Source organism: Nocardiopsis nanhaiensis (assembly GCF_054778635.1).
In genome coordinates, this window is sequence record NZ_BAAGZJ010000072.1 from 1 (window position 1) to 40679 (window position 40679).

At 69.9% G+C, this 40679-nt stretch carries 31 protein-coding genes, 1 pseudogene and 1 riboswitch; of the genes and pseudogenes, 23 read left to right on the forward strand and 9 right to left on the reverse strand.

The window, feature by feature from the left end; translation table 11 throughout:
* Positions 1-841: 841 nt before the first annotated feature.
* Entirely contained in the window at positions 842-3148 is a 2307-nt protein-coding gene (locus tag ACYVD1_RS26495; protein ID WP_460777199.1) for a HelD family protein, read from the reverse strand.
* A gap of 382 nt (positions 3149-3530) precedes the next feature.
* On the opposite strand from ACYVD1_RS26495, the gene ACYVD1_RS26500 reads away from it, so the two are divergent.
* The 17 genes and pseudogenes from ACYVD1_RS26500 to ACYVD1_RS26580 all read left to right on the forward strand — a co-directional run bounded on the left by ACYVD1_RS26500 (position 3531) and on the right by ACYVD1_RS26580 (position 25181).
* Positions 3531-5795: an anthranilate synthase component I gene (locus tag ACYVD1_RS26500; protein WP_460777200.1), complete on the forward strand. Its 2265-nt coding sequence runs from the start codon at positions 3531-3533 to the stop codon at positions 5793-5795.
* A 125-nt stretch (positions 5796-5920) separates the two neighbouring features.
* The gene (locus tag ACYVD1_RS26505; protein WP_460777201.1) at positions 5921-6064 is read left to right on the forward strand and encodes a GPGG-motif small membrane protein; all 144 of its coding nucleotides are present in this window, start codon (positions 5921-5923) and stop codon (positions 6062-6064) included.
* Positions 6065-6338: 274 nt separating this feature from the next.
* Positions 6339-7136: an FAD-dependent thymidylate synthase gene (thyX, locus tag ACYVD1_RS26510; protein WP_460777202.1), complete on the forward strand. Its 798-nt coding sequence runs from the start codon at positions 6339-6341 to the stop codon at positions 7134-7136.
* A 285-nt stretch (positions 7137-7421) separates the two neighbouring features.
* On the forward strand, positions 7422-8366 hold the full coding sequence (locus ACYVD1_RS26515; protein ID WP_460777203.1) for a PRC and DUF2382 domain-containing protein: 945 nt from the start codon (positions 7422-7424) through the stop codon (positions 8364-8366).
* A 188-nt stretch (positions 8367-8554) separates the two neighbouring features.
* Positions 8555-8953, forward strand: a complete 399-nt coding sequence (locus ACYVD1_RS26520) for a DUF4352 domain-containing protein (protein ID WP_460777204.1) — start codon at positions 8555-8557, stop codon at positions 8951-8953.
* Between the two features lie 143 nt (positions 8954-9096).
* Positions 9097-10332: a right-handed parallel beta-helix repeat-containing protein gene (locus tag ACYVD1_RS26525; protein WP_460777205.1), complete on the forward strand. Its 1236-nt coding sequence runs from the start codon at positions 9097-9099 to the stop codon at positions 10330-10332.
* 495 nt (positions 10333-10827) lie between these two features.
* Positions 10828-11481: a DUF4352 domain-containing protein gene (locus tag ACYVD1_RS26530; protein WP_460777206.1), complete on the forward strand. Its 654-nt coding sequence runs from the start codon at positions 10828-10830 to the stop codon at positions 11479-11481.
* 34 nt (positions 11482-11515) lie between these two features.
* Positions 11516-11800, forward strand: a pseudogene (locus tag ACYVD1_RS26535) (DUF4352 domain-containing protein); the annotation flags it as partial.
* A 159-nt stretch (positions 11801-11959) separates the two neighbouring features.
* Positions 11960-13360: a flavin monoamine oxidase family protein gene (locus ACYVD1_RS26540; RefSeq protein ID WP_460777207.1), complete on the forward strand. Its 1401-nt coding sequence runs from the start codon at positions 11960-11962 to the stop codon at positions 13358-13360.
* Between the two features lie 150 nt (positions 13361-13510).
* Positions 13511-13846, forward strand: coding sequence for a DUF2795 domain-containing protein (locus ACYVD1_RS26545; RefSeq protein WP_460777208.1), 336 nt, complete (start codon positions 13511-13513; stop codon positions 13844-13846).
* Positions 13847-14066: 220 nt separating this feature from the next.
* Positions 14067-14822 carry a CDP-alcohol phosphatidyltransferase family protein gene (locus ACYVD1_RS26550; protein ID WP_460777226.1) on the forward strand — a complete coding sequence of 252 codons (756 nt, stop codon included), beginning with the start codon at positions 14067-14069 and terminating at the stop codon, positions 14820-14822.
* 207 nt (positions 14823-15029) lie between these two features.
* Entirely contained in the window at positions 15030-17534 is a 2505-nt protein-coding gene (locus tag ACYVD1_RS26555) for a sugar phosphate nucleotidyltransferase (RefSeq protein ID WP_460777227.1), read from the forward strand.
* Positions 17535-18148: 614 nt separating this feature from the next.
* Positions 18149-18691 carry an FHA domain-containing protein gene (locus ACYVD1_RS26560; RefSeq protein ID WP_460777209.1) on the forward strand — a complete coding sequence of 181 codons (543 nt, stop codon included), beginning with the start codon at positions 18149-18151 and terminating at the stop codon, positions 18689-18691.
* Positions 18692-18862: 171 nt separating this feature from the next.
* Positions 18863-19336, forward strand: a complete 474-nt coding sequence (locus ACYVD1_RS26565) for a bifunctional nuclease family protein (RefSeq protein ID WP_460777210.1) — start codon at positions 18863-18865, stop codon at positions 19334-19336.
* A 467-nt stretch (positions 19337-19803) separates the two neighbouring features.
* Positions 19804-20292 (forward strand): MerR family transcriptional regulator, encoded by a 489-nt coding sequence (locus tag ACYVD1_RS26570; RefSeq protein WP_460777228.1) that lies wholly within the window; start codon positions 19804-19806, stop codon positions 20290-20292.
* A 258-nt stretch (positions 20293-20550) separates the two neighbouring features.
* Positions 20551-20642, forward strand: a riboswitch (glycine riboswitch).
* Positions 20643-20733: 91 nt separating this feature from the next.
* Positions 20734-23631, forward strand: a complete 2898-nt coding sequence (gene gcvP / locus ACYVD1_RS26575) for an aminomethyl-transferring glycine dehydrogenase (protein WP_460777211.1) — start codon at positions 20734-20736, stop codon at positions 23629-23631.
* Positions 23632-23924: 293 nt separating this feature from the next.
* Positions 23925-25181, forward strand: coding sequence for a tetratricopeptide repeat protein (locus ACYVD1_RS26580; RefSeq protein WP_460777212.1), 1257 nt, complete (start codon positions 23925-23927; stop codon positions 25179-25181).
* Between the two features lie 107 nt (positions 25182-25288).
* On the opposite strand, the gene ACYVD1_RS26585 is transcribed toward ACYVD1_RS26580, so the two are convergent.
* The 4 genes from ACYVD1_RS26585 to ACYVD1_RS26600 form a co-directional block, all read right to left on the reverse strand.
* The gene (locus ACYVD1_RS26585; protein WP_254421345.1) at positions 25289-25477 is read right to left on the reverse strand and encodes a DUF5999 family protein; all 189 of its coding nucleotides are present in this window, start codon (positions 25475-25477) and stop codon (positions 25289-25291) included.
* Positions 25478-25680: 203 nt separating this feature from the next.
* The gene (locus ACYVD1_RS26590; RefSeq protein ID WP_460777213.1) at positions 25681-27114 is read right to left on the reverse strand and encodes a threonine/serine exporter family protein; all 1434 of its coding nucleotides are present in this window, start codon (positions 27112-27114) and stop codon (positions 25681-25683) included.
* A gap of 231 nt (positions 27115-27345) precedes the next feature.
* The gene (locus tag ACYVD1_RS26595; RefSeq protein ID WP_460777214.1) at positions 27346-28047 is read right to left on the reverse strand and encodes a response regulator; all 702 of its coding nucleotides are present in this window, start codon (positions 28045-28047) and stop codon (positions 27346-27348) included.
* A 65-nt stretch (positions 28048-28112) separates the two neighbouring features.
* Complete coding sequence (locus tag ACYVD1_RS26600; protein ID WP_460777215.1) at positions 28113-28916, reverse strand: RecB family exonuclease; 804 nt, start codon at positions 28914-28916, stop codon at positions 28113-28115.
* Between the two features lie 82 nt (positions 28917-28998).
* Between ACYVD1_RS26600 and ACYVD1_RS26605 the strand changes: the two genes are divergently transcribed.
* On the forward strand, positions 28999-30165 hold the full coding sequence (locus ACYVD1_RS26605; RefSeq protein WP_460777216.1) for a site-2 protease family protein: 1167 nt from the start codon (positions 28999-29001) through the stop codon (positions 30163-30165).
* 84 nt (positions 30166-30249) lie between these two features.
* On the opposite strand, the gene ACYVD1_RS26610 is transcribed toward ACYVD1_RS26605, so the two are convergent.
* Both ACYVD1_RS26610 and ACYVD1_RS26615 read right to left on the reverse strand, forming a co-directional pair.
* Positions 30250-30723 carry a hypothetical protein gene (locus ACYVD1_RS26610; RefSeq protein WP_460777218.1) on the reverse strand — a complete coding sequence of 158 codons (474 nt, stop codon included), beginning with the start codon at positions 30721-30723 and terminating at the stop codon, positions 30250-30252.
* Positions 30724-30755: 32 nt separating this feature from the next.
* Positions 30756-32018, reverse strand: coding sequence for a helix-turn-helix domain-containing protein (locus ACYVD1_RS26615; protein WP_460777229.1), 1263 nt, complete (start codon positions 32016-32018; stop codon positions 30756-30758).
* A gap of 212 nt (positions 32019-32230) precedes the next feature.
* Between ACYVD1_RS26615 and ACYVD1_RS26620 the strand changes: the two genes are divergently transcribed.
* Complete coding sequence (locus tag ACYVD1_RS26620) at positions 32231-32638, forward strand: hypothetical protein (RefSeq protein WP_460777219.1); 408 nt, start codon at positions 32231-32233, stop codon at positions 32636-32638.
* 370 nt (positions 32639-33008) lie between these two features.
* Here ACYVD1_RS26620 and ppgK read toward each other — a convergent pair whose 3' ends face one another.
* A complete protein-coding gene (gene ppgK / locus ACYVD1_RS26625) occupies positions 33009-33764 on the reverse strand; it encodes a polyphosphate--glucose phosphotransferase (RefSeq protein ID WP_460777220.1) in 756 nt (251 codons plus the stop codon).
* 196 nt (positions 33765-33960) lie between these two features.
* On the opposite strand from ppgK, the gene ACYVD1_RS26630 reads away from it, so the two are divergent.
* Positions 33961-35001 (forward strand): tRNA (adenine-N1)-methyltransferase, encoded by a 1041-nt coding sequence (locus ACYVD1_RS26630; protein WP_460777221.1) that lies wholly within the window; start codon positions 33961-33963, stop codon positions 34999-35001.
* Between the two features lie 114 nt (positions 35002-35115).
* Here the strand turns inward: ACYVD1_RS26630 and ACYVD1_RS26635 are convergent, their stop codons facing one another.
* On the reverse strand, positions 35116-35523 hold the full coding sequence (locus ACYVD1_RS26635; protein WP_460777222.1) for a DUF1761 domain-containing protein: 408 nt from the start codon (positions 35521-35523) through the stop codon (positions 35116-35118).
* A gap of 100 nt (positions 35524-35623) precedes the next feature.
* Between ACYVD1_RS26635 and ACYVD1_RS26640 the strand changes: the two genes are divergently transcribed.
* The 3 genes from ACYVD1_RS26640 (at position 35624) to dop (ending at position 40338) form a co-directional block, all read left to right on the forward strand.
* A complete protein-coding gene (locus ACYVD1_RS26640) occupies positions 35624-36529 on the forward strand; it encodes a helix-turn-helix domain-containing protein (protein ID WP_460777223.1) in 906 nt (301 codons plus the stop codon).
* 207 nt (positions 36530-36736) lie between these two features.
* Positions 36737-38506, forward strand: coding sequence for a proteasome ATPase (gene arc / locus ACYVD1_RS26645; protein WP_460777224.1), 1770 nt, complete (start codon positions 36737-36739; stop codon positions 38504-38506).
* Between the two features lie 308 nt (positions 38507-38814).
* Positions 38815-40338 (forward strand): depupylase/deamidase Dop, encoded by a 1524-nt coding sequence (dop, locus tag ACYVD1_RS26650; protein WP_460777225.1) that lies wholly within the window; start codon positions 38815-38817, stop codon positions 40336-40338.
* Positions 40339-40679: the final 341 nt, after the last annotated feature.

Consider the following 40679-nt stretch of genomic DNA (forward strand, 5'->3'; position numbering starts at 1 on the left):
CCCAGGGGCACGTCCCGGTTAAAGAAGGCGGTGGTCTCGTCCCGGGCAGCGGCCACCGCGGTATCCACCGGGGTGTGCCCGGTGGGGGTGGGTGCTTCAGGAGAGATCGCCATTCTTCCATTGTAAGCGAAAAGGTCGGAGAATGGAAGTCTGCCGCTGGTCCGAACTGAATTCATGACTTTCTCCAGGGGTGCCCCCTGGCTTTCTTCTAGCCCCCAATTCAGGCCACCTGGTTCGGCATTTATGCCCACCTGGAATTCCAGGTTTCTGTGTTTGCGGTGGTGCTTTTCGCCTCGCACATGGACCGGCCGCGACACCCGCAACCGTTGCCCGCCGGCGCAGTGGCAGGCATCGGCCCCCGGCCGAAGGCCGCCGTGGTTCGCAGCAGAGCATGACCGGCCGCGACACCGCCAGCCGTCGAAGCTCCGGCGGAGTGGCCATTGACGGCCGCCAGGCCGTGCTTGTGCCGTAGGGGCCCCTTCGGGCCCAACGGGCCCATCGCTACCCCGACCACACCTCCCCCGTTTCCTGATAGCCGCCCACCCGCCGTCGCAGCGAAGCGGGTCAAGGTGGAGCGCCTTTGATGCGCGAAGCGCTCGATGGCGACGACCTTGAGGCGCGTAGCGGAGACGGCCACCATCAAGCGGCAGGAAACGGGGAAACCACCCGCACAAGACCAGCACCCCCACGGGCAAACCCCACCCACAGAGCACCCACCCACGGGCCCACCCACGGAGATAGGAAGGTGCCGGACGCGGGAGGTCACCCACCAGCCAGGTGGGCGCCTATCTGCAAGCCCGCGGCACCTACCCGCAAGCCCACGCCTCTAGCTGTGGGAACTTCACCCGGCCAGCTGCTTGAGCACCTCCGGCAGGTCGCCCTCGTGGGCGACGGTCAGGCGCTTGGTAGCGCGGGTGACCGCGACGTACAAATCGTTGGCGCCCCGGGGCTGCTCCAGCAGCTCCTCCGGGCGGACCACCACGACCGAGTCGAACTCCAGGCCCTTGGACCCGGTGGCGGTCAGTGCCACCACGGCCGCGCCCAGGCCGTCTGAATCCGCTTCCCGGTCCCCTCCCGAACCCGCTCCCGGGCGTCCCGCCTCCGGAAGCGCGGCCGCCACCTCGGACAGGGAGATGTCGGAGGTGATCACCGCGATCCGGCCCTCCCCGACAGCCTCCCTTTCCTCGGCCACCAGGCCGGGCAGACCCTGCAGACCCGCGATCCGCACCGCGCGGGGCGGATCGCCCTCCTCGCGGACCGACTCGGGCACCTCCTGGTCCGGGGCGGCCTCGCGCAGGACGTCGGCGGCCACGGTCATGATCGGGGCCGGGGTCCGGTAGTTGACCCGCAGGTGCTCCACGTGCACCTTGTCGCGGGCGTACGGGCTCAGGGCCGCCGACCAGGAGCCGGTGCCCGCGGCGTTGCCGGTCTGGGCCACGTCGCCGACGACGGTGAGCGAGCGTGTGGGGACGCGCCGCATGACGGTGCGCCAGGCCATGGGGGACAGCTCCTGGGCCTCGTCCACGATCACGTGCCCGTAGGCCCACGTGCGGTCCGCCGCCGCCCGGTCCGCGGTGGTCAGCTCCGGTCCGGTGTCGCGGTGGCGCTCGGCGAGGGTCGCCGCGTCCAGGCCCAGGTCCGGGTCCCCGGACAGGCCGGTGAACTCCAGCACGCCCTGGGCGTAGCGCTCCTCCTCTTCGCGCTCTTCCTGTTCCCGGCGTCGGCGCGCCCGTTCGGCACTGTCGTCCTCCCCGAGGAGTTCGGCGGCCTCGTCCAGCAGCGGGACGTCCTCCACCGTCCACGGCGCGTCCAAGGGACGGGCCAGCGCAGGGGCCTGAGCCACCCCCGCCCCGGCTCCCACCCGGGCCAGGGCCTCCGGGTCGGAGTACAGGCCGCGCAGCAGGTCCTGGGCGGTGAGGTCGGGCCACAGGGCGTCGATCGCGGCCTGGACGGGGGCCTCGTGCCACAGCCGCGCGCCCACGTGCGGCAGGTCCTCGTCCACGACGGGACGACCGAGCAGCAGCGACTCGGCGCGGGCGAGTTCGGCGAGAAGCGTGTTCACCAGGTACTTGCGCGCGGCGTTGTGCGGCAGCCGCAGCTTCCGAGTGGTCTCCAGCACCTGTGCGCACACGTCCTCGGGCACGACCAGGAGGCCCGTGTCGGTCTCCACACGGAGGTCGCCCTCGCCGAAGGCCCGCCGCGGCGTGCGCTGCCGGTCCCTGAGCGCGGCCGCGACCAGCTCGACCATCTCGGCTGAGCCCTTGACCAGGGCGGTCCCGGGCGTGTCGTGCGCCGTCGCCGCCACAGCGGGGAAGAGCTCGCCGACCGTGCGCATGACCACGTCGGTCTCGCCGAGCGAGGGGAGGACGTCGCCGACGTAGCGCAGGAAGGCCGGGTTGGGCCCAACCACCAGGACGCCCCGGCGCTCGAGGACCCGGCGGTGCGTGTAGAGCAGGTAGGCGGCGCGGTGCAGGGCGGCGACGGTCTTCCCGGTGCCCGGGCCGCCTTGGACGACCAGGACCCCGGCGAGCCGGGCGCGGATGACCCGGTCCTGTTCGGCCTGGATGGTGGCGACGATGTCATGCATGCGGCCGGTGCGGCCGCGCTGCAGGGAGGCCAGCAAGGCGGCCTCGCCGACCAGCTGGCGGCGGTCGCCGTCGGTGAGGCCGTCGGCGTCGAACACCTCGTCGTCCAGACCCACCACCCTGCGCCGCCGCACCCTCAGGTGGCGTCGGCGGGTGATCCCCTCGGGGTCGCTGGGGGTGGCCGCGTAGAAGGGGCGGGCGGCCGGGGCGCGCCAGTCCACGAGGATGGTCTCGTGCTCGGAGTCACGCAGCCCGATCCGGCCCACATAGCGGGCCTCGGCGTCCTCGGGTCCGTGGTTGATGTCGATCCTGCCGAAGCAGAGGCCCTCCTCGACGGAGCCGAGCTGGGCCTTGCGCCTGGCCTGTTCGTAGGAGCGTGCCTCGCGTTCCATCAGGGCGGCGTAGCCCGCGCGCTCCTGCAGGTGGGCGGAGGCGAGCTGGTGGTCGGTGTGGTTCCGAAGGGTGTCCAGACGCTCGTACATGGCGCTGACCCGTGCCTGTTCGACCGCGATAGCGGCCTCCTCGGCGGAGGGGGAGGAACTGCCTGATTGACAGGAACTCATGTAATTGCTATCCTTGCGAAGAGAAAGGCTTGTGATAGCTGGTTGATGGAATGGAGTACCGAAGACTAGCAGAGTCCGCGGTCCTCCCGCCAGTGCGTGCGGCCGGATGCCCTTTCACGCCTCCCTCTCCTTTTCCCTCTCCCGGTTCGGGCGAGGGTTTTTCCGTGTCCGGGGCCCACACGGTGCCCGGCACCCGCTACACTCGGCCCCATGCGAAACCCGTCGACCCTTCAGGGACAGTGGTGGCGCCGCTTCTAGGCGGCGCACCGACAGTTCGCATCCCCGAACACCTCAGCGACCGCCCCGGACCGGCGGTCGTTTCTGCTTTTGGCGGCCCCGGCCGGTGACGACCAACCCGACCGCAGCGCCAAAAGGACCGGCCGTGAACCCCAGCGACGCACAGACCACCACGTACCGCACGCCGAGCGGTGTGACCGTCCACCGCAGTGCCACGCCCTGCGACCCCGAGATCCTCACCGACCTCGTCAACTCGGTCGAGTTCCGGCGCGGCGGCGTGCTCTCCTCAGGGATGGAGTATCCGGGCCGCTACGACCGCTGGCACCTGGGCTACGTCGACCCCTGCCTCGAGGTCAGCACCCGCGGGCGCCGGGTCACCGCCACCGCGCTCAACGCCCGCGGCCGCGTCCTGCTCCCGGTCCTGGCAGGCGCCCTCGACGCCGTGGACGGTGCCACCGACCGCGACCAGGGCGCTGGCCACGTCGCGATCACCGTGCCCGAGCCCGACCCGGACGCCTTCTTCACCGAGGAGGAGCGCAGCCGCCGCCCCAGCGTCTTCACCGCCGTGCGCTCTGTGGTCGCCGCCCTGCACAGCCCCGAGGACTCCAACCTCGGCCTCTACGGTGCCTTCGGCTACGACCTCGCCTTCCAGTTCGAGCCCGTCGAGCGGCACATCGACCGCGACCCCGCCGACCGCGACCTGGTCCTGCACCTGCCCGACGCCGTCATCGTCCGCGACCGCAAGCGCGAGACGTGCGTGCGCTACACCTACGAGTTCACCGTCCCCGCCGACGGCGACCGCCCGGAAGCCAGCACCGACGGCCTGCCCCGGGAGACCGAACCGACCCCGCCGGTGGTCGCCACCGAGGTCCCGCCCGGCCCCGTGCCCGGTTCCTACGCCGAGGTGGTCGCCGAGGCCAAGAAGAAGTTCCGCCGCGGCGACCTGTTCGAGGTCGTCCCCGGTCACCGCATCTACGCGCGCTGCTCCTCGCCCGCCCGCTTCTACGAGATGCTCCGCGAACGCAACCCCGCGCCCTACGAGTTCTTCTTCAACCTGGGTGAGGGCGAGTACCTGGTCGGCGCTTCCCCGGAGATGTTCGTGCGGGTCAGCGGCGAGCCCGGGACCGGACAGCGGGTCGAGACCTGCCCCATCTCCGGCACCATCCGGCGCGGGGAGGACGCGCTCGGCGACGCCGAGAACATCCAGGAACTGCTCTCCTCGGTGAAGGAGAAGTCCGAACTCACCATGTGCACCGACGTGGACCGCAACGACAAGTCGCGCGTGTGCGAGCCGGGCAGCGTCAAGGTGATCGGCCGCAGGCAGATCGAGATGTACTCGCGGCTGATCCACACCGTGGACCACATCGAGGGCACGCTGCGCCGCGACTTCGACGCCATGGACGCCTTCCTCACCCACATGTGGGCGGTCACCGTCACGGGTGCGCCCAAGACCTGGGCGATGCGCTTCATCGAGCAGCACGAGTCAAGCCCCCGCCGCTGGTACGGCGGGGCCGTCGGGGTGATCAACTTCGACGGATCCATGAACACCGGCCTCACCCTGCGCACCGCCCACATCCAGGACGGGGTGGCGGCGGTGCGCGCGGGCGCGACCCTGCTGTACGACTCCGACCCCGAGGCGGAGGAGAAGGAGACCTTCCTCAAGGCCCGCGCCCTGCTGGAGACCCTCGCCCAAGGCGAGGAGGCCTCGGCCGCCGAGGCCGCCGGACACGGGGGCCCGGACAGCGCCGGGACGGCCGCCGGAACCCCTGGCGCGGCCGACACCGCTCCCGACCCGGCCGGAATGCCCGGCGCGGGTATGCGCGTCCTCCTGGTGGACCACGAGGACTCGTTCGTCAACACGCTCGCCGACTACGTGCGCCGCCACGGCGCCGAGGTGACCACCGTCCGCTACGGCTTCGACCCCTCGCTGCTGGACCGGATCGCCCCCGACCTCGTGGTCCTGTCGCCCGGCCCCGGGCTGCCCGTGGACTTCGCGATGTCGGAGCTGCTGGACGCCCTCGCCGCCCGCGACCTGCCGGTCTTCGGGGTGTGCCTCGGGCTGCAGGGCATGGTCGAGCACGCCGGGGGAGAGCTGCGGACCCTCGACGAGCCGGTACACGGCAAGCCCGGCCGCGTCCGGGTCTCCGGCGGAAATCTCTTGGCGGGGCTGGGCGAGGACGGCGCCTTCCCCGCCGCCCGCTACCACTCCACCTACTGCACGCCGGGCCTGGTGAAGAACTACGAGGTGACCGCGGTCCTGGACGGTGCGCCCGGTGAGGATTCCGTGGTGATGGCGATCGAGGATCCGGCGGCCCGGTGGTCCGCCGTCCAGTTCCACCCGGAGTCGATCCTCACCGCCCCGGTCGGCGAGGGCATCGTGTCGCGCGCCTTGGAGCTGGCCAAGCGCTGAGCCGGGAGGGCCGCGCGCGAGATTCGTCGCGCGCGGACCCCCTCTCACCTGCACGAAGGCAAGAGATTCCCGAAACCTTGCTGGTAAAGCTGTTTGATGGATCCGTTAGCGGACAGGGGTTGCGTATGAGTATTCTGCTACTGATTCTCGGGATCATCCTCATTGTCTCCGGTGTGCTGGGCGTCATCCGCGGCCAGCTCCTCTGGGGCATCGTCCTCATCGTCATCGGGCTCATCCTCTCGCCCGGTGGCTTCGCCCTCGGCCTCTAACGGATGAACCTGCCTGCCGCGAACCCCAGGAGAGAGTTAACGGCACCGGAACGGGGCCGGGTGACCGACCGAGAGTCGGACGCCCGGCCCCGTTCGCTTTTCCGCCCGCTTCCGTCGCGGTTGCGATCCCGGGCCCGGCTTAGTGCCCGCATCGGACGTGTACCCTCGGGGGAGGTCAATCGGCCCAGCCCCACACACGCTCCCGTGCCCCGGAAACCCTGGTCATGGCCCTGACGCGTGCCTCGGGGCGGGGAGTCGCTAGGGAGAGGGTGCCGTGAAGAAGGTCGAGCCACAGGTCCGCCTGGTTGCACGTCCGCAGGTGGACTACGACGCGATCACCGACTACCTCAAGGAGGTCGGCGGCGAGGCGTGGCTGGAGCGGTTCGACCGCGGTGAGCTCGACGCCCACCTCAACGACCCCCAGAACCTCGCCGAGTTCGCCGGCCGGCTGTGCTACCGCTCCTGGGAGCCTGGTCTGAACCCGAACGTCACCCGGGTGCGCAAGGACCAGGACCAGTACCTGGGCAACCTGCTGGCCAGCCTGCACGGCTCGGTGCTGGAGCACATCAGCTTCAGCTTCGTGCTGCACAACGTCTCGCGGGTGCTCACACACGAGCTCATCCGGCACCGGCCCGGCGTGGCCGTCTCGCAGGAGTCGCTGCGCTTCGTGCGCCTCACCGACCTGCCGTTCTGGTTCCCCGACTGGGCCGAGGAGGACCCGGAGCTGATGGAGCGGGCCGGCGCGATGCTCCAGCAGATGGAGGACTTCCAGTTCTGGATGGCCGAGCACTTCGGGCTCGACGACGAGGGCGTGAAGTTCGCGGAGAAGAAGCACAAGACGTCCTTTATGCGCCGCTTCGCCCCCGAAGGTGTGGCGACCGGTCTGGTGTGGACCGCCAACGTGCGCACCCTGCGCCACACCCTGGAGGCTCGCACCGCACCCGGTGCCGAAGAGGAGATCCGGCTGCTCTTCCACCGCATCGGCGAGGCCCTGAAGGAGGAGGCACCCGCGCTCTTCGGCGACTACGGCGTCGAGGACGGCGCCTGGGTCCCCCAGTGGCGCAAGGTCTGACCCCGGCGCGCTGACTCGGACCCGCTGAGCCTGACCGAACCGAGCATCGCGGCGCCCGCCCCTGACCTCCAGGGGCGGGCGCCGCGCGTTTCGCTGGCGCCAATGCCGGACCACCAATTCATTACGAGGTGGCCGACCAGTCCCATGTACGGCCCTATGGCCGGTACTGCCTCGTGCACGGTCTGCCCTCAGGACCTGTATGTACTGAGTGTCCGGGTAGAGGCGGGGAGCGGCCCGGGGGTGCAGGCCTGCCCCCACCAACGCAAACCAAGGAGGGGATGTTCCGTGGCAAGCGAACTCGTGCCCGAGAACCTCGTCGGCCACCGCGTGCTCGACACCGAGGGACAGAACGTGGGGAAGATCAAGCAGGTCTTCCTCGACGACAGGACGGGGGAACCGAGTTGGGTGTCGGTCCACACCGGCCTGTTCGGTATGAGGGAGACCCTGGTCCCCCTCCAGGGGGCCCATCCGATGGAGGAGGACATCCAGATCCCGTACGACAAGGCCACGGTCAAGGACGCGCCGCATGTCGACGCGGAGCGGCACGTCTCCCCGGAGGACGAGGCGCTCGTCCGCGACTACTTCGCCAAACGGGGTGGGATGCCCCAGCGGAGCGGTGAGGAACGGGGCTCGGGGTCCGGGGCCGCTGAGGGCATGGCGGCGGGGTCCGCGATGCCCGAGGGCCGAGGCGGCCGTGCGCCGCTCGCCAACGATGAGTGGGGTGCCGAAGCGGAGGCCGAGACCTCCCGGTCCGAAGCCGCCCCGGCCGCCGCCGCTGGGACGGGCATGACCGACGCTCCGGCCGACGGCCGGAGCGACGAGCGCCTCGGCGGTCCGGGCTCCGAGGACTCGGAGGACCTGTCGGTGCTTCGCCACGAGGAGCAGGTGGACATCGGCGTCGAGCGGCGCGAGGGCGGACAGGCGCGGATGCGCAAGCACGTCGAGACCGAGCGCTTCGACGAGACCGTCCCGCTCCACCACGAGGAACTGGAGGTCGAGCGCAGGCCGATCACCGACCCCTCGCAGGTGCCGGACCCCGGCCACATGGAGGAGGGAGAGGAGACCTTCACGCTCTACGAGGAGCGTCCGGTCGTCTCCAAGGAGGAGGTGCCGGTCGAGGAGATCCACGTGCGCAAGCGCGACGTCACCAGCGAGGAGCACGTCGAGGGCGAGCGCCGCAAGGAGCGCATCGATTTCGAGGACGAGGACGGCACGCCGCCTTCCTCCTGAGCGCTGTCCGAGCGTCGCGGTCGCGCGCCGGTGAGCTCGCCGGGGCCCCGGCGGGCGAGCTTGCGCGCGACCGCTTGCTCGGCCGGACACGGTGAGCGGAGGCCGGGGAGGGTAGGTGTGTTTCAGGGCCTGAGCGAGTAGGCGCCCCCCTGCGCCGCCGGGCCATCCCACCACTGACGGAGGCCCCCATGGCACAGACTCCTTCCGCGTCCGTCGTCGTCGGCAACCTCCGGTTCACCGTCCGTTCCGTGCGATCGGGGGTCCCCGCGGTCGAGGGAGACCGGGGGAGCGTCCGTGAGCCGGAGGGGAAGTTCACCGTGGTCGAGCTCTATGTGCTGAACACCGGCGACCAGAAGGCGTCCTTCTACACGGGTGCGCAGCGCCTCGTCGACAACGAGGGTGCCGAGCACATGATCGACCCCGTGGCGACGGCCCTGGTGGAGACCGTTCTCGATTCCCTGAAGCCCGGCGAGGCGGGTGACACCGCCCTGGTCTTCGACCTCACGGAACGGGTCGAACCCCTGCAGATCCTGCTGTGCGACACCTACGACCGTTCCCGTCGCCGCAGCGTCCAGTTCGTCTTCTGAAATCCCCGAGGCGAGGGAGGCCCGTGTTCGCACCGGTATCGGGAAACCGCTTTCCATGCTAGCTTCCGACCCCGCGGCGGGGACGGATCCCGCCGCTTTCGTGAACCCCTTGCCCCCACAGGGCCCGCACACGAGGAGCTTGTATGCGTTCCGACCCCCGACGCCGACCACGCCCGCGTCCCTCACGTCCGCGCTGGGCATTGCCCACCGCCGGCCTGGCCGTACTCGCCGGGCTGGGTGTGGCGGCCGCCACCCTCGCCCCCGGCGACCAGTCCTCCGACACCCGGCTCCAGGGCTCCGACGCCACGGCCGAGGCCGCGGCGGCCGATTGCGGTGAGGGAACCTTCGACGCCGAAGCCGACCTGGACGGCTCCACCTGGACCGTGCGCAGCGGCGGCGACGTCGTCCACGAGGGCGACGACATGCTCACCGCCATGCGCGAGGCGGTCGACAGCCTCGACGACGGGCGCACGTCCCAGGAGAGCGTGGTCGTCCGCGGCTCCGGCTCCGTTCCCGCAGACGAGTCGTTGGACCTGCCGAGCCACACGTCCCTGGAAGTGTGCGGCACCATCGACGTCGCCGGCGAGGTGAGCGCGGACCACGCCGCCGTGCGCATCCGCCACGCCGAGGACGTGGCCGTGCCCCACCTGTCCCTCACCGGCACCCCGCACTTCGGGGTGTTCGTGCAGAGCGCGGAGGACGTGCACTTCGGCCAGGTCGACCTGAGGATGTCCGGCGGCCACGGCATGCGCATCGACAGCCGGGACAACGACGACGTCCGCCAGGCCCGCGACATCAGCATCGACGACGTCTACGTCTCGGGCACCGACAACCACGGTGTGGAGACCTACGGCGTCGACGGTTTCACCGTAGGCACCGTCACGGCCAGGGACACCGCCTACTCGGGCCTGTTGCTCAACGACACCGAGAACGCCGACATCGGGCTCGTCGACGCCGAGAACGCGGGCGCCGACACCGGGTACGCGGCCTTCCGCATGGCCAACCGCAACGGCATGGTCGGGGACGCCCACCCCAGCAACATCCGGGTCGGCGAAGTGCGGGCCCGCGGCGGCGGCCGCGGGATCTTCTGCGTGTCCGAGAGCGGCGGCGCCGTCATCGAGAACGTGGACATCGCCGGGACCGGCGGCAACGCGATCCTGATCGAGAACTGCCACAACGTGACCATCGCCGAGGAGGGCGGCACGGTCGAGGGCCCGGGCGACATCCGGATCGCCGCCCGGGACGAGTTCGCCAACACGTCGGACGTGACCCTGGAGAACCTGACCGTGGTCGACTCGGCGGTCAACGAGGAGCCGTGTGCCGAAGGCACCGTCATCCGCGACATCACGTGGCAGGACAGCGAAGACAACAGCTGCTGACCAGCCCGTTCCGGGGTACCCGGTGGGCTGTCCGTCGGCTCAGGTGCCGGGTACCCCGCCGGAAGAAATCTGAAAGCCTTGCGCACTAGCTTTCACGGGTAGGTGAGAGCGGAGGGTGCGCGCAGCGCGCCCTGCTGGGTCGGGCGGTCAGGACGGGGCCGCCCGGGTCGGCAGGGTGGCGGTCGGATGGAGAGCGCCGACCGCCGCCCTGGCCCCTGTTCGAGCCGGACCTTCCCCCCACTACCGCGACCCGAGAGCAAGGCATCCGCGCCCGGAGATACCTTGCGCACGAGGTTATGACCCTCTGTCGCTGGCTTTGCTGCCCCCGTCGAAAAAGTTCTGGCCCGATGCGGCCACGAGTCCGCTGAACCTCCCCGGACAGACAGCCGTCGGACCACACGTGAACGGCGCTGACGAACCAGGCAGAGGGGATTCACGCGGCCGCCTTCCCTTTCCGCCCCTATGCCACCCCCACACAAGGACGTGGAAACAACGATGACTTACGGTAATAATCCGGGAAGCAGGACCTCCCCCCTGGCCGTGCTCGGCTGCATCGGCATCGCCGCCATCCTGGTGATCGCCATCGCCGTGGGCGGCTACGTGTTCTTCGGTGACCGCCTGGGCACTGACAGCTCGGTCGCGGCGGAGGACTCCGCGGACGACACCGGGGGCGACGGTGACACCGAAGGCGGGGGCGCCGAGGAAGACGCTGACGACGACGGAGACACCGGCAGCGGCGGCGGTGAAGGGGGTACCGTGCAGCCCGGTGACCTGAGCTACACCTTCTACTCCATGACCACGGACTACGGCAGCGTCGAGAGCCACCGGGGCCCCGTCATCGAGCCCGACGGGCAGTTCGTCCTCGTCGAGATGGTGGTCGAGAACCACGGCAGCGAGCTGATTACCTTCTCGCCCGTGCCGACGCGCATGGTGGACGGCCAGGGGATCGAATACGAGCACCACATCGAAGCGACGGTCTCCGAGAAGGGCAACTACGCCAGCACCAGCGGAGTCTCCGCGAACCTGGAGCCGGGCGACGACGGTTATTTCCTGGCCCTGTACGACATCCCCGCGGACGAGGACCCGAGCCACCTGCTCGTCTCGGACATGAGCTTCGGCGACCCCCAGGCCAACCTCGACCTGCACTGAGTTCTGCCGCCGTGCCGAAGTTCCCGAACCGACCGATGAGTACGCCAAGGCCTCGTTCGAGGCGGAGAACCACGGCAACGAGATGGTTATCCACAGCGATATGACTTACCGCCTGGTGAATACCGATGGCGTCGAGCATGCGTTCGATCTCGAGGCGGCCGGTGCCAACCGAGACAGCCTGGACTTCTCCCACAACGTCGAACCGGGCGACCGGGGCCTCGTCGAGGTCGTCTTCGACATCCCGGAGGACGCCGAGCCTTACTACCTCGAGGTCACGCACGACGGCACCGGCCCCGCGGCCAATATGGGCCTGGAGTAGTGGTCGCGGGTTGACCGGTCACGGTTGACAGCGGTCCGGGGCGGGACCGGCGCCTGAGACCGGTCCCCGCCCCGGACCTTTCCGTGTGTCCTCCCTGGTCGGAGTGGTTCGTCCGCTTAGGGTCGCCCTTGTCGTCCGTCGACACGGAGGGGGAGCGCGATGACCGAGGACGTGAGCGGCGAGAACACCGGGGACGAGGTCTCCGGCGACGGGGCGGAGCAGCGCGACGGGGCCCGCGCCGAACCCGGGCCGCGCGGACGCCAGGCCGACCCCGGCCGGGGCCACACCATCGTCGTGGGGGCGGGCACGGCCGGGCTGGCCGCCGCGGACCGGCTCGCCGACCAGGGTGAACGCGTCACCGTGCTCGAGGCCCGGGACCGGATCGGGGGCCGGATCCACTCGGTGCGCACCTGGGACGGCGCGACCCTGGACGTCGGAGCGTCCTGGATGCGCGGAGAGGAGAACAACCCGCTGTCCCGGCTGGTGGAGCAGGTGGGTGCGCGCACCGCCGTGTTCAACCGCTCCACCGAGACCGCCTACGACCCCAAGGGCCGTCGGCTCCTGTTCGACCGGCACCGCCGCAACCTGGAGGACGTCAGCCTCCTCCACGAACACATGTACTGGGCCACGGTCGGCGCCAGCCCCGAGGAGTCCATGGAAGAGGGCATCAACCACGCCCTCTACGACGTCAACCTCGTGCGCTCCCGGGCCAGGGACGCCACCGAGATCGTTCACCGGCTCGCCGAGGCCGACCACGGGGCCGACGCCGAGGATGTCGCCTTCTCCGCGGTCGCGGCCCTGCACGAGTTCAGCGGTGACGACGTCGTGTTCCCCGAGGGGATGGGGCAGGTCACCGACTACCTCGCCCGAGGGCTGGACGTGCGCCTGGAGCACGTGGTCCTGGCCGTGTCCCACAACGACCGGAGCGCCAGTGTGCGGGTCGACACCCCGGAGGGGGAGGAGACCCTGACCGCGGACCGGGTCGTGGTCACGCTCCCCGTCGGGGTACTCAAGGCCGGGCAGGTGGGTTTCGAGCCGGCTCTTCCCGTGGACAAGCAGGACGCGCTGGAGCGGCTGGGCAACGGTCGGCTGGAGAAGCTCTTCCTACGCTTCGACGAGGTCTTCTGGGGCGACGCGGAGGTGATCGTCCACCTGGGGACCGAGGAGGGCGCGTGGTTCCACTGGTACGCGGGCCAGAACGTCTTCGGCCAGCCCATCCTCGTCAGCCGCAACGGTGGGAACGCGGCGCGCTTCCTCGCCGGGATGGACGAGGCGCAGGTGGTCGGACACGCCATGGCGTCGCTCCGCGGCATGTTCAAGAAGGCGCCCGACCCGGTCGACCACTACCTGACCCACTGGATGGACGACCCCTTCGCCCGGGGCGGTTTCTCCTTCACCGCCGTCGGCTCCGGCGACGGTGACCGCGCGATCCTCGGCGACCCGGTCGGGGACCGCGTGTTCTTCGCGGGTGAGGCCACCGAGACCGAGCACACCGCCACCGTGCACGGGGCGCTGCTCTCGGGTCGGCGCGAGGCCCAACGCATCCTCGCGCTGGGCTGAGTACGGAGCGTGTTCCCTGATTCGATACGGCCGTGCTCGGGTAGTGCGCGCCTATGCCCCCCACACCAGCCCTTGACACCGTCAGGAGAGGCCAAGGGCTCCAGAACGCCCGGGACGAGGGCGTAACCAGTTGATCCGGAGGTTGTGACGATGAGTACTGAACACGGAGTCGCGGGGCTGAAGAAAATCCTGGGGCAGGTGAGTTTTCCCGCCGACAAGGAGCAGATCGTGGAGCGGGCTTCGGCCCTGGGCGCTGACCGTGAGCTCCTGGGAGCGCTGCGGGCGATGCCTCCGGTCGGTTACGACCAGCCGGACGACGTCATGCGGTCGGTGCCCCTGGACGAGTCGGGCGGGGGAGAGCGAACGGAGTCCCAGCAGGCCCAGCAGCGCAGGCACCACACCAAGCCCGGGCAGGCGGAGACCATGAAGGAGACCGGTCCGGTCAACCCCATCGAGGAGGAGACCGGGGAGAACCGCAAGTCCTGAGGAGGGTCGGCCACACCCTCCCGCGAATCCGATGAGGTCTGAGCGGCGGCGCCAAGTTCCAGAGAGAAGTCCGTACACGGTACGATCGGGGCGCGGTAGTCCACCGGAGACCAGTCGGGGCCGACGGGTGCCATGGTGGCGGGAAGCGACGGTCCAGCCCGTTATCGTTGGCACCATGGGGCGATCCGCGGAAGAAGGCAGACACGAGGCGAGGGGCGACGTGGCCAGCCCGGTGGTCAGTGACCGCATCTGGACGGTTCCCAACCTGTTGAGCATGCTCCGGTTGTTGGGTGTTCCGCTGTTCCTGTGGCTCATCCTGGTGCCGCAGGCGGACTGGTGGGCGCTCCTCGTGCTCGTCTTCGCCGGGCTCAGCGACTGGCTGGACGGTAAGATCGCGCGGGCCTGGAACCAGATGTCCAAACTCGGGCAGATCCTCGACCCGCTCGCCGACCGCCTCTACATCTTCGCGGCCCTGCTCGGGCTGGTCGTGCGCGGCATCGTCCCGTGGTGGCTGATGGCCATCCTGGTGCTGCGCGACGTCCTCATCATCGGTGCCCTGCCGCTGCTGCGCCACTTCGGCTACGGTCCGCTGCCGGCCAACTTCGCCGGCAAGGCCGCCACACTCTGCCTGCTCTACTCGTTCCCGCTGCTGTTCATCGGCGGATACGCCTCGATCATCGGAGATGTGGCCCGGATTATAGGTTGGGCCTTCGCCCTGTGGGGAACGGCTCTGTACTGGTGGGCCGGACTGCTCTACGCCGTACAGGGCCTGCGCCTGATCGACCAGACCCGCCGCGACGAAGGCGCTGATCGCGCGGGCACCCGGACCGGTGTTCCCGGCAGCGACCCCACGCGCGGCCACAGCGCGGATCGACCCGATCCGGTCGCACCGGCGACCGCTGACGGCAATCCCGGTGCGGCACCCGAAGGCCCGGAGGGACCGGGCCTAACGGATCAGGGCAGGACCGGGCCCTGATCCACTGAGCGAACCGGCGGGCCGGCTCACCAAGAGTCCTGTCGGATCGAAAGGGAGTGTCATCTCCGCAATGAGAACATGTCCCACCGCGCGCGACGGCGCGCGCTCCGAACACCTTCCCTCCGCCCCGCCACCTGACGGCACAGCCGTTCGGAGGTCGCGACGATGACGAGCGAACATACGACCGAAGCCGCAGCGGCAGGCCCCATGAAGGCCGTCGTGATGGCGGGCGGTGAGGGCACGCGACTGCGGCCCATGACCGCCAACCAGCCCAAACCGCTCCTCCCGGTGGTCAACAAGCCCATCATGGAGCACGTGCTGCAGCTCCTGCGCAAGCACGGTTTCACCGAGACCGTGGTCACCGTGCAGTTCCTGGCCACTCTCATCCGCAACTACTTCGGTGACGGTGAGGAGCTCGGCATGAAGCTCCACTACGTCGCCGAGGAGGTCCCGCTCGGCACCGCTGGCAGCGTCAAAAACGCCGAGGAACACCTGCGCGGAGAGCCTTTCATCGTCATCTCCGGCGACGCGCTCACCGACATCGACCTCACCGACATGGTCCGCTTCCACAAGGAGCGCGGCGCCAAGGTCACCATCGCCCTCAAGCGGGTCCCCAACCCGCTGGAGTTCGGCATCATCATCGTGGACGACGAGGGGCGGATCCAGCGCTTCCTGGAGAAACCCACCTGGGGCCAGGTCTTCTCCGACACCGTCAACACGGGCATCTACATCATGGAGCCCGAGGTCCTCGAACGCGTCGCCGCCGGCGAGGTCGTCGACTGGTCCGGTGACGTCTTCCCCGAGCTGCTGGAGGAGGGCGAGCCCCTCTACGGGTACGTCGCCGACGGTTACTGGGAGGACGTCGGCACGCACGAGAGCTACCTGAGCGCCCAGGCCGACGTCCTCTCGGGCAAGGTCGACGTCGAGATCGACGGTTTCGAGGTATCGCCGGGGGTCTGGATCGGCGAGGGCGCGGAGGTCGACACCACCGCGGTCCTGAAGGGCCCCCTCTACATCGGTGACTACGCCAAGGTGGAGGCCGGCGCGGAGCTGCGCGAGTACACGGTGCTGGGCAGCAACGCCGTCGTGCGCGCGGAGGCCTTCTGCCACCGCACGGTCTTGCACGACAACGTGTTCATCGGCCGCGGCGCGAACCTGCGCGGCTGCGTGGTCGGCAAGAACACCGACATCATGGCCGCCGTCCGGATCGAGGAGGGCGCGGTCGTGGGCGAGGACTGCGTCATCGAGTCCGAGGCCTACGTGCACAACGACGTCAAGGTCTACCCCTTCAAGACCATCGAGGCCGGAACGGTGGTCAGCACCAACGTCGTCTGGGAGTCACGCGGGCAGCGCTCGCTGTTCGGCCCCCGCGGCGTGTCCGGGCTGATCAACGTCGAGATCACCCCGGAGCTCGCGGTCCGGCTGGCCAACGCCTACGCGACCACCCTCAAGAAGGGCGCGATCGTCACGACGTCCCGTGACGTGTCCAGGGCGGCGCGCACGCTCAAACGGGCGGTCATCAGCGCGCTCACGGCGGCCGCCATCGAGGTGCGCGACCTCGAGGTGGTTCCGTTGCCGGTGGCGCGCTTCCACACGTCCCAGAGCGGGATCAGCGGCGGCATCGCCGTGCGCACCAGCCCGGGCGACCCAGAGTCCGTGGACATCCTCTTCCTGGACGGTGAGGGTGCCGACCTCTCTCCGGGCGCTCAGCGCAAGCTCGACCGGGTCTTCTCCCGGGCCGAGTACCGGCGCGCCTTCCCCGGTGAGATCGGTGAACTGTCCATCCCCTCGCGCAACGTGGAGAACTACTCACACGAGCTCCTGCGCGCCGTGGACACCTCAGGGGTGGCCGAGGCGGAGCTGAAGGTCGTGGTCGACTGCGCGGGCGGTACGGGCTCGCTGATCCTGCCCTCGTTGCTGGGCCGGATCGGCGTGGACGTGCTCACGGTCAACAACCGGCTGGACGAGGCCTCACCCACGGACACGGTCGCCAAGAAGATGCGCGACCTGGAGCGTCTGGGCGAACTGGTCGCCAACTCCGGGGCCGACTTCGGCGTGCGGTTCGACCCGGTGGCCGAGCGTCTGGCCATCGTGGACGAGAACGGCGAGCTGGTGGACGGCGACCGCGCACTGCTGGTCGTCTTGGACCTGGTCGCGGACGAACGCGGCGGCGGCAGTGCGGCGCTTCCGGTGACCACGACCCGGGTGGCCGAGCAGGTGGCCCGGTCCCACGGGGCCGAGGTCCACTGGACGGCGACCGCCACCGACGAGCTGACCAAGGCCGTGCGCTCCGAGGGCGACACCATCGTCTTCGCCGGAGACGGCCGGGGCGGCTTCGTCGTCCCCGAGTTCAGCCCCACGAGCGACGGCATCGCGGCCTTCGTGCGGCTGCTGGGTCTGGTGGCGCGGACCCGGCGCTCGCTCGGCCAGATCGACCGTGCGATCCCTCAGGCGCATCTCCTGCGCCGTTCGGTGCCCACCCCGTGGGCGGTCAAGGGGAGCGTCATGCGCGCGGTCGTGGAGGCCGCGGGAGACCGGGAACTCGACACCACGGACGGCGTCCGCGCGATCGAGGCCGACGGCAGCTGGGCGCTGGTTCTGCCGGACACGGCCGAAGCCGTGACCCATCTTTGGGCCGAAGGTCCTGACTCGGACACTGCTCAGCGGTTGCTCGACGAATGGGCGGCCGTGGTGGAACGGGCCGAGGGTTAGCCGGACACCGTGCGGGTGCGGACGGGGCGCCGTCCGCACCCGCACGATTCTCCTGCGGACGGGTGCCCCGGAATCCTCCCCGGTCGACGACAACCCCCGGAAGTACGGGCATAAGGGCAGGTCAAGGCAGGTCGGGGGGCGTTCGGTAAAATCCAGTCCGCCATCGGGAGAACCAAACGCCCGGTCCGGGCATCAGCCCCATAATAGGTGTTGGGTTCCCTGCGGGCCCACACCGGTCGAAGCGGCGCCCCGGGGGCCGGTTCGGCCAGGTTCGCACCGCGGACCCTGTCAAGGGGGCCACGGCGGGCCTAGGGGGAGCAAAACCCTGTCTGGACAGGGATATGGTTTAAAGTCGAGTGTTCCCTGAAGCGCCGCGTCACCACCCGACTCGGGGATCCCGGCAACGGCGGACACCCAGTGGGGGGTGACAAGGAGTACAACATGGGGGATGAGACCTAGCGACCGAACCTGTGAGCCGTATCGTTGCCGCGTCAGCGGGCCGTCTCACGGTGTTCCGGACGGAGTGCGGGCACGGTGCCCGCTCGACGCCCGGAACGCGCCACCGATCAGCCGAATCAAGCACCGCCCCGTGCGGTAGGAGGCCGAGCCGACCTATGTCGAGCGTTTACTGCACGCAGTGCGGTCACGCCGTTGCGGATGATGCCCGTTTCTGCTCCCACTGTGGAACTCCCGTCCGCAGGGCCGAACAGCAGAGTCCTCAGCCTGCCGCGGCGGGGGACTCAGGTGGGGATGTCACTTCGACCATCTCCATCTCCGGAATACAGGCCTTGGAAGAGGAGGAATCGGGGGACGAGCTCGGCGGTGACGATCCCGCCAGCGCCGACGCACTACCGCCCGGAACCGCTCTGCTGGTGGTACGGCGGGGCCCCAACGCCGGGAGCCGCTTCCTTCTGGACAGCGACGTCACCACCGCGGGCCGCCATCCCAACAGCGACATCTTCCTTGACGACGTCACCGTTTCCCGACGCCACGTGGAGTTCTTCCGCAGGGGCAACGGGTTCGGCGTCCGCGACGTCGGTAGCCTCAACGGCACCTATGTCAACCGCGAGCCGGTGGACGAGGCCGAGCTGGGTGGAGGGGACGAGGTCCAGATCGGCAAGTTCCGCATGGTTCTGCTGACTAAACCGCGCCGGTGACGGTGCGCTGACCACGGTTGACGGGGGTGGGAGGGCCCAAGAGGTTTGCGGCCCCCCGCCTCCGGAGAGCTTTGTAACGAAGGGTGCCTTTGCCCTCGGGATCCTGTTTTCGCGGGGGAGCAGGGAACGAGCGCGCCCATCCGGCATGACGACTCGTGGGACGGAGCCGCTGTGAAGCACATGGAGGTCGTCGGCGTCCGGGTTGAGATGCCCTCGAACCAACCGATTGTCCTGCTCAAGGAATCCGAGGGAGACCGCTACCTGCCGATCTGGATCGGCGGTGTGGAGGCCACCGCGATCGCGCTCGCCCAACAGGGGGTCGCGCCCGCACGGCCGCTCACCCACGACCTGTTCCGAGACGTCCTGGACGCCTTGGACACCGGGCTCGAGAAGGTAAACATCACCGGCTTGAGCGACGGCATCTTCTACGCCGAGCTGGTCTTCAGTAACGGCGTGGAGGTCAGCGCGCGCCCCTCCGACTCGATCGCGCTGGCATTACGTACCGGTACGCCGATCTACGCGCACGAGGACGTGATCGAGGAGGCCGGGATGCCCATCCCGGACGAGCAGGAAGACCAGGTCGAGGCGTTCCGGGAGTTCCTGGACAACATCTCGCCCGAGGACTTCGGCCGACGGAGCACGTGACAGACACCTGACGGGGCCCGCCGCACATCGCGGGTCCCGAGTCGTGTACCGGGGCGGGACGTTCCCGCCGCGCGAAAAGTTCCGCATTGACCTGCGGTTTTGTGAGACAGACCGGTGATAGATTGGGACGAGGGAATGGTCGTGGTGGGTGCAGCCGAAAAGTCGTCGGATCCGCAGCCGGTCCCGCCGGGACGGTGACCGTCCCGGGGCCGCAGCGCGTAGTTGGCGACGCGCCGAGTGGCTTCATTGACGCTGCCTTGCGGCCGTCCTACGGTCAGTGCTGTGAAACTCGCGGCGCGCCTTTTCCCTGAGTGGACTCTCCCCTGTCGATGCCGCCGCGGGACGAGGAGCCGGAGGTCGGCGTGGCAGTAGCGAGCAGCAAGCAGGATCCCCATGACAGGCGGTCCGCGCTGCGGCTAGCAGGGCAGCAGGGCCTACTGTGCGAAGAGGACGTGGTGGCGCTGCCTATGGACGTCGGGTACCGGGGCCCAGCGGCGTGTACGGCCGCGGGGATCACCTATCGACAGCTCGACTACTGGGCCAGGACCGGCCTGGTGGAGCCGAGCGTGCGCACGGGTGCCCACAACGCCGCCCTGTACAGCCTTCCTGACATCCTGATGCTCAAGGTGGCCAAACGGTTCCTGGATACCGGGATCTCCCTGCAGCAGATCCGCACCGCGGTCGACCACCTGCGTGGCCGCCCCGCCGCTGAGCTGTCCCGCATCACCCTCATGAGCGACGGCGTCAGCGTCTACGAGTGCACCTCGCCGGACGAGGTCGTCGACCTGATGCAGCGCGGCCAGGGCATGTTCGGCCTGGCTCTGGCCAACGTCTCCCGCGAGCTGGAGGAAGCTCTGGGTGTGGTCCCCGCGGAGGAGCGCACGGATCTGCCGGCCCCGGCTCCCCAGCCCGTGGACGAGCTGGCCCGGAGGCGCCGGGAGCGGCGCACCGGCTGAGTCACCGTGGGTGGGGGCCGTGCGATCGGTGATCGCGCCCGCCGCCGGTGCCGCGCACGTCGGTGCTGTCCCGCTGTGAGCGCTCACGTAGGACGGGGCCGCCACCGTTGGACCAGCCGGAAGGTCGTGGGATCCGCCGAAAAAGGTGTGCCCTGGCTCGGTGGCTCCGGTGGTGATCGAGTACGGTCGTAGTCACAACTGGGATGAATACCGACATTATCCCTGCTTGCCTACATGTACAGAGCGTCAGCAGGCTGTTGATACCGCGCGGGAGAGACCTCGGTTGACGGGGCGCCGACGGGGCAATACTCCCCAGTAACCTCTCAGGCACCATGGACCGCGCGGAGGAGGCCACTCTGGAGCCTGGGTGCGCCCGGTGACAGAGGGGGAGACCGTGAGGAACACCGCCGACACGATCGGCCCTGTCACCAGGAGGTCTCCGTGACTGACCCGTCGAACGACCCCGCCCCGGGCACCCCTGCCCGGGTGTTCGCCGACCGCCATATCGGCCCCACTCCGGCAGAGACCGCGGAGATGCTGAAGACGGTCGGCTACGAATCCAGCACCGAGCTCATGACCGCCGCCGTGCCCGAGTCCATCCTCTCCGGACCCGGCCAGAGCGCCCCCCTCAACCTGCCGGAGGCGATCGGCGAGGCCGAGGCCCTGGCCGAGCTCCGCGACCGGGCCGAGCGCAACGAGGTCAACACCTCGCTGATCGGCCTGGGCTACTACGACACGCTCACCCCGCCGGTCATCATGCGCAACATCATGGAGAACCCGGCCTGGTACACGGCCTACACGCCCTACCAGCCGGAGATCTCCCAGGGCCGGCTCGAGGCCCTCCTCAACTTCCAGACCATGGTCTCCGACCTGACCGGTCTGCCCATCACCGGCGCCTCCCTGCTGGACGAGTCCACCGCGGCCGCCGAGGCGATGACCCTGGCCCGGCGGGCCTCCAAGGTCAAGAGCAACGTCTTCGTGGTCGACTCCGACATCTTCCCGCAGACCCTCCAGGTCCTGCGCACCCGTGCCGAGCCCCTTGGCATCGAGGTCGTCGTCGCCGACCTGAAGCAGGGGCTGCCCGAGGGCGAGACCTTCGGTGTCCTGGTGCAGTACCCGGCCTCCAGCGGTGCGGTGCGCGACCCCAGCGCCGTCATCGCCCAGGCGCAGGAGCGCGGCGCGCTCGCGGTGGTCGCCGCCGACATCCTCGCCCTCACGCTGCTGCGCAGCCCCGGTGACCTGGGCGCCGACATCGCGGTGGGCTCCACCCAGCGCTTCGGTGTCCCGCTCGGTTTCGGCGGCCCGCACGCCGGTTACATGTCCGTCGGCGAGAAGCTGCGCCGCCAGCTGCCCGGCCGTCTGGTCGGCGTCTCGGTCGACAACGTGGGAAAGCCCGCCTACCGCCTGGCCCTGCAGACCCGTGAGCAGCACATCCGCAGGGAGAAAGCCACCAGCAACATCTGCACCGCCCAGGTGCTGCTGGCCGTCATGGCCGGGATGTACGGCGTCTACCACGGCCCCGACGGCCTGCGCGCGATCGCGCGGCAGGTCCACGGGCGCACGGCCGCCCTGGCCGACGCGCTCACCCAGCGCGGGTTCGAGATCGTCCACTCCGCCTACTTCGACACTCTGCGCGTGCGTGTTCCCAGCGCCGACCGCGTCGTGGAGAAGGCCCTGGAGTCCGGCGTCAACCTGCTCGCCGTCGACCAGCGCACGGTCGGCCTCAGTGTCGACGAGACCACCACGGTCGCCGTTCTCGACAAGGTCCTGGCCGCCTTCGGCGAGGCCGACCGCGGCGCGGAGCGCGGTCCGCTCGCCGTCGACGAGTCCGCCGACCGCCTGCCCGCCGCCCTCGCCCGCGGTACCGACTACCTCACCCACGAGGTGTTCAACACCCACCGCAGCGAGACCTCCCTCCTGCGCTACATGCGCCGCCTGGCCGACCGCGACCTGGCGCTGGACCGCACGATGATCCCCTTGGGCTCGTGCACCATGAAGCTCAACGCCACGGCCGAGATGGAGGCCGTCACCTGGCCGGAGTTCGCGGGTCTGCACCCGTTCGCTCCGCTCGACCAGGCCGCGGGCAGCGTCTCGCTCGTCCGTGACCTGGAGGCCTGGCTGGCCGAGGTCACCGGGTACGACGCGGTGTCCCTGCAGCCCAACGCCGGGTCGCAGGGCGAGCTCGCCGGGCTTCTCGCGATCCGCGGCTACCACCGCTCGCGCGGGGAGGCCCACCGCGACGTCTGCCTCATCCCCAGCTCCGCGCACGGCACCAACGCCGCCAGTGCGGTCATGGCCGGAATGCGCGTGGCCGTGGTCGCCTGTGACGACGACGGCAACGTGGACCTCGGCGACCTGCGCGACAAGACCGCCAAGCACAGTGAGGACCTGGCGGCCATCATGGTCACCTACCCCTCCACCGCAGGCGTGTACGAGGACACCATCACCGAGGTGTGCCGCCTGGTCCACGAGGGCGGCGGCCAGGTCTACGTCGACGGCGCCAACCTGAACGCGCTGCTGGGCTGGGCCAAGCCGGGCGAGTTCGGCGCCGACGTCAGCCACCTGAACCTGCACAAGACCTTCTGCATCCCGCACGGCGGCGGTGGCCCGGGTGTCGGCCCGGTCGCGGTCCGCTCGCACCTGGCGGGCTTCCTGCCCAACCACCCGGGCCAGCCCGAGGCGGGCCCGCACACCGGGGTCGGCCCGGTCTCGGCCGCGCCGTTCGGTTCCGCCGGCATCCTGCCGATCTCCTGGGCGTACATGCGCATGATGGGCGGTGACGGGCTGCGCGCGGCCACCGAGACCGCGGTGCTGTCGGCCAACTACATCGCCAAGCGCCTGGAGGCCTACTACCCGGTGCTCTACACCGGCTCCAACGGCCTGGTCGCGCACGAGTGCATCATCGACATCCGCCCGCTCCAGAAGGCCAGCGGCATCAGCAACGAGGACGTCGCCAAGCGCCTGATGGACTACGGTTTCCACGCGCCGACCATGTCCTTCCCGGTCAACGGCACGCTGATGGTCGAGCCGACCGAGAGCGAGAACCTCGCCGAGCTGGAGCGGTTCATCCAGGCGATGATCGCCATCCGCGGCGAGATCGACCGGGTGACCGAGGGGGAGTGGACCGCGGACGACAACCCGCTGCGGGGCGCCCCGCACACCGCCGAGGCGCTGACCGCGGACACGTGGGACCACGGTTACACGCGTTCGGAGGCGGCCTACCCGCTGTCGTCGCTGCGCCAGGACAAGTACTGGCCGCCGGTCGGCCGGATCGACCAGGCCTACGGTGACCGCAACCTGGTCTGCTCCTGCCCGCCGCCGGAGGCCTTCGAGCTCTGACGCGCCGGACCGAACCGCCGAGAGCAACGGGGCGCCGACCTACGGGAAGGCGCCCCGTCTTCGCTCCTATGAATGATCTACGTCGTAAAGGTGCGGATAGTGGACGCCCCGAAAGCCCACACGGTCCACACCGGGCGTGGTTCGGAAGTGATCCGAAAAGGGCACGAACCCGGGAACCGACACCCGCACCACGAGCCCCCACCCGCCGGGGGAGAGCGCGTTAGAGTTACGGCGACGCCGACGGTCCGCGTTCCCCACCGCGCGGGCCGACACCCCCATGGAAAGCGGAGCGAATGACCACGACGTCCGGATCTCCCGCGCGCTCTGGCCCCGCCGACCCCCCGCCCGAACCCACCGACCCCGACGACGTCGAGGACACCTCCGCACCCGCGGCCGCCGAGGGCGCGGCCGACCTGTGCGACCAGGCCCAGGACCTCGCCGAGAACGGGCACCTCAAACGGGCCGCCAAGCTCTACCAGCAGGCCGTGTCCGCCAACCCCCGGCCCAAGGTCCAGGCCAGGGCGCTGCTCGGGCTGGCCGTGGTCCAGGACCAGCGCGGAGACCTCGCGGCTGCCAGGGAAGCGGCCCGGCGGGCCCTGGCCACCGGGGACGCCCGGTACGCCCCGCGTGCCGCCTACCACCTGGCGCTCTCCCTCGAGCAGGAGGGCTCCCACGGTGAGGCCGCGCGCGTCTGGCACCGCCTGCTGGACCTGGGAGGACCCGCCTACACCGCGGTGGCGCGGTACGGCCTGGCCCGCGAAGCCGAAGCGCGAGGCGAGGAGACCGAGGCGGAGGAACACTGGGAGGCGGCGCTGGAACTACCCCCCGACGATGCCGCGATCAGCCGACTGCACGCCACCACCGTCGTCGACGCCGCGCGCGACCTGGCCGGACGCCTCCTCGAACGGGCACGCCCGGGCGCCGCGGCAGCCGCCGTGGAGCGCGGACTGACCGCGGGCGACGACCCCGGGCTCAGGCTCTTGCGGGCCGCGGCCCACCTGGAGCGCGCGATCGCAGACGTGGGGGCGGTCGTCGACCCCCGGCCGTCCGACGAGGGTACGGTCGCCACCCCGGCGCCGCGAACCTCGGGCGCGGCGGTGGAGCTGCTCGCGGGCCTGCTGGCGCTGCGGGGCGAACCCGACTCGGCCGAAAGGGCCTGGCGCACGGGCCTGGACAGCCGTGATCCGGACACCGCCGACGCCGTACGCGCACGGCTGCGCCGCTCCTTCGCCCAGCCCCCTGCCGAGGACGGCGAAGCGGCACCGGAGCCCTGGTGGGACGTCTACCTGGAGGAGGCCGTGGCCACCGCGAGCGCGCCCGCGCTGGCCGGGGAGCTGTTCGCGGTCGTCACCCAGATGCACGCCCTGCTGGCGGTGCCGGTGGTGGAGGGCGAGGCCCGTCCGGCCGCGCTGCGGGCCGCCATGGAACAGGCCCTGCGCACCCCGAGCGAGCTGGTCTGGGGTGCGGACGTGCACGCGGACTTCCGGCGCAGGCTCAGCGCGGCGATGGGTGAGGACGTGCTGCCCGAGGGCTGGCCCGACGGCCGATGAGAGGTCTCGCGCACGCACCGCCCGGGAATCGGGGTGCCCGGGCGGGAGCGGTTGTTAGGCGGTTGACCGGAGAAGGCCCTGAGCAGGCCAGGGAAGGCGTCGGCGAGTCAGGCCGCGACGCGGGGCCGGTGCGGGGCGACAACCGCCCCGTCGGGGAGAAGCTCGCCGGTGTCGTCGAAAAGGACGACTCCGTTGCAGAGCAGGCTCCAACCCTGTTCGGGGTGGCTGGAGAGGACACGCGCGGCTTCGCGGTCGGTGTCTTCGAAGGACGGGCAGGAGGGTGAATGGCTGCACATGACAGAGCCTTTCTTAGCGGTGCTCCTCGTTGAGCTGACGCCCACAGTAGTGGTTGACATCACATGCTGCTGCCGGTTTGGGCGACAACATCCCTGCTGTGTTCTTGTCCGCTCTCAATGAATGAGACTCACGTCACCCGGTCCTGGTTCGGTCCGATTCGGCTTTTCCCTGTCCGGGTCCGGCCACGGCCGGACCCGGTGGGTCAGTAACCGCCGCGCGTACGGCGAGCGGCCGGACGGCTGCGCATGCCCGCCCCGGCCAGGCCGCCGCGCTGGAAGGCCCGGACCAGTTCACCGCCGAGGTTGACCCCAGCACCTAGCGCCAGCGCCACCACGACCGCCTCGGCGATGCTGAGTAGGCCCACCGCCGTGGTCCCCTGGGTGAGCTCGATCAGCCCCCGGTACAGGATGCTGCCGGGCAGGAGCGGGGCGATCGAGGGGATCAGGTACGGCAGGACGGGGCGCTGTGTCCGCCGCGCCAGCCAGTGCCCGACCACACCCACGGCCACGGCGCCCGCCACGGTGCCCACCACCGGCGGGATGTCCAGCAGCGTACGCAGACCCGCGTAGGTCACCCAGATCATCACGCCCAGGGCGCCGATGGTGGGCAGCATCCGGGGCGGCACAGCCAGGGAGATCGCGAAGGCCATCGCGATCCCGGCCGCGCCGATCAGCACCGGTATCTGCAAGGAGGTTCCCGCAGAGGGCAGGTTCTCCAGATCCAGGTCGATACCCAGGCGCACAGCCGTGTAGGCCACGGTGACCACACCCGTCACGATCGCGCCCAGCGTGAAGAAGGTCTCCAGCAGCCGGGCGGCCGCGGAGACGTAACTACCGCTGATCCCGTCCTGGAGGCTGGAGACCAACGGGCGCCCGGGCAGCAGTGCCATGATGTTGCCGGTGATGATCGCGCCCGCCTGCAGGCCCAGGTCAAGCGTCGTGCTCACCCACAGCAGCCCCACTCCGATAGTGGCCGCCACGACGGCTGCCGCCACCATCTGGTAGAACTCCGCGACCCCGCGCTTGGCCAGGAACACCGAAGTGCGGTCGCCCAGCACGGTGGCCAGGAAGGCCACGGTAGCCACGATCGGGCCGCCGCCCATCATCACACTGGCGCTGGAGGCGATCAGGCCGAAGCCCACCGCGATCATCCAGTTCGGGTAGGGCATGCGAGCCCGGCGGATCTGCTCCAGCCGGGCACTGGCGTCTTCCAGCTCCAGCAGACCCAGAGCCACCTGCTGCACCAGGCCGTGCAGTTCATTGACACGGAAGTAGTCCAGGGTGCGGCGGCGCACCACACGCTCGCCGGTGATCGGGGGGTGGTCGCCGCCTGGGTGGGTGGACAGGGAGATGGTGGTGAAGGTGACCGACACCTCCGAGCGGGGCAGGTCGAAGGCGACCGAGAGGCTGAGCATGGCTTCGCTGACCGCCTCGGTGCTCTCACCGCTGGCCAGCATGAGCTCGCCGACGCGCAGGGCCAGGTTGATCGCCCGGGCGTCGGGAAGGTTGACGTCCTCCTCCTCGTCGCCGAGGTTCTCCGGGGTCAGCTCCTCTTCGTGCTCGGCCCGCCAGTCGCGCATCCGGCTGAGCATGAGCTCCTCGCTCGGCGGACCCGACCGCTCACGATTGCTCGGCATCGATGTACTCCGTTCCCTCCCCGTCGCCCGCACCCCTGCTGTTCGGCGCACTGCGTCGGCAACCCGAAGGGGGACGCCGCGCGCACGCACCCGGTTCGCCCCGCGCGTGCGGCGGCTCCCGTGAGTTCGGTCACTGGCTTATCCTGCCAAGACGCAGTGTGCCCCGCGGACGTCGACGCGCCGGTCACCAGGTGCCTTGGCGGCCCTCGTCGAGGGCGGTCCGCGGCACGGTCACGGGCGGGACGCAGGCGGCTGCGTGTCCTGTCCAGGGTGGACCAACCCGGTCTCGTAGGCATGCACGACGGCCTGTACGCGATCGCGTAGGCCGAGCTTGGTGAGGATGCTACCGACATGGGATTTGATGGTCGTCGCGCCCAGCACCAGGTGGCCGGCGATCTCCGTGTTCGACCATCCCTTGGCGAGGAGCCGCAGGACTTCGCGTTCGCGGACGGTCAGGACGTCCTCGTGCGGTTCGGCACAGGACTCGGGGGCCGCCGGTAGCGCGGCGAAGCGGTAGAGAAGCCGGCTCAGGACGGCGGGGGAGACGACGGCGGAGCCCCCGGCGACCAGTTCGACCGCCGAGACGAGTTCGGTCGGCGGCACGTCCTTGAGGAGGAAGCCCGAGGCACCCGAGCGCAGTACCCCCTCGACGTACTCGTCCAGGTCGAAGGTGGTCAGGGCGAGGACGCGCACCTCGTGGCCGAGCGGACGGGCCCACTCCACGATCTCCTGTGTGGCACGTATCCCGTCCATGCCCGGCATACGCACGTCCATGAGCACGACGTCGGGAAGGAGCCTGCGCGCCTCGCGCACGGCCTCGCGGCCATCGGAGACCTCACCCACCACGGACATGCTGGGGGCGGACTCCAGGATCAGCCGGAAACCCGCACGGACGAGGGGCTGGTCGTCGACCAGTAGTACTGAGACAGGCACGGGGCCGATTGTCCCGCACCCGGGAACCCCTTGGGCCGCTCCGGCCCGGGGCTGTGGCTTTCCGTTCACGCGGTGGGCAGCGGGGGCGGGGTTCCGCCGAACTCCGGGCAGATGGCCTGGTGCTCGCACCAGCCGCACAGCTTGCTCCGCTTGGGCTCCCACACGCCCGCGCGCCCGGCCGCCTCGATCCGCGCCCAGATGTCGGCGATCTCGGCCTCGGCGGCGGCCAGCTCCTCCTCGGTGGGGTCGTACCAGCGCACCGAACCATCGCCCAGGTAGATGAGCTGGAGGCGGGCGGGCACCACACCGAGGTCGCGCCAGATCATCACCGCGTAGAAGAAGATCTGGAACTTGGCCTTGTCCTCGAACCTGGGGTGCGGTGACTTGCCGGTCTTGTAGTCGACCACCCGGATCTGGCCCGAGGGCGCCACGTCGAGCCGGTCGACGTAACCGCGCAGCCGCAGGCCGGTGGGCAGGGAGACGTCCAGGCGCATCTCGCGCTCCCGCGGCTCCAGGTGTTCGGGGTTCTCCAAGTCGAAGTAGCGCTTGACCAGCTTCCGTGACGACTCCAGCCATTCCTGGACGGCTTCCTCACCGTCGAAGAGCTGTTCGGCCAGCTCTGGCTTGCGCTCGCGGAGTTTCTCCCACTGGGGGTCGACCAGGCTCAGCGCGGTGCGCGGGGTGCGGGTCTGGGCGGGCAGCTCGTACAGGCGCTCCAAGCAGGCGTGGACCAGGGTGCCGCGCAGGGCCGCGGCACTGGGGGCCTCCGGGAGCCGGTCGATGGTGCGGAACCGGAAGAGCAGCGGGCACTGGAGGAAGTCGGAGGCCCGGGAGGGTGAGAGGGCGGTCGGCAGCGGCGCGGTGGTCATGGACCGACTCTATGACTTGTGCAGCGGACATGCCCTAGACCCACGAGAGGACCATCCGAGCTGGGGCCATAGTCTGGGTTCCGTGACCAGAGGCAGCGACCACCCCAGTTCCCGGGCCGACGACCGCGCGAAGAAGAAGCCGGGGTTACTGCTGGGCCGGCCCTTCGGGGTCCCGGTCTACGTCACCGCGTCCTGGTGGATCGTCGCGGTGATCATCACCCTGGTGTACGGCGGCATCGTCCAGGCGAGACTGGCCCTGGGCCCCTCCGCCTATCTGCTGGCCTTCGTCTTCGCGATCCTCCTCTACGCCTCCGTGCTCGTGCACGAACTGGCCCACTCGCTGGTGGCCCGCGGTTACGGGCTTCCGGTGCGCCGCATCGTGCTGTACGTGCTGGGCGGGGTCTCCGAGATCGACCGCGAGGCGCCCACACCGGGGCGCGAGTTCTGGATCGCCTTCTCCGGTCCGCTGCTCTCCCTCGTCCTGGCTGCGGGCGCGTTCACGCTGGCGTACTTCGCCGACCCCTTCACCGTCACGGGTGAGCTGCTCTTCCAGCTGTGGATCGCCAATCTCCTCGTGGGTGTGTTCAACCTGCTGCCGGGGCTCCCCCTGGACGGGGGGCGCCTGCTGCGCGCTGGCGTATGGAAGCTGAGTGGCAACCCGCACACCGGCAGTGTGGTCGCGGCCTGGGGCGGGCGGGTGCTGGCCCTCGGGGTCGTGGCGCTGCCGTTCCTGTTCGCCTGGAGCGCGGGGACCACCCCGGGCCCGTGGGCGGTCGTATGGGGGCTGCTGCTGGCCGGATTCATGTGGATGGGCGCGACCGAGGCTCTGCGCAACGCCCGGATCCGGGCGCGGGTGCCGGGCCTGCGTGCGCGTGCGCTCGCCAGGCCGACCGTCGTGGTGCCCTCGGACCTGCCGCTGGCGCAGGTGGACCGCAGGCTGGCGGAGGCGGGCGCGGACACCGCCGTGGTCGCGGACGGTGACGGCACTCCGGTCTCGGTCGTGCATCCCTCCGCGGCGGCGGCGATCAGCGACGCGCGCCGGGCCTGGGTTCCGGTGTCGGACGTGTCACGGGCGCTGACCGCGCACTCGACGGTTTCCGCGGACCTGGGGGGTGAGGAGCTCTTGACGGAGCTCACCCGTTACCCGCTGCCCGAGTACCTGGTGGTGGAGGCCGACGGGGCCCTGTTCGGGGTGTTGCGGGCCGTGGATGTCAATGCCGTGATGGCGGGTCGGCAACCGGGGGAGTAGGGCCGGAGGCCGGGGAGCGGCTGGACGTCGGGGACAGCGGGGCACGGTCCGGAGATCGGAGCACGCCTGGTCAGCGTTCAGTGCTCAGCGCCGGGCCCCTTCGGGCCACAGCACCGTGACGGGGCGGTGCAGGGAGCGGGCGTAGTCGACCACGTCGGCAGTGCCGCCGGGACCGCGCGGGGGCAGGCCGTCCCAGACCGCCAGCAGCTGGTCGCACTTCTCGACCAGGAGGCGCCCGGCGGCCATGTGCGCGCTGGGGTCGGACTCGCTGTGCGGTAACTCGTGGACGAGGACCGCCTGTTCCAGGAGCCGGTCGTAGACCGGGTGGTGCTCGGCGGGCAGGGCCTCTCGGTATCCGCTGGCGGGGACGATCGCCTCCAGCGGTGCGCCGGTGGAGACCACGGCTTCGGCGAAGACGGCGTCCGCGCCGTCGGCGAGGCAGGACAGGCCCACCATCTCGCATCCGTAGGGCTCAAGGTGGGCTTTGACCATTTCGGTAACGGCGCCGTTTACGTCTGGGGGCAAGCCGCGGTGTCCGGTGATACCGATACGAATCACGAAACCTCCCGGATGTTCGCTTCGTCGGGTTTCTACCCACGAAGAGGCAGGCCGGTAACCAGAGACGACAACCGGTGGTCCAGGTCGTCGACGAAGTGCGAACGCGGGCCCCGGTAGCGCCTGCGGAAGGAGCGCACCCGGCCCACCACGCGCTCGGAGTCGTACCGCACCCCGGTGACCAGTGCTTCCTGGGCCAGCCTGAAGGCCTCGTCGCTGTCGCCCGCTTCGGCGTGCACCGACGCGAGTTCCACCTTGAGCAGTGCCGACTGCTTGACGTTGTGCGGGGCGGGGGCGACGGCCTCAGCGAAGGCGGAGAGGGCGTCCTCAGGGCTGCGGAGTCGGACCCCCACCAGGGCGCGGTATCCGGCGACCTTGGCGTGGTCGAAAGCGAATACCCAGGGCCAGGGCGGCTGGGCGTTGTCGGGGCTGGCCACCTCGTGTTCGGCGCGGCGGATGGCTTGGGCCGCGGCGGCGCGGTCGCCGGTCCCCGCGTGCGCCAGCGCGCCGATACAGGCGAGCCAGGCGCGTGCGGTGGGGTGGGCCGAGGGGCCGAGGACGTGTTCGGCCTCTCGGACGAGGCCCAGGCCGAGTTCGGGGTCCTCTGCGGTCTCGATCTCGAAGGCGGCGAGGGAGCCGAGCATGTACACGTCGAGCAGGCGCATCCCGGCCTGGCGGGCGCGCACGATGGCCGTGCGGTAGTGCATGCGGGCCGATCCCATGTCGCCGAGGTCGGCGCTCAGCCAGGCGGCGAAGCCCGAGGCCTCGCTCGCGGCGGCACTGAGTTCGGTGTGGAAGGGTGTCCCGCGCGCGTTCCCGAGCATCTGCTCGGACAGGTGCACGTGCGCCACCGAGCCGGGCAGCAGGTGGCGGGCGGGGGAGGTGGCGTCCATACGCCGCTGGCCGCCGGTGATGGTGCGCAGCGAGGGCGCCGTGGTCTCGTTGACGCTGGGGTACGCCTCGTGCTCCCCCGGGGCGTGCGGGGCCGTGCTCATCAGAGTGCTCACGGCGACCGTTTTTCCGAAGGTGCGTCGTCTCGTGGGGTCCACCCCCTTCCGGGTGGGGCGCTCCTGTGCTGTCGTGCCGCCGAAGCGGAGCAGGTGCAGTGGGATGTCGAGCCGCCGGGCCAAGTCCTGTACCTGGCTGACGGTGAGCGACTGTTGGCCGTTGACGACCCGGGAGACCCAGCTCTGGGAGTAGGTGAGCGCGCGGGCGAGTTCGCCTTGGGACCATCCGCGTGCGGTACGCACGCCTTCGATGACCGTCGGCATGTCACAGGTGGCCAGGGCGGCGGCCATGCGCGGTCGGGTCCACAGGTCTTTGGGAAGGCCGTCTGGTTGGGGCATGAGCTTAGATTAGGGATTCCGGCCGCCGTTAGTGGCTATGTGTGAAAAAGAAGGTGTGATGCGTGATCCGCATAGCGGTAGGTGAGCCCTCTCAGCATGCGGCAGAGTGAAGGAGTCGCTGGTCCGGAGGCACGTGCCGGACCCGGAGAGGAAAGGGAGGCCACGTGACCGTTGAGTCGCCACCGGCGGGTAACCCCGGCCTGTCCGGGGACGGGCACGAGGGCTGGGGAGCCCAGCCGGAGAGCGGGTGCGGACAGAGCGCACCTGAGCCGGTGTGCCAGGTGGACCTGGCCGTTGTCACTCTGCGGGGGATGGCCGCGGAACTGCGGGCACACGGGGTCGAGGCTCGGGAGGACGGTGTGTTCGGTGTCGTGGACGCCGGGCCGGCCGCCCGTCCGCAGCGGGCTCTGCTGCGCCCCCACCGTGGTGACCTCTGGTGGTGGATGCGCTGGCCGAGTCAGGACGGCGTTCCCCGTGGGCTGTCAGGGGTGCCGCTCTCCCCGGCCACTCGGACCTCCGACGCTGCCCTGCGGATCGTGGGCGCCCTGTCCACTTCCTCGGAGGGTGGCTGAATGAAACGTGCGCGGGTGGCCTGAGCCCACCCGCGTGAAGACGGGGTCGTGCCGCAAGCACGGTCCCGGGTGTCAGGGCGGTGTCTGGTCCGGTCCCGGAACCCAGTCTCCCTCTGTGCGGGCCCCAGGCCCGTCCGGCACCCGAACAGAGGCCGTCCTTCGCGCGGAGGACGGTTGGGCCTCCGCATTTGGAGGGTCGCTTGGCCCCGGTCCCCGTGTTAAGCGCCCCGAGGGAGTGTTCCCCGGAATGCTTCCGCCCGTGTTGATGCAGCCGGCATCGAGGCGGGCGGAAGCCCGGCACCGCGAAGGCGGAGTGATCCGGAGAGCATGACCTGGGCCCTAGCTCCGCCCCTGTCCGTCGTGGAGGACCCTACCCCTGTGCGGCGGACAGGGCAGCGCCCACAATGCCCGCGGTGTTCTGCAGCGCGGCCGGCACGATCGGTGTGCGGATGTCGAGGTGGTGGAGGAACTTGTGGGACTTGCGGCTCACCCCGCCGCCGACCACGATCAGGTCCGGCCACACCAGGTCCTCGACCGTGCGGTAGTAGCGCTGGAGCCGCTGCTCGGCCCAGTCGTGGTAGTCGAGCCCGTCCCTTTCCTTGGCCCCGGAGGAGGCGCGTGTCTCCGCGTCGTGGCCGTCGACCTCCAAGTGGCCGAACTCGGTGTTGGGCACCAGGCGCCCGTCCACGACCAGGGCGGTGCCGATCCCTGTTCCCAGAGTGGTGAGTAGGACCGTGCCGTCCACTTCCTTGGCTGCCCCGTAGCGGTTCTCGGCCAGCGCGGCGGCGTCGGCGTCGTTGAGGACCCGGGCCGGGCGGCCGGCGGCCTCGGCGAACAGGGACCGCGCGTCCGTGCCGACCCAGCTCTTGTCCAAGTTCGCGGAGGTGCGTACCACTCCGTTCTGCACCACCCCGGGGAAGGTGACACCGAAGGGAGCGCCCTCGGCCTCGGGGAAGTGGGCGGCGATTTCGCCCACGATCGCCGCCACCGCCGCGGGGTCGGAGTGGTCGGGGGTGAGGATCTTGAGGCGGTCCCTGACGAACTCCCCGGAGACCAGATCGACCGGTGCGCCCTTGATGCCGCTGCCGCCGATGTCGATTCCCAGGCCCGTGGTCGGCTGTGACATGGGTCGTGTCTCCCGTGGTCCTCGTCAACTGGGTGGGGGCGTGGCGCTGCCACACGCCTGATACTGCCCGAGGCAGCCGGGATTCGCACGCTGTCGGGCGGGTGCCTTCGGAAGCGGTGGTTCGTGGCGGTGGTGGAAGCCCGATACGCTGGGCGACTGCCCTGACCAAACGCGACGCGGGAAGACGAGAGCGACGTTGACCGGTATCCATGGCCGCCGCGGCCCTTTCACCGACGGCGACACCGTGCAGTTGACCGACCCCAAGGGTCGCATGCACACCATCACACTGCGTGAGGGTGGAGCCTTCCACTCGCACAAGGGCAAGGTCGCGCACGACGACCTCATAGGTGAGCCCGAAGGCAGTGTGGCGCGCTCCAACACCGGCACGGCCTACGTGGCCCTGCGCCCCCTGCTCATCGACTACACGCTCTCCATGAAGCGCGGGGCGACCATCGTCTACCCGAAGGACGCGGCCCAGATCATGGTCGAGGCCGACATCTTCCCGGGTGCCCGGGTGATTGAGGCCGGGGCCGGCTCCGGCGCCATGTCCAACTGGCTGCTGCGCGCGGTCGGTGAACAGGGCATGGTGCACTCCTACGAGCGCCGGTCCGACTTCGCGGAGATCGCGCGCAAGAACGTGGAGAGGTTCTACGGCGGGCCGCACCCGGCCTGGAAGCTCACCGTGGGCGACCTGGTCGAGGAGCTCGACGAGACCGAGGTGGACCGGGTCTTCCTGGACATGCTCGCGCCGTGGGAGTGCCTGGACGCGGTCGCCAAGGCGCTGATTCCCGGTGGCCTGGTGTGCATCTACGTCGCCACCACCACCCAGCTGTCCCGCGTGGTGGAGGAGATGCGCGAGGACGAGCGCTTCTACGAGCCTCGCTCGTGGGAGACCATGCTGCGCACCTGGCACGTGGAGGGGCTGGCGGTGCGCCCGGACCACCGGATGATCGGCCACACCGGTTTCCTGGTGACGGCGCGACGTCTGGCGGACGGTGTCACGGCCCCCGAGCGTCGCCGCCGCCCGGCCAAGGGCGCCTACGGCAAGGACTACGAGGCGGCGAAGGCTGCCGCCGACGCCGCCGCGAAGGCGGCCAAGCCCGCGGCGCGCGCCCCCGAGGAGAAGCCGACCGAGGCGACGACCGCGGCATCGGCAGAGCAGACTTCCGGTACACCCTCCGAGGCACCGGTCGAGACGCCGGCCGCTGAGCCGAAGGCCGCCGGGGACGACGAGTAGCCCGGTTCGCCGATCTGTTGCGGGCCCGTCCGGAGAACCTTCCGGGTGGGCCCTTCATGTCGGTGGAGCAGCTTTGCGGCAGCCGAGGGCTTGTGGTGCCCATGGCGACCGCAGTCAGGTCAGGGCGACGATGACGGTGCAGGCCAGGACGGCACCGACGAGGTGGTAGCCGCCGGTCACCGCACCCAGGAGGAGTGGGTTAGGGGTATGGGGTGTGACGGCGTTGGTCACCGAGACCGCCGCGTATCCGGCGCCTAGGGCCAGGCCGAGGAGTAGCGCACCGGTGAGGTGGTCGATGCCCAGCGCGGTGGTGAGCAGGGCCGCCACGAGGCTGACCACGCAGGCACTGATCAGCGGCGCGACGTAGTAGAGGGCGGGGAAACGGTTCCCCTTGGGCCGTTCGAAGCCGATCGAGCGGTCCCAGAGCCGACCGAACAGAGGGGTGAACCACAGCGCCCCGAGGAAGTAGTACGCGAGCGCGGCCAGCGCCGCGGCGAGCCAGTTCGGTTCCATGGTGTCCATGTGCTCCCCGTCCGCCGAGGTTGATTCGTTTGGTCACCGATCCTTCGCCGGGGTTCGCCGGGTGTCTTGGACAAAGCCGACAGCGGGCACGTTCAACGGCATGACGAGGACTCGCGCCGACGGGCAGGAGGAGGGTGACGGCTCGGCAGAAGGTGACGTGCCGGGGCAGGGTGCCGGACGACCGATCCGACCCGACGAGCGCTCGGGCATGCTCCAACCGCGCAACCTGGAGCGGTACCGGGCCACCTGGTTCGACCCCGCCCCCGATGTGCGGGTCGCGGTCGACCGGTATTGGTGCGTGCGCTGGAACCTCGCGCCCTGGGAGGCCCTCGCCCAGCGCGTCATCGACCTGCCGGCGGTCACGCTCACCGTCGAGGAGGGTGACGTGCCGGGGCCACTTGTGGTCACGGGCGTGCACCGGAAGGCGTGGCGGCGGCGGATCACCGGTTCGGGAAGCGTCTTCGCGGTCCGGCTGCGTCCGGCCGGGCTCGCCCTGCTCGGAGACCTGCGCCCGAGTCGCGTGGCCGACGCCACGGTGGTGCTGACCCCGGAGCTGGACCCCCGGTTGCACTCCCTGATGGCGGGGGTGGCGGCGGGGGACACCCCCGAGGCGCGTGCACGGCTGGCCGACGGGATGATCGGGGCGCGCCTGGACGGGTGCCGTGCCGGTGCCGACCTGCTGCTGGCCAACGCCGCGCTGACGGAGTTGGCGGACCGGGTGCGGTCGCGTGCCGGGCAGGGCCTCGCGGCGCGGTTCGGGGTCAGTGAGCGGACCTTGCAGAGGGCGTTCGGGGCGACGCTGGGGCACGGGCCCAAGTGGGTGAGCCGCAGGGTGCGGTTGCAGGAGGTCGCCAGGGTGCTGGCGACGCGCCCCGAAGTGGATCTGGCGGCCCTGGCTGCCGAGCTGGGATATGCCGACCAGGCGCACTTGACCAACGATTTCCGGGGGGTCGCCGGTATCACCCCGGGTGTCTATCTGCGGTCGCTCAGGAGTTGGGGTGTTTAGCGGGACCGGAGCCGAATCTCCTGGGCAGTGCTTGCCCGGACCCGACCACGGAGGTTACTTTCTCATTACGTCGGGTCATCCGCTACCAGCATGACCTGCGCATATACAAGGCCTAAAAATGAGGTCTAAGACACTCCCCGCAGCTGGGAGGTTAGGAAATGGGCAGGGGTAGGTAGGCTCCCGAGTAGTCGTCCTTCTCATAGGGAGGTGGCGGACGTGGCCGAGCGCGAAGACGAGCGTCAGAGCGACCGGGACCGTGAAGTCGCTGAACTCACGGCCCAGGTCTCCTATATGGAAAAGGAACTCAGCGTGGTTCGGCGTAAGCTCGCCGACTCGCCCCGACATGTACGCCTGCTCGAGGAGCGGTTGAGGGAAGCCCAGGCCAACCTGGCTGCCGCGAACGGGCAGAACGAGAGGCTCGTCTCCACACTGAAGGAGGCGCGTGAGCAGATCGTGGCACTCAAGGAGGAGGTCGACCGGCTCGCGCAGCCGCCGTCGGGCTTCGGTGTCTACCTTGGGTCCCGCGACGACGAGACCGTCGAGATCTTCACCAACGGCCGCAAGATGCGGGTCAATGTCAGTCCTTCCGTGGACACCGGCGACCTGCGGCCGGGCCAGGAGGTCATGCTCAATGAGGCGTTCAACGTCGTCGAGGCGGAGTCGTTCGAGACCGTCGGTGAAGTCGTCATGCTCAAGGAACTCCTTGAGGACGGTGAGCGGGCGCTGGTGATCTCGCACCACGACGACGAGAAGATCGTCCGGTTGGCGGAGCCGTTGCAGGACGAGCCCATCCGGGCGGGGGACTCCCTGCTGCTGGAGCCCCGGTCCGGGTACGTCTACGAGAGGATCCCCAAGTCCGAGGTCGAGGAACTCATCCTCGAAGAGGTCCCCGACATCGCCTACACCGACATCGGTGGGTTGTCCGGGCAGATCGAGATGATCCGCGACGCGGTCGAGCTGCCCTTCCTCTACAAGGACCTGTTCCTGGAGCACCAGCTCACCCCGCCCAAAGGCGTGCTGCTCTACGGTCCCCCGGGGTGCGGTAAGACGCTCATCGCCAAGGCGGTCGCCAACTCGCTGGCCAAGCGCGTGGCCGACCTCACCGGCAAGGACCTCGGGAAGAGCTTCTTCCTCAACATCAAGGGTCCGGAGCTCCTCAACAAGTACGTGGGGGAGACCGAGCGGCACATCCGACTGGTCTTCCAGCGTGCCAGGGAGAAGGCCTCCGAGGGCACCCCGGTCATCGTGTTCTTCGACGAGATGGACTCGGTCTTCCGCGTCCGCGGCTCGGGGGTTTCCTCCGACGTGGAGAACACCATCGTCCCGCAGATGCTCAGTGAGATCGACGGTGTCGAGGGGCTCGAGAACGTCATCGTCATCGGCGCCTCCAACCGTGAGGACATGATCGACCCGGCGATCCTGCGGCCCGGCCGCCTGGACGTCAAGATCAAGGTCGAGCGGCCCGACGCCGAGGGCGCTCGCGACATCTTCGCCAAGTACATCACCGAGGACCTGCCGCTGCACGACGAGGACCTCGCCGAACACGGCGGGTCCGCGAAGGCGACGGTGGACGCCATGATCCAGCGGGTCGTGGAGCGGATGTACACCGAGGGTGAGGAGAACCGCTTCTTGGAGGTCACCTACGCCAACGGTGACAAGGAGGTCCTGTACTTCAAGGACTTCAACTCCGGCGCGATGATCGAGAACATCGTCTCCCGGGCCAAGAAGATGGCGATCAAGGACTACATCGACCAGCAGTCCAAGGGTCTTCGGGTCTCCCATCTGATGCAGGCCTGCGTCGACGAGTTCAGTGAGAACGAGGACCTGCCCAACACCACCAACCCGGACGACTGGGCCCGGATCTCGGGCAAGAAGGGCGAACGCATCGTCTACATCCGGACCCTGGTGACCGGCAAGAAGGGTGCCGACTCCGGTCGGTCCATCGACACCGTCGCCAATACCGGCCAGTATCTGTAGGAACACGCGCTCGAAGCTCTGAGAACACACGCTCGATGTGCTCGGCTGGGGCCGACCGGACTTGTCCGGTCGGCCCTTCGCCGGTTCGGGTGCCGTGGCGAAAGCGGGGGCGGCAATACGGTCCGGTGGCGTGTGCGGCACTTCGGCCCGCGCACGGTTTCGGTTCACCTGCGAATCCCCAGCCAGGCCTGCCTGACCTGCGATGATGTCGCGTTCTGGGGGTTTTCGAAACGCCCGGGAAGACGGCGCTTAGGCCACAATTGGCGCGGAAGCGTTCAAGACGGGTCCGTGGCGGATAACCTCTCACCATGAGTGTGCGGCGGATTATGGGTATCGAGACCGAATACGGGATCTCCGTGCCGGGCAACCCCGGCGCCAACGCGATGGTCACCTCCACCCAGGTGGTCAACGCCTACCTGGCCGCCTCGGCGGCCCGGGCCAGGAGGGCCCGCTGGGATTTCGAGGAAGAGAACCCGCTGCGGGACGCGCGCGGGTTCGACCTGGCGCGGGAGGTCGCCGACCCCACCCAGCTGACCGACGAGGACTTGGGGCTGGCCAACGTCATCCTCACCAACGGGGCCCGCCTCTACGTGGACCACGCCCACCCCGAGTACTCGGCCCCCGAAGTCACCAACCCGATGGACGCGGTCCTGTGGGACAAGGCGGGTGAGCGGGTGATGGCCGACGCGGCCGCCCGGGCCGGTGCCACCCCCGGCATCGAACCGATCCAGCTGTACAAGAACAACACCGACAACAAGGGTGCCTCGTACGGCTGCCACGAGAACTACCTGATGAACCGGTCGACGCCTTTCGGCGACATCGTCCGGCACCTGATCCCGTTCTTCGTGTCCCGGCAGGTCGTGTGCGGCTCGGGCAAGGTCGGGATCGGTTCGGACGGCCAGGGCAGCGGTTTCCAGATCTCGCAGCGGTCCGACTTCTTCGAGGTAGAGGTGGGGTTGGAGACCACCTTGAAGCGTCCCATCATCAACACACGGGACGAGCCCCACGCCGACCCCGACCAGTACCGGCGCCTGCACGTCATCATCGGTGACGCCAACATGAGCGAGGTGTCCACCTACCTCAAGCTGGGCACCACCGCGCTCGTGCTGTCGATGATCGAGGACGGATTCCTCAGCTCCGACCTGTCCCTGGAGACACCGGTGGCGGACCTGAGGGAGATCTCGCACGACCCGAGCTTGGAGCACCGGGTCCGGCTGCGCGACGGTCGCAGGATGACCGCCTTGGAGCTGCAGGGTGAGTACCTGGATCAGGCCCGCAAGTATGTCGAGGACCGGTACGGCACCCACGTCGACCCCGACACGGCCGACGTCCTAGACCTCTGGGAGTCGGTGCTCTCACGGCTGGCCTCCGATCCGATGAGCCTGGCCACCGAGCTGGACTGGGTCGCCAAGCTCAAGCTCCTGGAGAGCTACCGCACCCGGGACGCCCTGGAGTGGTCCCACCCGCGTCTGCACCTGGTGGACCTGCAGTACTCAGACGTGCGCGCCGACAAGGGCCTGTACAACCGGCTGGCCGCACGCGGCCGGATGCGGCGCCTCGTGGAGGAGCCCGCGGTCACCCGTGCCATCACCGAGCCGCCGGAGGACACCCGCGCCTACTTCCGGGGCCGCTGTCTGGCCAAGTACGCCGACGAGGTGGCCGCCGCATCCTGGGACTCGGTGATATTCGACCTGCCGGGATACGACTCGCTGCAGCGCGTGCCCACACTGGAGCCCCGCCGGGGCACCAAGGAGCACGTGGGCGGGCTGCTGGACGCCTCCGCGACCGCCGCGGACCTGGTTGCCGTCCTCGCCGGAGGCCGCAAGAGCTGAACCGCCGCGCTCGGCTGGGGCGGGGCCGTCCGACGGCCCCGCCCCAGTTGTGTCGGCTCGCCCAAGCTGTACCGGGCCGTCCTACGGCGTGTTCGGTGGATGCTGCCCGTCGAGAAGGTGCTGCGCCGTAGGTGTCCGTTGAGGGTGGTGGCGGGCGACGGGCGGGGGTGCTGCGCCGTAGGCGTCCGTTGAGGGTTGGTGGCGGGCGACGGGCGGGAGTGTCCAGTGGTGCTGGCACAAGGCCGAAGAAGGAGTTCCCCTACTGTGCGCTTCCTCGCAAGCTCGGCAGCATCGCACAGCGGGGGCCCGCCCGGGTTTGGCTGTCGACTGAGAGATGCGCG

Bases quoted from the DNA above. Each gene is read 5' to 3' on its own strand.
- ACYVD1_RS26495 (WP_460777199.1), bottom strand. From the start codon at position 3,148: ATGAGTTCCTGTCAATCAGGCAGTTCCTCCCCCTCCGCCGAGGAGGCC.
- ACYVD1_RS26585 (WP_254421345.1), bottom strand. From the start codon at position 25,477: ATGTGCAGCCATTCACCCTCCTGCCCGTCCTTCGAAGACACCGACCGC.
- dop (WP_460777225.1), top strand. From the start codon at position 38,815: ATGAGTGTGCGGCGGATTATGGGTATCGAGACCGAATACGGGATCTCC.
- ACYVD1_RS26555 (WP_460777227.1), top strand. From the start codon at position 15,030: ATGAAGGCCGTCGTGATGGCGGGCGGTGAGGGCACGCGACTGCGGCCC.
- ACYVD1_RS26570 (WP_460777228.1), top strand. From the start codon at position 19,804: ATGGACGTCGGGTACCGGGGCCCAGCGGCGTGTACGGCCGCGGGGATC.
- ACYVD1_RS26640 (WP_460777223.1), top strand. From the start codon at position 35,624: ATGACGAGGACTCGCGCCGACGGGCAGGAGGAGGGTGACGGCTCGGCA.
- ACYVD1_RS26530 (WP_460777206.1), top strand. From the start codon at position 10,828: ATGACTTACGGTAATAATCCGGGAAGCAGGACCTCCCCCCTGGCCGTG.
- ACYVD1_RS26545 (WP_460777208.1), top strand. From the start codon at position 13,511: ATGAGTACTGAACACGGAGTCGCGGGGCTGAAGAAAATCCTGGGGCAG.
- ACYVD1_RS26580 (WP_460777212.1), top strand. From the start codon at position 23,925: ATGACCACGACGTCCGGATCTCCCGCGCGCTCTGGCCCCGCCGACCCC.
- ACYVD1_RS26505 (WP_460777201.1), top strand. From the start codon at position 5,921: ATGAGTATTCTGCTACTGATTCTCGGGATCATCCTCATTGTCTCCGGT.
- ACYVD1_RS26635 (WP_460777222.1), bottom strand. From the start codon at position 35,523: ATGGACACCATGGAACCGAACTGGCTCGCCGCGGCGCTGGCCGCGCTC.
- ACYVD1_RS26560 (WP_460777209.1), top strand. From the start codon at position 18,149: ATGTCGAGCGTTTACTGCACGCAGTGCGGTCACGCCGTTGCGGATGAT.
- ACYVD1_RS26525 (WP_460777205.1), top strand. From the start codon at position 9,097: ATGCGTTCCGACCCCCGACGCCGACCACGCCCGCGTCCCTCACGTCCG.
- ACYVD1_RS26615 (WP_460777229.1), bottom strand. From the start codon at position 32,018: ATGGCCGCCGCCCTGGCCACCTGTGACATGCCGACGGTCATCGAAGGC.
- ACYVD1_RS26590 (WP_460777213.1), bottom strand. From the start codon at position 27,114: ATGCCGAGCAATCGTGAGCGGTCGGGTCCGCCGAGCGAGGAGCTCATG.
- ACYVD1_RS26520 (WP_460777204.1), top strand. From the start codon at position 8,555: ATGGCACAGACTCCTTCCGCGTCCGTCGTCGTCGGCAACCTCCGGTTC.
- ACYVD1_RS26540 (WP_460777207.1), top strand. From the start codon at position 11,960: ATGACCGAGGACGTGAGCGGCGAGAACACCGGGGACGAGGTCTCCGGC.
- ppgK (WP_460777220.1), bottom strand. From the start codon at position 33,764: ATGTCACAGCCGACCACGGGCCTGGGAATCGACATCGGCGGCAGCGGC.
- ACYVD1_RS26600 (WP_460777215.1), bottom strand. From the start codon at position 28,916: ATGACCACCGCGCCGCTGCCGACCGCCCTCTCACCCTCCCGGGCCTCC.